Annotated in this window: 51 protein-coding genes, 2 tRNA genes and 2 pseudogenes (1 of these 55 cut by a window edge); 17 read left to right on the top strand and 38 right to left on the bottom strand. The window is 62.0% G+C overall.

All coding sequences use genetic code 11. The annotated features are described in order from the left end of the window. A protein-coding gene (locus QZH52_RS23850) for an NADP-dependent oxidoreductase (protein ID WP_301812990.1) crosses the window boundary here: on the top strand, positions 1–250 show its 3' end. 752 nt of this gene lie to the left of the window's left edge; 250 of the gene's 1,002 nt are visible here — the last part of the coding sequence; its start codon lies beyond the left edge, outside the window; it ends in the stop codon at positions 248–250. Between the two features lie 34 nt (positions 251–284). Further along, a pseudogene (locus QZH52_RS23845) lies at positions 285–975 on the top strand (SDR family oxidoreductase); the annotation flags it as partial. 130 nt (positions 976–1,105) lie between these two features. Here QZH52_RS23845 and ggt read toward each other — a convergent pair. Both ggt and QZH52_RS23835 read right to left on the bottom strand, forming a co-directional pair. Beyond that, on the bottom strand, positions 1,106–2,641 hold the full coding sequence (gene ggt / locus QZH52_RS23840) for a gamma-glutamyltransferase (protein WP_301812989.1): 1,536 nt from the start codon (positions 2,639–2,641) through the stop codon (positions 1,106–1,108). Positions 2,642–2,700: 59 nt separating this feature from the next. Next, positions 2,701–3,165 carry an Lrp/AsnC family transcriptional regulator gene (locus QZH52_RS23835; protein WP_286539762.1) on the bottom strand — a complete coding sequence of 155 codons (465 nt, stop codon included), beginning with the start codon at positions 3,163–3,165 and terminating at the stop codon, positions 2,701–2,703. Positions 3,166–3,444: 279 nt separating this feature from the next. On the opposite strand from QZH52_RS23835, the gene QZH52_RS23830 reads away from it, so the two are divergent. The 8 genes from QZH52_RS23830 to QZH52_RS23795 all read left to right on the top strand — a co-directional run bounded on the left by QZH52_RS23830 (position 3,445) and on the right by QZH52_RS23795 (position 11,664). Beyond that, positions 3,445–4,524 (top strand): amino acid ABC transporter substrate-binding protein, encoded by a 1,080-nt coding sequence (locus tag QZH52_RS23830; RefSeq protein WP_286539764.1) that lies wholly within the window; start codon positions 3,445–3,447, stop codon positions 4,522–4,524. A gap of 130 nt (positions 4,525–4,654) precedes the next feature. After that, positions 4,655–5,776, top strand: coding sequence for an amino acid ABC transporter permease (locus tag QZH52_RS23825; RefSeq protein WP_286539765.1), 1,122 nt, complete (start codon positions 4,655–4,657; stop codon positions 5,774–5,776). 49 nt (positions 5,777–5,825) lie between these two features. Continuing rightward, entirely contained in the window at positions 5,826–6,923 is a 1,098-nt protein-coding gene (locus tag QZH52_RS23820) for an amino acid ABC transporter permease (RefSeq protein ID WP_301813091.1), read from the top strand. Positions 6,924–6,927: 4 nt separating this feature from the next. Beyond that, positions 6,928–7,707: an amino acid ABC transporter ATP-binding protein gene (locus QZH52_RS23815; RefSeq protein WP_436411625.1), complete on the top strand. Its 780-nt coding sequence runs from the start codon at positions 6,928–6,930 to the stop codon at positions 7,705–7,707. A gap of 14 nt (positions 7,708–7,721) precedes the next feature. Beyond that, a complete protein-coding gene (locus tag QZH52_RS23810; protein ID WP_286539768.1) occupies positions 7,722–8,372 on the top strand; it encodes a LysE family translocator in 651 nt (216 codons plus the stop codon). Between the two features lie 178 nt (positions 8,373–8,550). After that, complete coding sequence (locus tag QZH52_RS23805; protein ID WP_286539769.1) at positions 8,551–9,783, top strand: diaminopropionate ammonia-lyase; 1,233 nt, start codon at positions 8,551–8,553, stop codon at positions 9,781–9,783. 23 nt (positions 9,784–9,806) lie between these two features. After that, the gene (locus QZH52_RS23800; protein ID WP_286539770.1) at positions 9,807–11,243 is read left to right on the top strand and encodes a M20 family metallopeptidase; all 1,437 of its coding nucleotides are present in this window, start codon (positions 9,807–9,809) and stop codon (positions 11,241–11,243) included. A 127-nt stretch (positions 11,244–11,370) separates the two neighbouring features. Then, complete coding sequence (locus QZH52_RS23795; protein WP_286539772.1) at positions 11,371–11,664, top strand: PLP-dependent transferase; 294 nt, start codon at positions 11,371–11,373, stop codon at positions 11,662–11,664. A 135-nt stretch (positions 11,665–11,799) separates the two neighbouring features. Here the strand turns inward: QZH52_RS23795 and QZH52_RS23790 are convergent, their stop codons facing one another. The 10 genes and pseudogenes from QZH52_RS23790 to QZH52_RS23750 all read right to left on the bottom strand — a co-directional run bounded on the left by QZH52_RS23790 (position 11,800) and on the right by QZH52_RS23750 (position 18,882). Then, the gene (locus QZH52_RS23790) at positions 11,800–13,749 is read right to left on the bottom strand and encodes a DUF3363 domain-containing protein (protein WP_286539773.1); all 1,950 of its coding nucleotides are present in this window, start codon (positions 13,747–13,749) and stop codon (positions 11,800–11,802) included. Positions 13,750–14,121: 372 nt separating this feature from the next. Further along, positions 14,122–14,655, bottom strand: a complete 534-nt coding sequence (locus QZH52_RS23785; RefSeq protein ID WP_301812987.1) for a S26 family signal peptidase — start codon at positions 14,653–14,655, stop codon at positions 14,122–14,124. Further along, a complete protein-coding gene (locus tag QZH52_RS23780) occupies positions 14,652–15,170 on the bottom strand; it encodes a DUF2840 domain-containing protein (protein ID WP_286539776.1) in 519 nt (172 codons plus the stop codon). Before QZH52_RS23780 ends, QZH52_RS23785 begins: the two co-directional genes overlap by 4 nt. Next, entirely contained in the window at positions 15,167–15,430 is a 264-nt protein-coding gene (locus QZH52_RS23775) for a ribbon-helix-helix protein (RefSeq protein WP_286539777.1), read from the bottom strand. The genes QZH52_RS23780 and QZH52_RS23775 overlap by 4 nt, the downstream gene beginning before the upstream one ends. Continuing rightward, the gene (parA, locus tag QZH52_RS23770) at positions 15,427–16,176 is read right to left on the bottom strand and encodes a ParA family partition ATPase (protein WP_286539778.1); all 750 of its coding nucleotides are present in this window, start codon (positions 16,174–16,176) and stop codon (positions 15,427–15,429) included. The genes QZH52_RS23775 and parA overlap by 4 nt, the downstream gene beginning before the upstream one ends. A gap of 233 nt (positions 16,177–16,409) precedes the next feature. Then, a pseudogene (locus QZH52_RS23765) lies at positions 16,410–17,228 on the bottom strand (replication initiator protein A); the annotation flags it as partial. A gap of 20 nt (positions 17,229–17,248) precedes the next feature. Then, positions 17,249–17,545: a helix-turn-helix transcriptional regulator gene (locus QZH52_RS23760; RefSeq protein WP_286539780.1), complete on the bottom strand. Its 297-nt coding sequence runs from the start codon at positions 17,543–17,545 to the stop codon at positions 17,249–17,251. 92 nt (positions 17,546–17,637) lie between these two features. Further along, positions 17,638–18,234 (bottom strand): DNA -binding domain-containing protein, encoded by a 597-nt coding sequence (locus QZH52_RS23755; RefSeq protein ID WP_286539782.1) that lies wholly within the window; start codon positions 18,232–18,234, stop codon positions 17,638–17,640. Further along, positions 18,191–18,436 carry a transcriptional regulator domain-containing protein gene (locus QZH52_RS38680; protein WP_338053085.1) on the bottom strand — a complete coding sequence of 82 codons (246 nt, stop codon included), beginning with the start codon at positions 18,434–18,436 and terminating at the stop codon, positions 18,191–18,193. The genes QZH52_RS23755 and QZH52_RS38680 overlap by 44 nt, the downstream gene beginning before the upstream one ends. A 104-nt stretch (positions 18,437–18,540) precedes the next feature. After that, positions 18,541–18,882 (bottom strand): DUF2958 domain-containing protein, encoded by a 342-nt coding sequence (locus QZH52_RS23750; RefSeq protein WP_076196765.1) that lies wholly within the window; start codon positions 18,880–18,882, stop codon positions 18,541–18,543. 197 nt (positions 18,883–19,079) lie between these two features. Here QZH52_RS23750 and QZH52_RS23745 point away from each other — a divergent pair, with 197 nt between their 5' ends. Next, positions 19,080–19,370 (top strand): helix-turn-helix domain-containing protein, encoded by a 291-nt coding sequence (locus tag QZH52_RS23745; RefSeq protein ID WP_076196767.1) that lies wholly within the window; start codon positions 19,080–19,082, stop codon positions 19,368–19,370. A 45-nt stretch (positions 19,371–19,415) separates the two neighbouring features. On the opposite strand, the gene QZH52_RS23740 is transcribed toward QZH52_RS23745, so the two are convergent. Next, on the bottom strand, positions 19,416–19,763 hold the full coding sequence (locus tag QZH52_RS23740; RefSeq protein WP_076196769.1) for a DUF2958 domain-containing protein: 348 nt from the start codon (positions 19,761–19,763) through the stop codon (positions 19,416–19,418). Between the two features lie 424 nt (positions 19,764–20,187). On the opposite strand from QZH52_RS23740, the gene QZH52_RS23735 reads away from it, so the two are divergent. Continuing rightward, positions 20,188–21,006: a DUF6988 family protein gene (locus QZH52_RS23735; protein ID WP_286657981.1), complete on the top strand. Its 819-nt coding sequence runs from the start codon at positions 20,188–20,190 to the stop codon at positions 21,004–21,006. Between the two features lie 51 nt (positions 21,007–21,057). Here QZH52_RS23735 and QZH52_RS23730 read toward each other — a convergent pair whose 3' ends face one another. The 3 genes from QZH52_RS23730 to QZH52_RS23720 all read right to left on the bottom strand — a co-directional run bounded on the left by QZH52_RS23730 (position 21,058) and on the right by QZH52_RS23720 (position 24,654). Beyond that, positions 21,058–21,363, bottom strand: coding sequence for a DUF736 domain-containing protein (locus tag QZH52_RS23730; RefSeq protein ID WP_076196773.1), 306 nt, complete (start codon positions 21,361–21,363; stop codon positions 21,058–21,060). A gap of 591 nt (positions 21,364–21,954) precedes the next feature. After that, complete coding sequence (locus tag QZH52_RS23725) at positions 21,955–22,404, bottom strand: thioesterase family protein (RefSeq protein WP_286539787.1); 450 nt, start codon at positions 22,402–22,404, stop codon at positions 21,955–21,957. Positions 22,405–22,647: 243 nt separating this feature from the next. Then, complete coding sequence (locus QZH52_RS23720; RefSeq protein WP_286541427.1) at positions 22,648–24,654, bottom strand: ParB/RepB/Spo0J family partition protein; 2,007 nt, start codon at positions 24,652–24,654, stop codon at positions 22,648–22,650. Between the two features lie 757 nt (positions 24,655–25,411). On the opposite strand from QZH52_RS23720, the gene dndB reads away from it, so the two are divergent. From dndB to dndE, 4 genes are read left to right on the top strand one after another with little or no spacing between them, the layout of a single operon-like run. Then, positions 25,412–26,596, top strand: a complete 1,185-nt coding sequence (gene dndB / locus QZH52_RS23715) for a DNA sulfur modification protein DndB (protein WP_286539788.1) — start codon at positions 25,412–25,414, stop codon at positions 26,594–26,596. Further along, positions 26,597–28,051, top strand: coding sequence for a DNA phosphorothioation system sulfurtransferase DndC (dndC, locus tag QZH52_RS23710; RefSeq protein ID WP_286539789.1), 1,455 nt, complete (start codon positions 26,597–26,599; stop codon positions 28,049–28,051). A 3-nt stretch (positions 28,052–28,054) separates the two neighbouring features. Further along, entirely contained in the window at positions 28,055–30,040 is a 1,986-nt protein-coding gene (dndD, locus tag QZH52_RS23705; protein WP_301812986.1) for a DNA sulfur modification protein DndD, read from the top strand. Then, positions 30,040–30,420 carry a DNA sulfur modification protein DndE gene (dndE, locus tag QZH52_RS23700; RefSeq protein ID WP_076196785.1) on the top strand — a complete coding sequence of 127 codons (381 nt, stop codon included), beginning with the start codon at positions 30,040–30,042 and terminating at the stop codon, positions 30,418–30,420. The genes dndD and dndE overlap by 1 nt, the downstream gene beginning before the upstream one ends. Before the next feature lie 14 nt (positions 30,421–30,434). On the opposite strand, the gene QZH52_RS23695 is transcribed toward dndE, so the two are convergent. From QZH52_RS23695 to QZH52_RS23675, 5 genes are all read right to left on the bottom strand, one after another. Then, on the bottom strand, positions 30,435–30,893 hold the full coding sequence (locus QZH52_RS23695) for a DNA phosphorothioation-associated protein 4 (protein WP_286539792.1): 459 nt from the start codon (positions 30,891–30,893) through the stop codon (positions 30,435–30,437). Then, a complete protein-coding gene (locus QZH52_RS23690) occupies positions 30,886–32,967 on the bottom strand; it encodes an AAA family ATPase (protein ID WP_076196789.1) in 2,082 nt (693 codons plus the stop codon). The genes QZH52_RS23695 and QZH52_RS23690 overlap by 8 nt, the downstream gene beginning before the upstream one ends. Next, a complete protein-coding gene (locus tag QZH52_RS23685) occupies positions 32,942–33,130 on the bottom strand; it encodes a hypothetical protein (RefSeq protein ID WP_076196791.1) in 189 nt (62 codons plus the stop codon). The genes QZH52_RS23690 and QZH52_RS23685 overlap by 26 nt, the downstream gene beginning before the upstream one ends. A 10-nt stretch (positions 33,131–33,140) precedes the next feature. Beyond that, positions 33,141–35,234 carry a DEAD/DEAH box helicase family protein gene (locus tag QZH52_RS23680; RefSeq protein WP_301812985.1) on the bottom strand — a complete coding sequence of 698 codons (2,094 nt, stop codon included), beginning with the start codon at positions 35,232–35,234 and terminating at the stop codon, positions 33,141–33,143. 80 nt (positions 35,235–35,314) lie between these two features. Continuing rightward, positions 35,315–37,123 carry a DUF262 domain-containing protein gene (locus tag QZH52_RS23675; protein ID WP_286539796.1) on the bottom strand — a complete coding sequence of 603 codons (1,809 nt, stop codon included), beginning with the start codon at positions 37,121–37,123 and terminating at the stop codon, positions 35,315–35,317. Here QZH52_RS23675 and QZH52_RS38675 point away from each other — a divergent pair. Further along, complete coding sequence (locus tag QZH52_RS38675; RefSeq protein ID WP_366919316.1) at positions 37,103–37,648, top strand: helix-turn-helix transcriptional regulator; 546 nt, start codon at positions 37,103–37,105, stop codon at positions 37,646–37,648. The genes QZH52_RS23675 and QZH52_RS38675 overlap by 21 nt on opposite strands. On the opposite strand, the gene QZH52_RS23665 is transcribed toward QZH52_RS38675, so the two are convergent. The 17 genes from QZH52_RS23665 to QZH52_RS23585 all read right to left on the bottom strand — a co-directional run. After that, positions 37,632–38,966 (bottom strand): tyrosine-type recombinase/integrase, encoded by a 1,335-nt coding sequence (locus tag QZH52_RS23665; protein ID WP_286539797.1) that lies wholly within the window; start codon positions 38,964–38,966, stop codon positions 37,632–37,634. The two genes, QZH52_RS38675 and QZH52_RS23665, sit on opposite strands and share 17 nt — an antisense overlap. Before the next feature lie 172 nt (positions 38,967–39,138). Further along, positions 39,139–39,214, bottom strand: a tRNA-Phe gene (locus QZH52_RS23660). A gap of 18 nt (positions 39,215–39,232) precedes the next feature. After that, the gene (locus tag QZH52_RS23655) at positions 39,233–39,928 is read right to left on the bottom strand and encodes a response regulator (RefSeq protein ID WP_286520082.1); all 696 of its coding nucleotides are present in this window, start codon (positions 39,926–39,928) and stop codon (positions 39,233–39,235) included. Between the two features lie 78 nt (positions 39,929–40,006). Then, entirely contained in the window at positions 40,007–42,334 is a 2,328-nt protein-coding gene (locus tag QZH52_RS23650; protein ID WP_301812984.1) for a sensor histidine kinase, read from the bottom strand. Then, positions 42,331–42,963, bottom strand: a complete 633-nt coding sequence (locus QZH52_RS23645; protein ID WP_436411624.1) for a DUF4390 domain-containing protein — start codon at positions 42,961–42,963, stop codon at positions 42,331–42,333. The genes QZH52_RS23650 and QZH52_RS23645 overlap by 4 nt, the downstream gene beginning before the upstream one ends. Then, complete coding sequence (rsmB, locus tag QZH52_RS23640; RefSeq protein ID WP_301812982.1) at positions 42,944–44,308, bottom strand: 16S rRNA (cytosine(967)-C(5))-methyltransferase RsmB; 1,365 nt, start codon at positions 44,306–44,308, stop codon at positions 42,944–42,946. The genes QZH52_RS23645 and rsmB overlap by 20 nt, the downstream gene beginning before the upstream one ends. Before the next feature lie 58 nt (positions 44,309–44,366). Then, positions 44,367–44,963 carry a lema family protein gene (locus QZH52_RS23635; protein WP_301812981.1) on the bottom strand — a complete coding sequence of 199 codons (597 nt, stop codon included), beginning with the start codon at positions 44,961–44,963 and terminating at the stop codon, positions 44,367–44,369. Positions 44,964–45,053: 90 nt separating this feature from the next. Beyond that, a complete protein-coding gene (gene rpoC, locus QZH52_RS23630) occupies positions 45,054–49,292 on the bottom strand; it encodes a DNA-directed RNA polymerase subunit beta' (RefSeq protein WP_286533735.1) in 4,239 nt (1,412 codons plus the stop codon). Positions 49,293–49,312: 20 nt separating this feature from the next. Then, positions 49,313–53,437 carry a DNA-directed RNA polymerase subunit beta gene (gene rpoB / locus QZH52_RS23625; protein WP_301812980.1) on the bottom strand — a complete coding sequence of 1,375 codons (4,125 nt, stop codon included), beginning with the start codon at positions 53,435–53,437 and terminating at the stop codon, positions 49,313–49,315. Positions 53,438–53,697: 260 nt separating this feature from the next. Beyond that, complete coding sequence (rplL, locus tag QZH52_RS23620; RefSeq protein ID WP_286520076.1) at positions 53,698–54,072, bottom strand: 50S ribosomal protein L7/L12; 375 nt, start codon at positions 54,070–54,072, stop codon at positions 53,698–53,700. A 43-nt stretch (positions 54,073–54,115) separates the two neighbouring features. Further along, on the bottom strand, positions 54,116–54,649 hold the full coding sequence (gene rplJ / locus QZH52_RS23615) for a 50S ribosomal protein L10 (RefSeq protein WP_286520075.1): 534 nt from the start codon (positions 54,647–54,649) through the stop codon (positions 54,116–54,118). A 260-nt stretch (positions 54,650–54,909) separates the two neighbouring features. Continuing rightward, entirely contained in the window at positions 54,910–55,608 is a 699-nt protein-coding gene (gene rplA, locus QZH52_RS23610) for a 50S ribosomal protein L1 (RefSeq protein ID WP_286520074.1), read from the bottom strand. Further along, positions 55,609–56,040: a 50S ribosomal protein L11 gene (rplK, locus tag QZH52_RS23605; RefSeq protein WP_007831051.1), complete on the bottom strand. Its 432-nt coding sequence runs from the start codon at positions 56,038–56,040 to the stop codon at positions 55,609–55,611. Between the two features lie 199 nt (positions 56,041–56,239). Further along, complete coding sequence (gene nusG, locus QZH52_RS23600; RefSeq protein ID WP_286371963.1) at positions 56,240–56,842, bottom strand: transcription termination/antitermination protein NusG; 603 nt, start codon at positions 56,840–56,842, stop codon at positions 56,240–56,242. After that, the gene (secE, locus tag QZH52_RS23595) at positions 56,842–57,225 is read right to left on the bottom strand and encodes a preprotein translocase subunit SecE (RefSeq protein WP_286510936.1); all 384 of its coding nucleotides are present in this window, start codon (positions 57,223–57,225) and stop codon (positions 56,842–56,844) included. Before secE ends, nusG begins: the two co-directional genes overlap by 1 nt. A gap of 105 nt (positions 57,226–57,330) precedes the next feature. Continuing rightward, positions 57,331–57,406 (bottom strand) — tRNA-Trp (locus QZH52_RS23590). 13 nt (positions 57,407–57,419) lie between these two features. Further along, positions 57,420–57,529, bottom strand: a 110-nt coding sequence (locus QZH52_RS23585) for an EF-Tu C-terminal domain-related protein (RefSeq protein WP_495574034.1), incomplete at its 5' end; no start/stop codon positions are given.

Raw genomic sequence — 57,529 nt, 5'->3', positions numbered from 1 at the left:
CTTCGTGAAGCTGGTCATGCGGCTGCTGAGCTCGGGAATCAGGCGGAGGGCAAAGAGCCGTGGCGTTGGCTTCTCGTTCCTCTTCATGAAGCCGAACGGGAGCCAGCTGCGCGAGATCACCCGTCTCTTCGATGCTGGCGTTATCCGCCCCGTGATGGATCGGGTCTTCCCGTTCGAGTCGACCAACGAGGCCCTGGCCTATGTCGAAGCAGGTCGCGCCAAGGGCAAGGTCGTTATCAAGATCAAGTGAGCCTAGTTCTCCACCCCAGCTTTTGGGGACTCCCATCAAGATTGCAAACGCTATTGCCCTCGTCACGGGTCAACCGCGGTGTCGGCCTGGCCTTCGCGCGCGAGCTGCTCGCCCGCGGTGCCCCCAAGGTCTACGCCGGCGCACGCGACCCTGCGACCATCACCCAATCCGGTGTGGAGGCCCTGCACCTGGACGTCAACAAGCCGGAAGACGTGGCGGCCGCCGCAGCGCTGGCGTGCGTCCGATGTGACGCTGGTGATCAACAACGCCGGCATTGCGCAGCCGGGGAGCTTTCTCGCAGCCGATAGCGAAGACTTCGCACGGAGCATCTTCGAGACCAATTACTTCGCCGTGCGCATGAGCAATGCCTTCGCGCCAATTCTCAAGACCAACGGTGGCGGCGCGTTGCTCAACGTCCTGTCGGTCGCCTCGTGGGTGAACGACGGCGAGCTGCCGGCCTATTCGGCAAGCAAGTCCGCAGCCTGGTCGCTCACCAATGCCCTGCGCAATGAACTGGCGGCTCAGAAGGCGCAAGTGCTGGGGCTGCACATGGCGTACGTCGACACCGACTTCACGCGCGGGTTCGATGTCCCGAAGTCCAGTCCCGAGGAAATCTTCAGGCTCGTGCTCGACGAATCAAATCGGGCGTCGATGAGGTGCAGGCCGATGAACTCACCCAGCAGGTCAAGCACGGGATGAAGGCGGCAGGGCCCAGCTACCTTCCGCCGGTGCCGAGATGGGTCTGCGCATTGCGGGCGTCGAGCTCGCTGGCAACAGCGTGCAGGCAGCGATGGACTACTTCTCTTCCAACCGCAGCGGAATTCAGCGCTGACCGCCATGCCCGCAACGGCTTCATCAGAAGCCGATCGCGAGACCGTCCCGTCGACCATCAGAGCCACCCATATAGACACCCAATCCCTGATCGACCCAGATTGCATGGCAGGTACCGAGCGGGCTCGGCGCTGCTACCGGCTCGTGGCCTCGCTTGCGAAGGCCCGACCACACCGCGTCAGGAACCGTCCGCTCGAGCTCCAACACATCGCCTCTGGCGAACATCCGCGCATGATCGATAGCTTGCTGCACAGACATGCCGTAGTCGACGATATTCGAGAGTACTTGGAGCTGGCCCGCCGGCTGGAAGTGGCCACCAGTAACTCCAAAGCTCATGACGGTGTCTGCATCCTTGGTGACCAACGCGGGAATGATGGTGTGCATGGGCCGCTTGCGTCCCTGCAACTCGTTGGGATGACCTTCCTCAAGTACGAAGCCTGATCCTCGGTTGTGCATCAGGACTCCTGTGCCAGGTGCCACGATCCCGCTGCCAAAATCGTCGTATATCGAATTGATGAATGAGACGAGCGTGCCGTCCGAGTCGGCGACTGACACGTAGACGGTGTCCTTGTGTTCGGGCAACGCAACAGGCGTCCATCCATCGGACTTCGTGTCTAGATCGATCCCTCGGGTCAAGCGTTCAATCGTGTCGTCGGAAAGCAGCTCATTCACATCTACTGCGTTGAACCGCGGGTCGCATAGGAAAGCGTTACGTTGTGCATAGGCGATGCGCGATAGCTCTGCCTGAAGATGGAACCTTTCTGCACTGAGAGGCCCCATTGCACTGAGATCAAACGCCTCGAGCATCGCCGCAATCTGCAGCGCCACGACCCCTTGCCCGTTGGGCGGGCACTCCCACAATCGATAGCCACGGTAGCTCGCTGAAATCGGCGTCACATACTCCGGCTTGAATTCAGCGAAATCGTCGAGGCTCAGCAGGCTTCCCTTCTTTCGCAACGAGGTCACGATGTTCTCGGCAACCCAGCCTTCGTAGAACGAGTCAGCGCCGGACTTGGCGATGGCGCGCAGCGTCTTGCCCAACTGAGGATTGCTTCTGCGTTCGCCTAAGGCAGGCGCTCTGCCTGCGGGAAAGAACAGGGCTTTCGCTTCTGCCGTCGCCATCATTTTTGCCGCCTGTCGCGCCCAATCGTGCGCAAGGCGTTCCGTGACCAGATAACCCAATTCGGCGGCACCGATCGCGGGCTCGAGCAGTTCTTGCAGCGAACGCGTCCCGTAGTCTTCGACCAATCGATTCCACGCGCGAACCGCACCTGGAACGGTCAGGGCATGGACGCTATCGACCGGGATGGAGGCCATTCCGCGCCCGCGCAATTCTTCCGCGCTCGCTGCCTTGGCAGCCCAACCCGATCCGTTGAGCGCGACCGGCGCCTGGCCACGTTTTCTAAGCATGACGAAGCAGTCGCCGCCGATTCCAGTCTGGGTCGGTTCGACGACTGCCAGCATTGCCGCAGCAGCGACTGCTGCATCGATGGCATTCCCACCGGACCGCAGGACGTCCAGTCCAGCCAACGCTGCCTGCGGGTTGGAGGTCGCCACCATTCCCCTGCTGCCGACCGCGACGGACCGGCCTGGGGCTTCAAAATCTCGCATCGAAATTCCTAAATCGTTAACGGCACGTTGAGGGATACCTTGATCCGCTGCATGGCAACGTAAGTCTTGAACGTCTTGATGTTTCCTGCCGAGAAAAACAGCTCGCGCGTGAGCTTTTCGTATTCGGACATGTCCTTGACGTTGATCACGAGCATGAAGTCGAAATCACCAGTCACGTAGTAGACCTGCTGCACCTGCACACAGTTCGCGAAACTCTTCTTGACTTGATCGAGCAGATCCAGCCGCTCGCTCTCCAGCTTCACCTCGACCAGGATGGTGATGGGGCGACCCACCGCCGTTGGATCGACGACGGCTACCGTCGTCATGATGACGCCGGCCGCTTCAAGCGCAGCAATTCGCCGGTTTACCGCCGACGGCGACAGGTTCACCTCTTCCGAGAGCTGGCGTTGGGAAGTCTTGCTGTCCGCCTGCAGGAGGCTGAGGAGCTTGATGTCGTAGTTGTCTAAAAGCATGGTTGTTATGCGTCAGCGCTGGCTAAATTCTGGGCCGCAAGAAGCGGTTTTTTGACGCGTATGTGCGCTGGCAACCGAAACATTGTTGCACCAGGGGCTCAAAACGAGGAAAAGCGCCCAATTTTGTGCATGCCACGCGCCCTCTTAGGGGAAACCCTCGGCTGAATGTTTCACGAACGCAATAACGGCGCGCTTTCGCTATCCAGATTCAACCATTCGTGCGAGGGGTCACTTTTACGATTTCCTATACCACTCCACCTACCTGAAGGAACAAACTCCATGTCCACGAACGGTCATCGCCCCCGCAACATCTTCAACGCAGTTGCCTGCGCGGCAACGCTTGTGGCCAGTGTTGCCATCGCACAACCGCGGCCGGCCTCGGCGCCTGTGGCCGCAGCGGCGCCATCGGTGGCTTCGCCTACGCTCAACGCCATCAAGGCACGTGGCCAGCTCATTTGCGGCGTCGGCGGTGATCGCCCCGGCTTCGGCTTCCCCGACGCACGCGGCGTGATGCGCGGCTTCGATGCAGACGTGTGTCGATCCATCGCGGCGGCGATCTTCGGCAATCCGGACAAGGTTCGCTTCGTCTCTCTGACCAGCCTGACGCGCTTCCCGTCGCTTCAGTCCGGCGAAGTCGACATCGTGGCTCGCTTCACCACCTGGACGCTGACCCGCGAAGCACAGCTTGGCTTGGAAGTGCCGGCAATCCACTTCTATGACGGTCAGGGCTTTCTTGTAAAGAAAAAGGACGGCATCAAGAGCGCGCATGATCTCGGCGGCGCCTCAGTGTGTTTCCAGCCCGGCTCCACCGGCGAAGTGAATGCCGCCGACTTTTTCCGCGCAAACAAGCTCGAGATGAAGCCGGTCGTCATCGAGAAGATGGAGCAAATGCGCGACGCCATCGTGAGCGGCCGTTGCGACGCCTATACAAACGACACCGCGCAACTTGCTTCTTTCAAGGCATCCATCGGTAGCGCTGGCAACGACTACCAGGTCCTGCCCGAAATCATCTCCAAGGAGCCGCTGGGAGCTTTCATCCGCAAGGGTGACCAGCGCTTCTTTGACATCGTTCGCTGGACCCACGCGGCCATGCTGAACGCCGAAGAATTCGGCATGACAGCCGCCAACATTGACAAGTTCAGGAACAACTCGAATCCGGCTATCCAGCGCTTCATGGGTGAGACCGGCGACCTCGGCGCCGCGCTTGGCCTCGACGCGCAATGGGCAGTGAACGTCGTGAAGGGCGTTGGCAACTATGCTGAGATCTACGAGCGCAGCATCGCGCCCCTGGGCCTGCCGCGCGGCCTGAATCGTCTACTGAAGGACGGCGGCATCCAGTACGCCGCGCCGATGCGCTAGTCGCGCTGATGTCGCCGGCTCAAATCGAGCCGGCGAATCCCTTTCCCCTAGTCAATGTTTAAGCCCGCCATCTGGTCGGGATGGCGAAACTCCAATGTCCTCAAACAGATTGTCCCGCTCCAAGGTCCCCATGCGTCGGGTCGTATGGCAAGTGCTCGCTGCGCTGATCGTGATCGGCGTTTTCAGCTGGCTGATCGGTAATGCACAGGCGAATCTCGGCGCACGTAATGTTGCCTCGGGATTCGGCTTTCTGCAACGCGAAGCAGGGCTTCCCATTGCGGAGCACCTGATCCCTTACACCCCGGCAGATAGCTATTTGCGTGCGCTGGTCGTGGGCATGCTCAACACGCTCTGGGTTGCGTTTTGGGGCATCGTGCTCGCCACAATCCTGGGCACCGTAATCGGAGTTGCCCGCCTATCGAAGAACTGGCTGCTCGCAAAGCTGATGTCGGCTTACGTCGAGTTCTTCCGCGATCTGCCCCTGCTGTTGCAACTGTTCCTCTGGTACGCCCTTCTTCAGGGTCTGCCGCCGGTTCGCCAAGCGATCCACCCCATCGCGGGCGTCTACCTGTCCAACCGCGGCTTGAGCTTCCCGGTTCTCGACTGGCAAACGGCCCACAGCTGGACGCTCCTCGCTTTCATCCTTGGTTTGATTGCCACTGTGATCTCCGCAAAGCGAGCCACTCGCAAGTCACTGGACGATGGGCGCCAACGCGCCACTTGGCCGACCGCGGTCCTGCTCATGGCGGTCATGCCCGCCACGGTCGTGATTACGCTGGGCGCTCCGTTCGCCTTGGACATGCCTAGCCCACGGAGTTTCAACATCCGTGGCGGCGTCACCGTCTCGCCAGAATTCTTCGCGCTGTTGTTTGGTCTGGTGATCTACAACGCGGCATTCATTGCCGAAATTGTTCGTTCCGGCATCCAGTCGGTTAGTCATGGACAGATAGAAGCATCCCGCGCCCTTGGCTTGAAATCATCAAACACGTTGAAATGGATCGTTTTTCCGCAGGCACTCCGAGTGATCGTTCCGCCGCTAACGAGCCAATACCTCAACCTGGCCAAGCAATCCTCCCTGGCCGTTGCCATTGGCTACCAGGACATCGTCTCCATCGCCACCACGGCGATGAACCAGAACGGTCAAGCGGTGGAACTTGTGGCAATCATCATGGGCGTCTACCTCACGATCAGTCTCTCGATCAGCGCGCTGATGAACCACTACAACGCCCGTATTGCACTAGTGGAGCGCTAACGTGACCATCCTATCCGTGAAACACTCTGTCCATTCCAGCACCACCGTCATGCGTACACCCCCGGTGCAGGAACGCAGCGGCCCGATTGCGTGGCTGCGCCAAAACCTCTTCTATTCGTGGATATCGACGCTGACGACGATCGTCCTTCTGGTTGTGCTGGCGAAGTTCTCTGCATTCGTTTTCCAGTGGGGAGTCGTCAACGCGATCTGGAGTGTCCCAACAGGTTCGCAGGGGCCTAACAGCGACGCCTGCAAGGCCGTTCAAGGCAGCGGCGCATGCTGGGCCGTCATCACGGACAAGTATCGCTTCATGCTCTTCGGCATGTACCCCTTCGAGGAACAGTGGAGAGCCTTGATCGTCGTCTTGCTGTTCATTGGTCTCTACGTCATGTCCGGAATGAAGCGCTTTTGGCGACCCGCCTTGGCCGGTGTGTGGACACTGGCGCTTATGGCCATTGGCTTACTCATGTGGGGCGGAGTTTTCGGCCTGCAGTTCGTGCCGCAGACGCAATGGGGCGGCTTGGCATTGACTCTGATTCTGGCGACGGTTGGCGTTGCAGTGGCTTTCCCGCTGGCGATTCTGGTGGCACTGGGACGCCGTTCGAAGCTGCCGTTTATCCGATGGATCTGCGTCGCATATGTCGAGACGATTCGCGGCGTTCCACTGATCACGCTGCTGTTCATGGCGAGTGTGATGTTCCCGCTCCTGATGCCAGAAGGCGTCAACCTGGACAAGCTCTTGCGCGCTCAGGTTGCCATCATTCTCTTTTTTGGCGCCTATCTCGCCGAGGTCATCCGCGGCGGCTTGCAGGCGCTGCCGAAGGGACAGTACGAAGCGGCGCATGCGTTGGGTCTCTCCTACTGGTCGACGAACCGCAAGATCATCCTCCCACAAGCGTTGCAGCTCGTCATTCCGCCGCTCGTCAACAACTTCATTGGCTTCTTCAAGGACACGTCGCTGGTGCTCGTCATCGGTCTCTATGACCTGCTCGCGGCCTCGCGCGCTGCGATCGGCGAGCCCGCTTGGCAGGGCTTTGCGGTCGAAACGTACATATTCGTAGGCTTCATCTACTTCGCGTTCTGCTTTGCCATGTCCAAGTACAGCCAGAAGCTTGAAGTCCACCTCAATCAGCATAGAAAGCGCTAAACCTATGACTATCGCAACGACAGTAGCACCGGCCGCTCGCCAGCAAGGCGTCGCAGTCTCGATGCAGAAGATCAACAAATGGTACGGCGCGATGCACGTGCTGCGCGACGTCAACCTTGACGTGGCGACTGGCGAACGCGTCGTGGTTTGCGGTCCGTCCGGTTCGGGTAAATCGACCCTTATCCGGTGCATCAACCAGCTTGAAGAGCATCACGAAGGCCAGATCGTCGTGGACGGCATCAGCCTCGACAGCGACGCAAAGAACCTTGATGCCGTTCGCTGCGAAGTAGGGATGGTCTTCCAGAGCTTCAACCTCTTCCCGCACTTGACGGTGCTGGAGAACTGTACTTTGGCGCCCATGCTGGTCCGGCATGTGCCCCGCCGGGAAGCTGAATCGCTGGCAAGGTCATACCTGGAGCGCGTGCGGATTCCAGACCAGGCCAGCAAATATCCGGGGCAGCTCTCCGGTGGCCAACAGCAGCGTGTTGCGATCGCACGAGCCTTGTGCATGAAACCGAAGATCATGCTTTTCGACGAGCCGACCTCCGCGCTCGATCCCGAGATGGTTAAGGAAGTACTCGATACGATGGTTTCCCTCGCGAAGGACGGCATGACGATGATCTGCGTAACGCACGAAATGGGCTTCGCTCGCGAAGTCGCAGACCGCGTAGTCTTCATGGACCGCGGCGAGATCGTCGAGTCCGGAAGTCCTGACGAAATGTTCAGCACCCCGAAGTCGGACCGCCTGCGGACTTTCCTCGGTCAAGTCCTGCGCAATCAATAATCGATCACGCTACGATGCCAGACGCTTATCACCTCCTCCTATTCGTGCTGGCCGGCTGGCTGCTGAACGTCACCCCAGGGCCTGACGTCCTGTACATCGTCACGAACTCGCTACGAGGCGGCTGGAAGTCTGGCGTTGTCGCTGGTCTTGGCATCACAGCTGGCTGCTTTGTGCACATCTTTGCTGCTGCGTTGGGAATGGGCGCACTTCTGGCGGCCTCTGAGACTGCCTTCACTGTCCTGAAATGGATCGGCGCTGCGTACCTGTTGTGGATCGGCGGGAAGATCTTGCTTGCGCGTGCAGCACCGGCGACAACAGACCTTCAAGCGGTTGCTCTATCGCGGCCTCTTCCCAGTTCAAAAGAGATTTTTCTCGGCGGCTTCTGGACCAACGTCCTCAATCCGAAGGTCGTGCTGTTCTTCCTGGCTTTCCTGCCCCAGTTCATCAGCCCGGAAACGACAGGAAAGACCAGTGCGTTCCTTGCTCTTGGTGTACTTTTCAATGTGAACAGCATCCCGGTCAACGCGGGCTGGGCGATCGCGGCTGCGTGGATGGCCAGAAGACCTGTCGTTCAACGCGGAATGCACTGGCTCGACAAGCTTGCTGGCTCGATGTTCATCGTCTTTGGGGTCAGGCTTGCACTGGTCGATCGACCCGGCGCCTAGCTACCTCAAGGAAAAAAGCGTGCTGCACGTGGGACCTGAGCGTTGCGATCGTGCGAACACAACGTGCAGCCACAGTGGTCCTGCACATCGCACAGATGTTGTGTTTTCCAGCCTCAAATTGCGCCAAGCAACACAGCTTCAAATCTTAGGATTGCAGCATCACACACGGAACAACCAAATGCTCATTACCAACACGCGTGCTACGCGCGAAACGTACCCCAATGATCTGCGTTCAATCATGTCTGTCGACAATGCTGAGCAAAGCAGGAAGTGGCTCTCGACATGGGGTGGCATCTATCCAGGGTCAACACCGCTCTACGCGCTGGACGGACTTGCCACTGCACTGGGCGTGGGACAGATTCTCGTGAAGGATGAATCGGTTCGTTCCGAACTTGGCAGCTTCAAGGCACTCGGTGCGCCGATCGCATTGGTTAGGTTAATTCTCCGCCTGTGGCCAAACGACGGCCTGGATCCGCAGGCGCTACTTTCCGGCGCCTACAAGACAAAATTCAGCGACTTCACGGTTATCAGTGCGACGGATGGGAATCACGGCAAAGGCTTGGCTGCGGCAGCGCAGAGTGCAGGTTGCCGCTGCGTGATCGTGCTGCATGCCAACGTCAGCGCCGAGCGGGAAGCGGCTATCGCGGCCTATGGCGCAGATATCGTTCGCATCCAGGGCAATTACGACGAGTCGGTGGAGGAGGCCGCGCGCCTGGCTCGTGAGAATGCCTGGCATGTCGTCTCGGATACGTCATATGACGGCTATGAAGAGATCCCGCGTGATGTGATGCAGGGATACGGCACCATCGCAGCCGAAATCGTTGAAGGGTCGGCGCGGTCGAAATCGCCCGTGACCCATGTCTTTCTGCAAGGTGGTGTGGGCGGACTCGCCGCCGGCATCGTCAGCTATTTCTGGGAAACCTACGGCACCCGCCGTCCGACGGCAATCATCGTTGAACCCGAGCAGGCGGACTGTCTTTTCCAGAGCGCCCTCAGCGGTGTTGCAGCAAAGGCCACCGGTTCCGTGGACTCCGTGATGGCGGGCCTGGCTTGCGGTGAAACCTCGCCACTGGCCTGGCGCTTCCTGGTATCAAGTGTTGACTACTTCATGACCGTGAAGGATGAGGATGCGGTTCAAGCCATGCAGGTGCTGGCCAAGGGCAATGAAAGTGACCTCCCCATCGTTTCCGGGGAATCTGGCGCCGCTGGTCTGGCCGGCCTGATCCAGCTGATGCGCGATCCCAAGCTCGCACGGCAAGCTGGACTGGACCACTCGTCCACGGTGCTGCTGATTAGCACAGAAGGTGCAACCGCACCGGCGGTTTATGAGCAACTGGTGGGCGAATCCGGCTTGGGCGTGCTGGCGCGGCAAAAAGAGTTTCTCGATCGCAGAGCGAGCCACTACGCGTAACCGGTTTCAACATAAAAGTAAACATGAACACCAGCGCCGCCACACGTGAAGCCGCAATCGCCAGCGCCGTCGAAACCTACGACTCAGGCCGATTCCTGACGGACCTTGACCGCCGTGTCGCCTATCGGACCGAGAGCCAGGAACCGTCCCAGGCGAAACACCTTCACGCCTATCTCGAAAAGGAAATTTCGCCACTGCTCCATCGGCTGGGATTCGAGACGAAGCTTGTGCCCAACCCGAGCGACATCGACGCGCCGGTTCTCCTTGCCAGTCGCATTGAGGACATAAACCTCCCGACGGTCGTCACCTACGGGCACGGCGACGTGGTCCGCGGTTACGACGACCAGTGGCACAAAGGCCTGGAGCCGTGGAAGATCGTGGTCGATGGCGATCGCTGGTACGGCCGCGGCATTGCTGACAACAAGGGGCAGCACTCCGTGAATTTGGCCGCGCTCGAGGCTGTTATGAACGCGCGAGGTGGCAAGCTCGGATTCAACCTCAAGATCATCATGGAGACCGGCGAAGAAGTGGACTCCCCCGGACTAAACCAAATCTGCGGAGCAGAACGCGACTTTCTAAGTGGCGACGTCTTCCTGGCCTCGGACGGACCTCGAGTGTCGGCTGAGCGACCCACAGTTTTTCTTGGGTCGCGCGGCGAGCTGAATTTCGATCTGGAGCTTGATCTGCGAAGTGGTGGGCACCACTCCGGGAACTGGGGCGGCGCGCTGCGCAACCCCGCAGTTGTCCTATCGCACGCGATTGCCAGCATGGTGGACGTCAACGGCCGCATCCTCGTCAAGGGGCTCATGCCGCCTCCAATTTCTGCAGCTGTCCGTGAAGCGTTGTCGGACATCGAACTCGGCCGGGACAGTAGCGCTCCCGAAGTGGACATCGACTGGGGTGAGCCCGGCCTGACACCTGCTGAAAGAGTGCTGGGCTGGAACGCGCTGGAAGTGCTGGCATTCAAATCGGGCAATCCTGACGCGCCCGTCAACGCGATTCCTCCGACAGCGCGTGCGCATTGCCAGTTGCGCTTTGTGGTGGGAACCGACTGGGAGAACGCCCAGAACTATCTCGATGAGCACCTCGCCAGGAACGGCATCAAGCATGTGAATGTCATTGTCAAGCCTGCGGTCACGGCGACCCGCCTGGACCTTGACGACCCTTGGGTCAAGTGGACGCTCGATTCGATTCGTAAGACCACGGGCAAGAAGCCTGCACTGCTGCCGAACCTCGGCGGCACCGTGCCCAACGAAATCTTCGCGAACACGCTCGGCCTTCCCACGGTTTGGGTTCCACATTCCTACCCGGCATGTTCGCAGCACGCGCCCAATGAGCATTTCCTGGGCTCCGTTGCCCGCGAATCGCTGGCGCTGATGGCGGGCCTCTGGTGGGATCTTGGGGAAACGGCTTTGAATGTGATCTCCGCACGGAAGCGTGCAGGTACTGGCTCCGCCTGACTTCACTCCATCGAACGCCTAGCGCTCATCCGTGAAGTTGCCCCCTTTTCGCGGACACCTTCCGTACGGTAGAAGTCGAAGTGCCCAAATCAAAGCGGCCATACCCGGCGGACCAACATGGGACGCTATGTCCAAAGACATCAGCACCAAATTAATTCACCACGATTACCAGGTCCCCAGTGGATACGAGGCCGTTCCCCCGGGGGTTTCCAAGGGGTCGACCGTGCTATCCCCAAGCGTGGCGGACGTCCGCCAGCGTCTCCGTGCATTTGGCCACCGCGACGGCTACAGCTATGGCCTTTACGGTACACCCACGACAGATACCCTCGAGCAACGTCTGTGCACGCTTGAAGGTGGCCGTCATTGCCTGCGAGGACCCAGTGGCCAGGCGGCAATCACCGTGGTCAATCTTGGATTTTGACGGCGGGCGATGATGTGCTTCTTCCCACGAATGTGTGCCAAATCGCATCTGTCGAATTTGCTCGGCAGCTCATGCGGTAGGTAGACTGCCAGTTTCTGTCAAAGGCAAGTTGCGCTGGAAAGTTCGGGCGGCGGATTAGATAGAGATGCCTCTCTGTGTACTGAACTGCCAGGTGACGGATGATCCTCGAACCACAGCGGACGCGGTCTGACCTAGCCGCTGTTCGACCACCGGCCGCCACGGCACCAAGCTAAAGCCCAGCCCCTCATTCAATATGGCAAAGCGGCCGCTAGCCAACTGAATCGAACGACTGTAAACGCCGCTCACAGAATGGCCATCACGTAGCGGCCGGTAAGCTAGTCCGGTTTGCTGGTGGAGCGCCTTGCCAACTGCAGCCAGCTCACGATGTTTCAAGGTGGCCAGCAGGTTTCGCGCGAAAACTACTCGCTGGTCATGCCGTTCGGCCAAGCCCCGTTCCGCAAGGAAATCGACACGGTCGCGCATTGCATCGCGTGCTTCAACCCCAAAGCCTTGTCCGCCCACGGCCGAGTCGCCGCCCAACAACTGCCTATCCAGCCAGGTGGCGCCCATGGTGCGCACTTGCTGTTCAATGGAGAGATGCGACCGCAGCTCGATCACCAGCCCATTATTTTTCTGTATGTCATGCGTTCGAGCTTTCTCCAGAAGGTCCGGCGGCACTTTCCAGACGCCATCAGCGATGCGCTCAACAATGCCGGCGCGGCGCAGCGCTTCGAGCCGGCGCACGTGTGCATCGACAGTGGCCTGCGGGTCGGAATCGCGAGCTTGCTTCAGTTTCACCACGTGGTCGGCTGCCTTGTAGAGGCCGTCTCTGGCGATGGTTGCGATGTGGCGGTCCACCGGCTTCTCCTGATCGGGGACTCTAGCCTCCACGATGCCATTCATAGGCAGTTCTGCGAGGTCGGCACCGGGTGGCAGCTTCAGGTAGTGCGCCCGTCCGTCAATGCCATCGACCACCAAGTAGCTGCGGTCGTGCAGTTCGTCGGCCAGCCCCTTGCCCGCGATCCGACCGATGACAGAGGAGGTTGGACGATCATCGATCACACATTCCCGCCGCTGGCCCTTGAGCGCACGGCGTACCGTCTCCAGCGCATCCTCGCGCTGGCCCATGGCGTTAAGTGTGGCCGCCATCTCGGGCTGGAGCTTCCAGTGGTTCGCGTCAATCCTCTCGACCAGGCCCATGCCTTCGAGACGCTGCAGCCGTGCCCGGAGTACGCTCTGGCGCTGCTGGTCTTGCGGGGTAGCCGTCAGGTCGATGCCATCGGCGCCAGCTTGCCGGATCAGCGCCCGATCCAAGCTGGTGAGTCGCTGCTGGTTGACCTCCCGCAGCAGGCTCTGACGGATTTCCGCCTCGGTGCGCGGCCCCAGCCGTTCGGTCGCGATCTCGCTGGCGCGCAAGCGCATGCCGTGCGCCATGTAGTCAGGGGCGATCACAAGATCTTCCCGGCCGCTGGCAGGCCCGCCCGTGTGGCCGTTCAGCACGATGTGCGTGTGCGGGTTGTCTGTGTCCCAATGGTCCACGGCCACCCAGTCAAGTCGGGTCTCGAGGTCGATCTCCATGCGGCGCATGAGCTGACGAGTGAAGCCCTTCAGGTCTTCCAGCTCTAGGCCGTCCTCGGCCGAGACGATGAAGCGGAACTGGTGGCGGTCGCTCTGCCCGCGCTCCTGAAAGGCCTTGAGGTCGGCCGCATCGGCGTCGGCGCCGTAGGCCTGGCCCTTCTGTCCATTGCGTGCAACGCCGTCGCGCTCGATGTAGCGCAGGTGTACGGCCACAGAGTTCGGGCTGGCACGCCGCAGCACGACGAAGCGGGACTTAATGACCACACGCCGCGCATTCGGCCCCAGACGCTGGCCGGCCAGGGAGGCCGCGACGCGGCCTCGGCCGAACGTGTTGGCGGATCTGCCAAGGCCCTTGCCGGAGGGCTTTGCGCCGGTCTTCGACATCTGCTTGAGAACCTGTGAAACGAAGCGCTGCGAGCGCGGCCCGCCCCGCGACTTCGGTGCCGCGGGCTTGACCCGAAAGCGATCCTCGTCATTGCCAGCCATGAAGACTCCAGCGCACAGTGGCGCAGCGCATCGGAAACGGCACGCGGCAGACGCCACTGCCATGCGGATTCCAGTCTCTGCGCGGCACGCGCAAGACCCCTTGCGGTGCCGCCGCAAACCCACGTGCAGACTGGCCTGGAGGGGCGCGACGTGCCACCCCTTTTATCTGGCCCTCCGTCTCCGCCTTCCGCATCCGCTCCCGGCTCCGACCTGCCGCCAGCCGCGCACCGGGTGCGCAGCGCTGCTCGAGGGGCAGCAGCGATGCAGCGCGAGCTGCACGCTGGCGGCGGGCTCCCTGCACGATGGAATGAAGCGCGGGCGCATGCTCGGCTGCATTCCAGTGGCATGTTGCGTGATGCGATAAGGCAGACTTCATGGCGCGTTCCAGGTCCACAGCGGCCGCGCGATGCCGAGCACGGCGAAGACGGAGATGGGGCCAAAGTAGCGGCTGTCGAACGACGCCGGGTTAGTGTCGCTGAGCAGGAACAGTTCGCCGCTGGCGAGGGGGCGGCAATGCTGCCAAGAGTGCAGTGGCCGGCGCGCGCCGTCATGGGTGAGTGCGGTCGTCGCCACTGCGCCATCAATCAGCACGACCTGTTCTCGAACGCACACCGACTGCGGTGAAATGGCGCCGATACGCTTGAGGATCGGAACACCGCTCGGCAGGTAGCGGCGTTGTGCTGCGAAGGCCGCCACGTCGATAGGAAGCCGGGCGAGCACGATGCTGCCGACGTGCAGCGCAGCTGCGCTGTCGATGCTGCCGACCTGGTACCAGCCGCGCGGCACACTGTCCGTCGGGTTGTAGACCAGGAATACACGTTCCTGCACCGACATCGGCATGAAGGCCGGCGCGCACAGCGCAGCCAGGCCGATGCCCATGCCGGCAAGAAGTACCCGCCGGCTCATCGCAGCGCCCCGCGCGCAACATGCGCCGCATGGCGCTCGCTGGTGTACTCCGGCAACGACTGGCGCGCAGCCAGCCGGTTGCCGACGGTCTGCCAGTATGTGGAGGCAACCATAGCCGGTTCGATGCCCAGCGCTTCGACGGCGTCGATCCTTTCGAGCACTGACTTGACCTGCTGTTCGCCATCGGCGCGCAGCAGGATGCGCGCGCCCGGCACCACGCCGGCGATGCGCTGTGCACCATCGAACGGCATCGGTGCTTGCAGGACCGTGAGCTGCCAGAGCGCCGTGCCGTAGTCGTTGCCGATCCATTTGACGCGACAGCACACCGCATTGGGCTCGAAGATTGCCACGCGCCGCCATCGGTCGAGCACCGTCTCGCGCACCGGCTGGCCGAAGCGCAGCCAGACGTTCACGCGATGCTCGACGAAGGCGAGCGAGACGCGCATAGGGGTAGGCTGTGGCGGCAGCGCTGCGTGAGGCCAGGTCTGCGCGCCAATGGACGACGGCTGCGTCATGACTGGCCTCCACCGTATTCGCACTCCAGCAGCTCGCGCAGCATCTCGGCCGCAGTGACGCCTCGTTCGAAGGCGATCACCTTGATGCGGCCCCGCAGCGCCGGCGTCACGTCGATGGTGAGGCGCGCGGTGAAGATCGACGCCTTCGCGACGTTCTCCGGTGCATCGGCCTGGCGCACCCAGGTCGATGCCGGGTCAGCGGCAGGTTTGCGGCCGATGGATGCCCGCTTCGGCGTTGAGGATGACGATGGACCCGTCATCGCAGCATCTCCTGCACTGCCTGCGCCAGTGCCGCGATCTCGCGCGCGGCGGCGCACTTCGGCGCGGCCTCGCATGCGAGCCGGCCGGCGGCCACGCTATCGGCGAACACGATGCGCTGCGAGACTTCGGTCTGCAGCGCGGCAAACGGTTGGTCGGCCAGGGCGGCGCGCGCTTCGCGGCCGATCACCGTGCCGACCACACGCCGGTTGATCACGAAGGCCGCGCGAAGCTGCGGCCTGAACACCCGGGCTTCGGCGATGAGCGTCACCATCTCGTGGCTGGCCCACACGTCGTAGGCGCTGGGCTGGACCGGGATCAGCACCAGGTCGGCGGCCAGCAGCGCGGAGCGCGCAAGGGCCGCAACGCGGGGCGGCCCATCGATCACCACGTAATCCGCCTCCCGGGCGATCTGCGGCGCCTCCTGGTGCAAGGAGTCCCGCGCCAGCCCGAACACGCCGTAGAGCCTTCCCTGGCCGTTCTGAAGGCGCCGCTGCGCCCAGTCAAGGGCCGAGCCCTGCGGATCGGCATCGAGTAGCGTCACGCGGCTCCCTGACATCGCCAGTTCGCCGGCCAGGTGCGTGGCGAGCGTCGTCTTGCCCGCACCGCCTTTCTGGTTGAGCAATGCGATCACCTTGCCGGGCCGGGTTTGTCTTCCTGGCAAGCGGTCTTCGGATGTTCGGACTGCCTCCCACGAGGCGCTGCCCGCTTTTTGGGCAGCTTCGGTTCGCGCGCGCGTGACTTCCATTTATGTATCCCTTTAGATGTTTAGGGAGGCCCGAAACCGTTGCTGGGCGCGGGTTGCGGGCGGTTTTGCGCCGGTGATCCACCGATGTTTGCGCCGGCGATCACCCGAGTCGCGCGCCGGTGATCCACCGAGCCCGCCCCCATGAAATCCACAGGTTCTTCAACAGAAGCTGTGGATAAGTCCCGGTCGACACGAGCAGTGGATAAGTCGGTCTTCGGGCAGTTGTCGATGCAAGGGTGAAAGGCGAACCACTCGATTCCGCCGGTACGTTCGACGGACAAGCGGTAGCCCGGAAGCGCCTGGCGCAGTGCGAGACCGCGCACGTGCGCGGCGAAGTCGCGCGAGCGCTGGAGCGCGCCGGACTTCAAGTACAGATGCCGCATCTCGAAGCGCCAGCCATTCGGCTGCCGCCCGCCGTGCTTCCGCACGAGCCGGTACAGCCAGCGTTCGATGCCGCCTGAGAGCCGGAAATACGTGGGATCAAGCGTGAGCACGAGCGCTTCTTCCATCACGCCGGTGAAGAACCAGTCGGCCAGGATCAGCTCGATGCCCTCCGAGCGCCCATCCGGGCGGATGTACTCCTTCCACTCGTTGATCCATGAGAAGCGGTGCACCCGCTTGCCACCGTTCGGGCGCTCGCGCTGACGCAGCGTGGTCGCGACGGTGGTGGACTGCAGGCGGTCCAGCGCGGCGCGCAGCGCGAGGTAGTCGCTGCGCCCGGTGCCCCGCTGCGCAAAGCGCAGGATCTCGTAGGGCGTAGCCACCATCAGCCGCGAAGGCGGGATGCCTTCTTTCTTGGCCTGGATGATCTGGCTGGCAGCCCAGATCAGCACGTCGGCGTCCCAGATGGTGGCGATGCCGTGCTCGGGCACACCCTCTACGGTGAGCGAGATGCCACCGGCCTCGAAGCGGATCGGCACGATGCGCGGCGTCTTGGCCAGCGAGAAGAAGGGGTAGGCCATCAGGTCCTGCGCATCACGCAGCGCCATGCCGTCGTGCGGCAGCGCGCGGAACAGCGAGAGCTGTTCGCGTTCGCTCATGCGCTTGGACATGCGGCGTTGCCCAAGGTAGGTCAGCGGACGGAGTCGCGCTGCACGTAGCCCGGATCCGAGGTCATGCCGTAGGTGTGGCTGTCAGCCCAAGCGCGCAGATCGGCGGCGGCGTAGACCACGCGCGCCCCGAATTTGCGAAAGCGCGGACCCCCGCCGAGCACCCGCTGCTTCTCCAGCGTCCGCGGCGACAGCCGCAGGAAGGCGCCGGCTTCGTCGGTGGTCAGGAACTCGGGATTGGGCGGCGCAGCCGGAACCGCAGCAGGCTGCGGCGCAGCCGCTGCGGTCGTGCGGTGAGGAAACGAACTGCCAACTGCCATGACGGACTCCATCGCTGTCGATGGGCCGCAAACCATTCGCGGCCCGATGGAGGCAGTCTCGGGAATCAGGCCCGATCAAGGCAGGGAGAGATTCAGCGCACCGGCTCGTCTCCGGGGTGGTCTGCTGTGGTGTGCGGCACGCCGGCGAGAGCTAAATAGCCGCCGGTCACGTATCCCTGCGCACGCCGCAGCAGGTGGCGCACCTGCGCGCGCAGTTCGCCATCCTCGTGCCAGCGCAGGACGACGGCTTCGAGGCCGAACAAGGCTTGGGCGATGTCCCGGTGCGATGCGCCCGCCTGCGCGGCATCGAGCGCCTGCAGAGCGCGCAGATGCAGCAGCGCGGCGCGGGTGACCGCCCGCGCAGGATCGACCCGGGGTGCATGACCTTCCAGGGCCTGTGCCTGCGCATGGAAGGCATCGAGCTGGCCGCGCAGGCGCGGCGTCAGCGGCGCAGCACCCGTGTACACCGCGCCGTCTGCGAGGGCCCCTGACAGCGACAAGCGCATGCGCTGGGCGTTGAGGTCGGCAGTCAGCGCCAAGTCGGGGCCATCAAGCGCTAGGCGCTTGCGGCCGGGGATGCGCCACAGGTCGAATCGGCGAGCTACTGCATTGTTGGCGTGCGCAGCACGCACATGCAGCAAGCCGTCAGAGGACGACAGCCAGAGTGGCTGTGCGTTGCGACCATCCATGTCCGGATCTTCGGCGCTGTCGCAACCCCCAGCGTGCGAAAGACACTACGCGCTCGCGGCATGTCCAATCCGTGCGGTAGCCTGGATTGCGGCGCAAGTATTCCCAGGCGAGGGCTGGGTTGTCGAGGTCGAGCACGTAGAGGTAGGCGGCAGAGATGCCCCATGGCGCGCCGGGCAGATCTTCGAGATTAGGGTTGGTCACAGAGTCCTCCTTTGGAAGAGGAACGCTGCCACAGGGAATGAGGCGCGAGGTCGCTTTCGAGGCGACGCTGGATCGCGCAAACGGCGACCCGGCCGGCGATCGCGTCAGTCGTTGATTGATCCGTCTCGCTGGGCGTCTGCCAGGTAGCCCGAAAGCGGCTGACGCGGCTTGAAGTGCGGATCGGCCACGATGCGCATGCCGCGCGGGCCGCGGACGCCTTCGAGGGCCGAGAGGCTGACTTGCCCCAACTCTGGGCTGCCCGTGCCGGCGTCGCACAGGCCGAACGCCTTGTCCCCCTCGGCGTCAAGCTCAGTGAGCAGCCACGCCGCACCGGCGTCCAGGGTGTAGAGCTTGACCACGGGCAGCGGGTCGACGGTTTCGCCATGCGCCCGCGCTGCGCCATTGGCCAGCAGCCGGATTCGCTGTTCTTCGGTCAGGAAAGTCATGGTTCTCGCGTGAGGCCGTTAAATACTAATTCGCAGGTGGCATAAAGCAAGTCCCAGAAGCGACGCCCAGACGCTTCCTACCGGCCGGTAGGAATTCGTCTTTTTCAGCACGCCAAACCGAAAACGCTGCTGGCAAGCTATTTTATGAGTTAAAGATAACGTGGTTTTAATTGCTTTAAAACGTAACGCTTCTGTGTATGCAGAAGCAGGGAATACAGCGCGGGCGGCCGACCGGCGCGACGACATTCGAGGCAGGCCCGGCACGGGCCTTTGGTGATGCGGTGCGCGCCATGCGTACCGAGGATGGCGTTGCCCAGGAAACCCTGGCGCACCGGGCCGGCATCGAGCGTTCGCACATGGGCAAGATCGAGCGCGGCGAGCACATGCCGACCTTGGCGATGATCCTGAAGATCGCGCGAGCGCTCGAACGCAGCGCTGGCGAATTGATGCTGGAGACCGAAGCACGTCTGCCCAAGAAAGAGGGTTAGGACGAGATTGGCCGCCGACCGTCGCCGGCGGCCAATGAACCGCGGCTAGACCACGATGCGCCCGGCGACACGCGCCTCTCGCGCATACGCGCTCAAGCGTTTCTGTGCCTCGAAATGCAGGTCCCGTTCAACGGGCAGGCCCAACCGGCCGCGCACGGTGGTGACCTCTGCAAGACTCACCCACCCCAGTTCGGGAAACCCCAGTCCGAGGTCGCAAAGCCCGAACGCATGGTCGTGGTCGTCCGGGTCGATCTCGGTCAGCAGCCAGGTCGCCCCGGCGTCCGGGGTAAACAGCTTGACCACCGGGGCGGGATCGAAGTTTTCCTGTTCGAGGGACTGCCGGCCGTTGGCCAGCAGCAGCGCGCGTTGTTCATCGGTAATGAGCTTAGTCATGGTCTTCTCCTTGGAAGGATTCAGGGCGGGATTGCCCGAGACCGGAAGCAGCACGGCGCAGCGCAGCCGTCAGGGTTCGACAGACGGCCGCAAGGCCGCCAGCGTGCACAGCACGCGCAGACCTTGACGGTGAGAACGGCGTGATACGGTGCAGGGAACAGCAAGCCAGCCCTCCCCTCGCCCCTGCTCCTGCAAACGCAGTGCGCAGCGCCGACAGGCGCGAAGGCGTCAGCGATGAAAGCCCGAAGGGGCGAGACGCCACCGGCGGCTCGATGCGCAGCACGACAGCGCGGCCGGCATCGCCGGAGACGCACAAGAACGCTTGGGCTGGATGACGGATATGTGGAGAGTCGTAGAGCCAGCGATCCGGCATTCAACAAACCCTCTGAAGCGCAAAGCCGCCTTCACGAATCGCCGTTGACCCGTGGAACCGCAAAACCAGGAAAGCGGATCGGCGAGTAGACGCAGATACGGGTTTACTCATTTGGGAACATCCGCAAAGCCGCTAGGCAGGTGCCTGCCTGCGCAGATCTGCTGTCGCTCAACAGCAGCACCGAGCGAATACGATGTCTGCATGGAAGCTGCTCAACAAGGAACCTCGGACGATCCCCTGGAAATCATGCTCCGTCGTTCCGACGAGCTGCACGAAGCCCTGCTGCACCTGCTCGACGGCGCCGATTTCGATCCCTCACCTCGTGGCGAGGCTGCCTTCGGCATGTGCTCCGTGGCGCTCGAGCATGGGCTCAGCCTGCGCGCCTTGATGGCGATGGGATTGGCCACGTCGGCAGTCGGCCTGATGCGGCTTCAGTTCGAGGCCTTGACCCGCGCCATGTGGCTGCAATATGCAGCCAGCGATCTGGCCATCGAGAAGCTCAGCGCACCGCTGACCCTGCAGAGCGAGCAGGCCGCGAAGAATCTCCCCTCGGCCAGCGAGATGATCGAGCAGATCGGCAAGCGCGTCGGACCCAACGTGCCCGCGGCCGCGCACCAGATGCTGGCGCACTTCAAGGACGTGTCCTGGCACGCCATGAACTCTTTCGTGCATGGCGGCATCCACCCGCTGCGCCGACAGTCCGAGGGCTTCCCGGTACACTTGGCCCTGCAGATCCTGCGAAATTCCAATGGCCTGCTCACGATGACCGCCATGACCCTGGCGGTGCTGACGTGGGATGAAGCCGTCGCCAAGCCGATGAGCAAGATCCAGCCCGCGTTCGCCGACTGTCTGCCTGACTTGTTGAAGTAGCGGCCTTGCAGGGAACAGCGCCCCGCTAAAGCGGGGCGCCGAGGGCGACGCTCAGTCGCCCTTGCTGCGCGACCAGATCAGGTTGTGCGCACCGTCCTCGCCTTCGACCAGGCGGGCGTAGATCGTTGCCGGGAACGACGGATCATCGAGGGTCACCGAGAGGTAGGGGCGTTCGGCCCGGCTGAGCTTCTTCCACGCCGCGCCGATCTCGAAGTTGCCGGCGACGATGCGGTAGTCAGGAGCGTTCTCGCTCTCCTTGTCGTTGGGAACGATCTTGACCTTGACGTTGAGCGTCAGGGTGCGAACCGTGCCGGTGTAGCTGTCGTTCTGTGCGGTGAAGGTGCCGATGTTGGCCATGATGAAGTCCTTTTGAAGTTGACCAGGTCGCGCCCATCGCGGCCTTGGCGTGATCCGATGGGCGAGGGTCCGGGCGCGCCGCATCCCATAGCGAAGCGGAGGGGCCGCAACGCAGTGAAGGATCGGGAGGCCCGAGAAATTTGCCTCGCGAGGAAGACCGCAGGTCGGGGAAATTTGTCGGGCCGGACGGTTGCGGCGAACAAGCCCGAGGCGGCGCGAAACAAAGTGCAGCGCCTCCGTGCCCTCGCCAGGATTCACGACAAATACAAGGCCGCTGTGGGTGTGATCCTGTCGCGAAAGGACGCATGGCCCCAGCACCGTCTCCGCCGCAACAGTGTTTCCGGCACGACCCCCGAAGCGATCCCAGTCCATGTCAGCCGCGCAACGAAAAGGAGGAACGATCCCACCGCATCCGCGCTGCCAGTAGATCCGGCATTTGTGGCGCGGAAGGAGCTGCGCATCGGAACGCTCTCTGTGAGCCACCGTCGTCTGGCGGACTGTTAGCCCGCTTCCTTCAGGACGGCTCGCACGACATTCGAGCGCAGCAAGTTGCGTCGTGTCCGCGCTCCACCACTGGCGGGGCGCGCATTTCTAGGTTCCAGGGCATTGGAGTGCCAAAACCTTTGTCGCGATGCGCGACTCCATCTGTGCCCGCTGGACAGCCACCAGCGTGACAGTGGCTTCGCAGACGACCTCGTGCGCATCGTGGGCCTGAACGCGGAATGTCGCGCTCCGGTCCCCCAGCCGTTCAAGCCATCCGCGCAGTCGCAGCGGCGACCCTGGCGGAATTGGTCCTCGATGCTCGATACGGATCGAACGGCCGACCACCACTTCAATTGCGACATCGACGTGCTGCTGCATCTCACGAATGCAAATGGATTCGACCACCGCAACCAGGTACCCGGTGGCAAGACATTCGATCAGTCGCTCTGCATACCCGCTTCCGTGCGGAAGCCGCGAGAAAAGCGACTTCGCAGTCTGGTCGGCCGGCACGGTGTATGACTCTTCAAAGAATATCTCGCTGACGCCTTGGTGGTTCATGGGGTATCCGGGTGGGGTTGTCGAAGGCTCGATCAGCGCGCTGGATTGCAGGCGATCGGTGCTGTTCGATGCTCCTGTGACCAGCAGGCATCCCCAACCCACCGCAGCGAGCGCTGGCGTAGGGTGGCACGCAGGGAGCGTTGGGCTTGTGCGTTCCGGAAGTTAAAACGCGCGCGGCAAACCTGCCGCGCGCGTCGCGCCGATTTCTCGATCCCCGGCCTCGCGGCCGGGGATTCATGAGGATCACACCGTTGCGTGCGCGTCCTCTTGGGCTTCGGCATCAGCCTGCCCCTCAGCAAGCGGTTCAGCGCCTGCAACGTCAACTGCCACTGCCTCCTGGGCGCGGAACATCGCGGGCAGCCAGCCTGTACCCGCCGCCAGCCGCTCGGCCTCGCTGGCGATCTGCGCCTTCTTGAGTTTGCCGAGCCGGTTCACCTCACCGCACGCGAAGGTGTGCACCCCTTCCAGTGCCTTGGCCTTGGAAACGTGATCGAAGTAGCCCGCTGCGGTCGGTGTCCACCACGCGTGCATGTCCAGCCCCACGGCCTGCGCCAGCGCAGCAGCCGGGGCCTCGTCCTCACGCGAGGCGATGGCCGTTACCGTAAAGCCCACGCACACCGCCAGCAACGACAGCTGTTCCTGTTGTGGCATTGCCAGCAACTCAGCGAACAGCGCATTCGGGTCGTGGGGCAGGCGTTCAGCCCAAGCCTCTCGCACCTGCCGCATCCCCACAGCAGCCGGTGCCTCGGCCACGTCTGGGGCGTACTGCTCCAGCCTGTCTTGCGGATTGGCGGTGATGTTGATGGGCGAACCGTAGTGCGCGTCATGAATGACGCGCAATGCAAGCCGATGCACCACGGCGACCAAGGCCACCTGCGGGTGCCGAGCAACTTCCGCCTGAAGGGCGGCGGTTCGATGGGCACTCAGACGCTTGACCAGCCTCTCAGAAATGGTTAGTTTGGCTTCCTGCTGTTCGCCGCCCCCTTTGGTTTCGTCATCCGGACTGTGCCCATCACGCTCCTGCTGCCGCAGCGTCTTGGCCTGCTCTTCGCGCAGCAGCCCACGATGCACGATCACACCGCCCATGTGGTCGAGCGACACCACAGCCCCCGCCGCCGCCATCGTGCGTGGCGGATAGACCACCAGCGTGCGTTCGATGGCTTCGAGTTCGTTGCCCAGACCGTCCATCTCGTCCTGCGCAGCCTGCGCCTGCTCGTCCGTCATGTCCTCGTTCTCGTCGTCGAGGCGGTCTTGCAGCTTACGTTGCAGCGCTTCGAGCTTGGCGATGCGCTTGGTCTCGGCCTTGCTCGGCTCGCGCCGCTTGCTGCGCATGCGCTGGAACTGGTGCAGGTCGGCGTAGGTGGCACGCGGGGCCACGTCCACCCAACCCCAGCCCTCTGCCTGTACCTGCTCGGCCATCGGCGCGAGCCGGTCTTTCGCCAACGACTCAAGCAGGGCCGCGTCCGTGAGAAAGATGCCGTTCTGTTCATCCGCGAACAAGTCACGCCGCACAGCGCCGCCAGCCTGCTCGTAGACCGGAACCCCTACGAACTTCGCCAGCGCATCGCGGTTCGCATCGATTTCCTCGTGCGTGAGGTGATCGCGCAGCGCCTCCGGACTGCGCTGCCACTGCGGGGACGCATAGAACGCCGCTTCCTGTGCCGCATGGTCGTCGGTGATGGCAAGCGCCATCAGCTGCTCCAGCGTCACTGCATCAATCCGGTAGTCGGCCAGCAGGCGCGGCGAGACGTTGGCGAGCTTCAACCGCCGCTGCACAACCAACGGGGTCACGCCGAAGTCGGCTGCAATGTCCTCGATGGGCCGTCCCTCGGCCACCAGATCGGCGAAAGCCTCGAACTGGTCGGCCGGGTGCATGGCCTCGCGCTGCACGTTCTCGGTCAGGCTTACCGTGCGCGCCGCCGCCTCAGACCCCAGCAGGCAGGCCACCTCGAAGTCCTTGGCGAGCTTGCGCCGCTTGACCAGCAGCTTGAGCGCGGCGAGGCGACGGCGACCGGCCACAACCTCGTAGTGCTCGCCATCAGCGGCCAGCACCACATTGAGGTTTTGCAGCAAGCCCACACGGGCGATGCTCGCGGCCAGTTCGGGAATCGACGTGCCGCCGCTCTTGCGCACGTTGCGGCTGGAAGGCCGCAGCTTGGACAGCGGAATCAGCAGCAGTTCCTGCGCAGCCGTGACGGCTGCGACAGCAGCGGCGACGGCAGTGGTTTCGTGAAGGGTAGCGGTGTTCATAGTTGAAAACTCCTGTCCCGTGTCGGGACCTTGAAAATGAAGAAAAAAAAGCGGAAGGGGGTTCAAGATGTCGGTGTCTGCATGCGCGGCTCTCCTGTGGTTTCCCACCCCAGCCGGATTCCAAGATTCGGAGCCCGGTGTTGGCTTCGGTGGGTTCGGCGCAGTGACCTGGGCTGGTCGCTGTTGCCGCCGTCTTTCCTGAGTTCATCGCCCGCGAAAAACCGGGCCGGCGGGGACTGGCCGTCAAGGAAACAAGCGCAGGGTTGGGGCGGCCCGCAGCCGAAGGCGAGGACACGGCCCTGCGCGCCTTGACGGCCAGGCCTCGGTGGCTACGGTCGCGGGATCAGCGATGAGGGAAGGGAAAGACGGATTCCCGGCCAACGGCCAGGGAAGCGACGGACCCACGGCCGCGCGGCGAGCGCCACCGCGTGTCGTGGGCACGCCTAGCTGGAGGTGAACAAGCGCGGAGCGCGCTTCGGCAATGTGCGCTGGCCGATCAGGCGCCGCCTGTTCGGCGGCATCGAGGGGCGCCAAGCTTGCGCGGCGGGGATTGGCGTCGCCAGTCCCCTGGAGGGACGTTCAATACAGTCAAGCGAAGATGACCGATCGCGCTCAATGCTCCAGTCCTTTGCACATGGCATCAAGCATCGCCGGCTCGACGGAGCTCAAGCTTGGCGGGCTATGAAAAACGATCGCTTTCTTGGTGACTCAGCGCACGACGTAATTGACTGGCCCAAACGTCGCGACAACGAGCTGCATGACAATCGGCGACGCGGTACGTTTGTTCATAAATACACAAACAAACCTGCTAAAATCGACAAACATGGCAGAAAATTTCTCATATGTTTTCCCCGCGATACGGGGGGTGCAGGCCGGACGCGAGTACTACGTGTCGATGTGCCCTCTGCGGTTGCTCCCGCGCCTCTTCTCTTTCGGCGAGGAAGAACTTGTTCCGGAGTTGCGCGCGCAGCGGACGCTCAACAAGGCCCGCGTGCCAGACATCGCGCGTTACATCGTAGAAAACAAGGATAGCTATACGTTTTCGGCCATTACCGTTTCCATTGACGGATCCATCCAATTCGATCCGGTAGCCAACAAAGGCCCCGCGTCGTTTCGCATGGGTGCGTTGACCGTGTCGATGGACGCAAAATTTATCGTGAACGATGGTCAGCATCGTCGCGCTGCGATTGTTCACGCGCTGGAAACGGCTCCGGAGCTTGGCGAAGAAACGATTGCTGTCGTGTTTTTTCTGGACCGCGGACTGAAACGCTGCCAGCAGATGTTCGCGGACCTCAACCGTTATGCCGTCAAGCCATCGGCCTCGCTAGGCGTGCTCTATGACCACCGGAGTACAGCTGCGAGTCTGGTGCGGCACCTTAGCCTGGCTTCGCCCGTCTTTAAGAATCTCATCGAGATGGAAAGCTCGTCTCTTGCGCCTCGCGCTCGCAAGCTCTTCACGCTAAGCGCTTTGAACTTCGCAACATCTGAACTGCTTTCGGATAAGGAACTCGACGACTTCGAGTCTGCCAGCAAGAAGTGTCTTGAGTTCTGGGAAGCGGTCGGAGAACAGATTCCGGAGTGGACGTATGTGCGTCAATCGAAGATGACCTCGGGTGACCTTCGTCGCGATTTCATTCACTCGCACGCCATCGTGCTGCAGGCATTGGGACGTGCCGGACGCGCTCTCTACCAGTTGTCGGCGACTGAACGGGCGAAGCGCCTCAAACGATTGCGCGAAGTCGACTGGTCCCGGAAAAATGCAACCACTTGGGAAGGCCGGGCGATGGTCGGCGGGGCGATGGCCAAGTCCGGCCAGAACATCACATTGACATGCAATGAGATCAAGCGAGTGCTTGGCCTCAAGTTGACACCTGAAGAGAGCGCGGCGGAGGAGGCATGGGCCTCCTCGCGACGTCCGCGTCGAAACACTGGACGTAAGTAAATGAGTACTCCTTTTGAAGAGATCGTCGCGGAGATACGCGAACTGTATTTATCGGACTCGATCCCCTGGATCATTGGCTACAGCGGCGGTAAGGATTCGACTGCGTCATTGCAGTTGGTGTGGTCTGCTGTCGCCTCGCTGCCGCAGGAGAAGCGCGTTAAGCCGATCCACGTGATCAGCACTGACACTTTGGTCGAGAATCCAGTGATTGCAGCCTGGGTGCACTTGTCGTTGCAGCGGATCAACATCTCCGCGCAGCAGCAAGGCCTGAACATCACTGCCCACAAGCTCACTCCATCCCTCGAAAACCGCTTTTGGGTCAACCTGATCGGCAAGGGCTATCCAGCGCCGCGACCCAAGTTTCGCTGGTGCACGGACCGACTCAAGATCAGCGCATCGACGACATTCATCCAGGAGTTGTCCGAAAACAATGGCGAGGCCATCTTGGTTCTGGGGCAGCGGCGGGGCGAGAGCCAAGCGCGCGACAAAGTGATGGACCAGTACAAAAGCAGCACACGTGCTCGCCTAAGCAAAAACAAGGACCCGAGGCTCTCCCGGGTGTGGGTCTATCCTCCTATCGAAAGTTGGACCAGCGATGACGTTTGGGAATATCTGATCACGCAGCCGAATCCTTGGGGTATCGACAATCAGGAACTCTTCGCCATTTATCGCGGTGCCACACCAGATGCGGAGTGCCCAATCGTCGTTGACACGTCGACTCCAAGCTGCGGTGACAGCCGTTTCGGATGCTATGTTTGCACGATGGTCACGCAAGACAAGTCAATGCAGGCCATGATTCAGAACGACGAGCAAAAGCAATGGATGCAGCCCATCCTGGATTTCCGGAACAAGCATCTCGCCATCGAGGATCGATCGTTGCGCGACTTCCGCAGGATGAATGGCAGGCTCACTGTTTTTCACGGCGAGCTTGTACACGGACCTTATACACAAGACCATCGCAAGTTGCTTCTGACGCAACTGCTGGAAACGCAGAAACTTGTCCAGAAAGCGGACGAAGCACAGGGGTCAAATCTCATCGAGCTGATCTTAATTGAGGAGCTTGAGGAAATCAGACGACTGTGGGTAGAGGAAAAAGGGGAGATTGAAGACTTCGTCCCCAGCATCTACGCAGGTGTCTTCGGCATCCCCTATCCCGGCAAGGACCTTGAGCAATCGCCACTAGACGCGCACGACCTGAAGCTTCTGGAAGATGTCGCATCGGAAGTGGATCCGGATGCATCGTCAGAGCTCTACAAACTGACGCGATCTCTTCTTGCCACACAGTTCCAGACGATCGAATCCCACAAACGGTCAAAGCATCTTGATCGCCTTGAAGAGGTGCTGCACCACTATGCCTTTCGCAATGAGGGCGAAGCACTCCAATTCGCGTTGGCGAGTCAGAAGGGTGAAGCTGGCGGTGCCAACGATGCAGACACAAACGGACTGGTTGCGTAGACGATGGCAAAGCTAACAATCTTAAGCATTTCGGTCGAGAATCTCGGTCCTTTCAAGGAGCGGCAGACCCTCGATCTCCGTGTCACCGGCCGTCGTCCAGTCATTCTGGTGAAGGCACTCAACGGTAGTGGCAAGACAACCTTGCTTACAGCGCTTCAGGTCGGGCTGTATGGCCATAAAGCAATCAGCGGGATGAAGCGCACCGAGTACGAGCAGCTGATGCTTGGGATGCAACGCAAGGACGCCGTTGGGACCAGTTCCGTAGAGGTTTTGGTTTTGGTGGAGATCGGCGGCGCGCCGCGCACCTTGACCGTTCGCCGGGAGTGGCGTCGAAAGGGATCTGACCTCATCGAGAGCTTGAGCATCTTTGAGGACGGCAGCAAGGATCTGATTTTCTCCGACACCTGGGATGAATTTATCGGATCAATTCTTCCGGCCGAGCTGGTCCAGCTTTTTCTCTTCGACGGGGAAAAAATTGAGGCTCTCGCCAATCCAGAACGACTCCCTGATCTGCTAAGACGGGCGACTGAGGTGTTCCTGGGTATCGGCGGCATTGAAGCCCTCGGGGGTGATCTGAAAGCACTGGAGCGTCGCTCCATGCTGAAGAACAAGGACTCGTCTGCCGAGTTCGAATCTGCCAGAGCAAACGTTGCCTCTTGGGAAGATCAAGAGCAATCGCTCGCGAACGAGCTTGGAAACTCAATCCAGGCGCAGGCGTCCGCGAAGAACGTAGTCGAACAGGCTCAGCGTGCCCTGAGCAAGTACACAGCCGAAGCGCAGCGGCGAGGGCTTGCCGCCTATGAGCAAGCTGCCAGCATTCGACACACAGTAGTTGTGAGCCAGAAGGAATCAGAAGCCGCTCGAAGCGCCCTGGCCGAAGTACTTTCGGACCCTGTCCTTCCCATGGTGTGGTTGCCGAGCCTTTGGCAACGCTATATCGAGAGCTGGGAAGCCGATCAACATTCGCGCCACTCCAAGTTATTGGCCCAAGAATTTAAGAAACGGGATCAGCGCCTCGTTGCCGCAATGGCCCAGAAGCTTCCGAAAAATGCGACGGATGCCTTCCGCCAAGCACTAGCGGAGGACCTACAGCAATTCTCTTCAAAACGGCCAAGCAACCAACCGACACTCCAGGACGCTCCGCCCAAAGAGGCAGAACGCCAGATGGAAGATGGAAAGAAGCGACTCCGGCAAGCACTTGATCGATTGGCTGCAACGCGGGAAGACCTTGACCGGGCGGAGCAGCAGATCGGGCAGATTCCGGCTGAGGAACAGATTGCGACTATCCTCAAATCCTTGCAGGAGCGAACCAAGGAAGCTACTGCTGCAGAAGCCCAGCTGGCCGCGATCACCACGCGCATTGAGGAACTACAGACAAATCTCATCCATGTGCGAGCGCGACTGGGTGGAGCACAGGAGCGCCTCACGACCGAGTTTCGCGATCGTTCCTTGGAAGCGAAGGGACTCGACGCCTCCATACGCGCCCGAAAGGCGCTGCTTCTTTTTAAGGATAAGTTGCTTGCCTCCAAGGCCCAGTGGCTGTCGGAGATGATCACGAACGAGTTTCGCAATCTTCTTCGGAAGCGCAATCTTGTTTCAAAGGTCTTGGTCGATCCAGTGTCCTATCAGGTATCCATAGAGGATGGGAAAGGCCAGGAGCTTTCGATGGACAGGCTTTCGGCTGGAGAACGACAACTCCTTGCTATCTCGGTCCTCAGCGCGCTCATCAAGGAAAGAAAGGGCGGAAGATTTCCCGTCGTGGTCGATACGCCGCTTGCGAGGCTCGACCAAGAGCATCGTTCATCCTTGATCAAGCGTTTTTTTGCGACCGTGTCGCATCAGGTCGTCGTGCTGTCGACTGACCAGGAGGTTGACGGCATTGCTTACGACACCTTGAAGCCATACACCAATTCTGAGTATTCGCTGGATTACGACGATGGTGTCGGGTCCACCACCATCAACAAGACCACGGCCGAGAGCTTCGCGTAATGGATCGAATCAGACTAAATGCGTCCGCAAAGAATCAGTTGGCGACTTTGAAGCGACGGACGGGAATCGAACACAACAACGCGTTATGCCGACACGCGTTATGCATCTCGCTGGCCAACCCGTCTGTGCCGCCGCTCGAGTCCTTCTCCTTTGGCGGAGGCATCGAAATAGATTGGCGCACCCTAACCGGCGGCCAAGACGCGCTTTACCTGAACCTCTTGGCCGTTCGAATCTTGTCCGAGGGCAAAAAGGTGAGCGAAGAGGTTGTTCGGCAGACGTTCATCCAGCATGTGCACCGGGGGCTTTCATACCTCGTTAGTAGGCGGGAGGACGACTTGCTTGTCGAGCTCGCGAAATCGCTGGAAGCCATCGCGAACTGACGCGCGTGCAGTGGTCAGATTTTTAGCTTCGAGAGGTCGAATGTTGGCGTGTCAACGCTATCTCGTTTTCTTGTGTCGCTCACCATGAGCAGGATGGCCTGACTGAAGTCGACCTGCCCCTTGGTTTCTTCCGCAAGGATTGAAAGTCCGCCATTGGCAAACTCTTCAAACACCAGTGAGCGCTTGGCAATCATCTCATCGGAGTCTTCCAGAATCGCCGCTGACTGCTCCGCTTGAACAGCTAGCAGGTTGATCAATGTGTCATAGCCCTGGCGATCAAAGACATCCTGTCGGATCGGCTCCGCAAGCGAATCCGGAAGCGGCTCCCGCCGTCCTCTCGCAGCTCCCAGAGCTGCCGAGAAGGCAATTACGTCGGCCTGCAATTTGAACGGCCCAGTCCCGTCGTCCACGGAAAGAAATTTCCGGATGAGCTCCTGCTTGTCTTTTGCAAAGCGGATGCGTCGTTCAACCATTGCTGATCTCCCGGATGATCGAATACTCAAATTCGTTGGCGCTCTTCACGACCAACGGGTAAGAATGACCGCGTATATCGATCAGTTCTGATGGGATATCGCTCTTCGTCGTACAGTATTCAATTACGTATGCCTTGCCAGCTCGACTCGCCAAAGCGTTGGCAACTTCTCCGTTCCACTGGGTTGGCGTGACCATCAGGATTACCTGATCTGCAAGTGCTGTGATCTTGTCTGCAACTTGGGTGCGATAAGCGGATCCCAAGCTCCCAAACGGAGAGTCCATCACAATTGGATAGGTACTCGCTTCAGGTCCGGGCAACTTCTCCTTGTTACGGGTGAAATCTCTCGCGACGTCAATGACGGCTCCGATGAACGCGAGGCTCAGGATTTGATTCTCGCCTTGAGAGGCAGCGACCGGTAGCGCGGTTCCGCCGGCGGATTCCAGTAGTCGAAGGGCGTAGGTCTCGGTGACCTCGGGGACATAGGGTGTATACGAAATCTTTGCGAACAGGCTTCGTACCTTCTCTGTCAAGGTGCGCCTGAACGTGCTCTCGAAGAGGCCTCTCGATTCCTGAAGGCGCGAGATCGCGTCCAAGGTCGCCTGCAGGCGCCTTTGCGCCAACTGCTGCTTACCCTCGCTTTGCTCACTCTTACGCAGTTCAAGCAAGATAAGACGGAGGTCTTCTTCGTGGCGACGGCGGTCGTTCTTCGCGCTGCCGATTTCCTGATTCGCCTGCTCAATAGCTTCTACGGTGGCCTCAAACTGAGCTTCGAGATCCTTGACGCCCTCCTGCGGGCTTAGCCGCAGCCTTTGTCCAATGTCTTCCAGCTCTGTCTGAATGCGACTGATCTCTTCGCGATCAGCCGCAATCCTTCGCTGCTGCGCATCACTTTGATCCCAGAAGTTTTCTTGTTGCGTTCGCAGCTGTCTAACCTCTCCCCCCATACGGATCGCCTTTTCCTCAACTTGCGCCAGACCCGCTTTGTCTTTCCAGCGTTCCACAGCTTCACGTGCACTGCGCGACTCATTCATGTCTAGCGAACGCTCACAAATGCATGTGTACTTGCCAAGCAGATCATCAACGAACTGCCTTTTGATCCCGGCGGGTAGTTCGCCCTTCGCGCGCAGACTCTCAATCAGATCTAAGAAATTCTGACTTGGCCCGGACAGAAACGCCTTGTAGGCATCTGCATTCAGAAGAGCGCTCAGCTGGCTTTTTGCGGCGGTCATGGTGTCCGTTGCGCGCTCCAAGTCTGTCTCGAGCTGCTCGCGCCGCTGTTGGTCGACCTTGACCTCATCAAGCTTTGATAAGCGCTGTTTGAGTTCCTTCTGTCGCTCACGTTGCCCAACGAGGTTCTTGGTGGCCTGATCTGAGCGCGCCTCTACCCTCGCCAACTGTTCTTCGATGCCGGCCTTGCGCTGGAGAATCTCCTTTGTCGCGGCGTCACCCACTTGCTCAAGCTCCTTTTCAAGCGTCTTCCTCGCAGCACCGAGATGCCGCACCGCACGCTCAATCACCTCCAATCCGAGCAACTTCTTCGTCGCATTGGCGATGTCGTTCTGTTCTTCTCCCGAGGGTTGCACGATCCGCTCGATACGTTCGCCGTCAAAAAAGAAGTATGTGTGTAAGTCTCTTGGAAGTACTCTTCCGATCACATCTGCAGTGTTGGTTTCCACTTTCCACTTACCATCCTCTGCAGCCCACATAAGGGTGGTAAGGGGTGGGCCTTTGGATACCAAGTCCCCGTCATCCCCCTTTACCGCTTGCACCAACTTTTTCAACAAGTACTGGCGTCCCAAGTGTTCGAACTTGATCTGCACCCACGCGTCTATCGTCGCACCAGGCGCAGACTCGCGAATTGCTCTCTTATTGATGATCTGGTCTTCGAAGAGAAAGCCCTTGCTGACTGAGTCGTACATTGCCCATGTGAACGAGTTGAGCACAGCGGTTTTACCGGCTCCGTTCGACCCATACAGGACTGTGACATTACCCTGGCCAGTCGCAAACTTGACTGGTGGCGTTTGTCCGTAGAACTGGCGAAAGTTGTTAAGCTGAAGTTCTAGGAGAATCATTCACCACCTCCTTGATAATTCTGAGAATGTCGTCATTGATATGCGGACGTTCCAGATAGAGGCGCTCGGCCTCAAGCTTCAAAACTCTGGTAATTATTCCTCGCACCTCCGCAGGGTCACGCCGCAGTGGCTCCATCGGATCGATTGCTTTTTCTTCTTCCATACTTTCCTCTTTAGAGATCCATCAGGTTGAACTTCTTTTGGAGAGGCAAGATTGTCGCGCGTGCCTCACCGGAATTGATCGCGAGATCTGCAAACTCCACGAATCGGACTAGCTCTTTGCGAAGCAGGCTACGCTCCGATTCGCCGACGACGCCCTCTTCGGGCGGGACGACGACCATGTCATAAACGACTGCAGCGTCTTTGCCTGGGGCGCGTCGAAGAACGCGCCCCCGCCGTTGGATGAACTGCCGGGGATTGCTGCTGCTGGCCAAGATAATTGCCGTCTGAATGGAGGGAATATCGACGCCTTCATCGAGGCAACGGATTGCGACAAGGCCCTGCAGGGTCCCATCATCGATTGCCTTGCGCAGAACTTCGCGTTGGTCGAGATTCTCATCGGCCGTGTACTTCGACACGCACATCCCCAAATCGCTTCCCAGCAAGCGCATCGCTTCGTCAAGTTGCCGCGCAACTCCCAAGTCAGTTTCGGTTTCCACCGTTCCGTCGCCGCAGTAAACGAGAAAGTGGCCTTGCCCTTGGAGGGCTGACGAGAACAACTGCGTCAGTGCCACCAATTTGTTGCGGGCAGATGCAACCAGTCTTCCTCGCTCAAGCAGTTGGAACTTCAACGAAGTTGACTCCGCGTCGGCATTCCACAGTTTCGCGATCTTGGCGCTGATCTCCAGATACCGCTCGCGCTCGTCGTCGTCCAGCTCAATGAGAATTGGAACGTACCTGTAAGGCACCAGCACGCCTTTTTGCAGCGCCATCTTGAGCGTGAACTTCGGCTCTATGACCGGACCAAAATAGTTGAATATTCGAGCAGTTCCCTCGAGATCGAACCACCGTTCGGGCGTGGCCGAAAGCCCCAGTCTCAAAGTAATTTTTTCGGGAAGAGCCGAAGCGAGGTTCTCTGAACCCAGGTTATGCACTTCATCACCAACAATGAAGGTCGTGGCAGGAAAGTACCGCAGCCGGCTTTGAAAGGAATCAGAAGAGAAGGTACTGTTGGTTGTCAGCACGCACATGAATTTGCGCGTTCCACTATGCACGTCGTTCAGCTGTGCGGTCAATCGCTCGGCCCATCGATTGATGGACTCGAATGCCAGCAGAGGGTCAATGCCAAAACTCTCTGCCTCCCTGCACCACTGTTGGACAAGATGTCTGTATGGGCAGACAACGATGAGGGCTTGCAACCCCATCTGTTCATAAAGCCGCACAGCCGCGGCGAGGGCGGTGATTGTTTTGCCTGCGCCGGTGGCCATTTGCAGGACACCCCTGCCCCCTGCTGCTACCCAGTTGCGAATTCCGAGCAACTGATGATCCTGCAACCGGATGGTCTCGGGAATTTGCGGGCTGCGCGGTCCGCGCTTGGTACGACGTACCTGCTCTTCGTCAGGATCGAATTCTGGAGGCTGGTCCCGGCGAAATTTCGCCAATACCTCTTTCGCGATCTCGGTGAAGTCCTCCACCACGAGGGCCGGATTGCCAGGTGCGCCGGCCCACAAGTCATCGAAGTCAGCAGCCTTCGCCCTCGTACGGCCGTGTGGGTCGTCCCATGACCAATACACGTCGATCGATTCAAAGTTTGAAACCAAGCCACCAGTGGTTTCGTTCTGTGATCCCGTGAATGCGATCATCGCGCCAGACGCGTCTTCGAAGACACCAATTTTCTCGTGATAGATGCCCCGGCCTAGCTTCCCGGTGCGGGGGTCGACGCGCAGGGCTAGCTTGATCTCAAGCGCGTTGATCGAAATCAGCCAGGCCAGTGCACTCAATCGCTCTCGTTCGAGTTCATCCTGGAGTTGCTCAAGCTCAGTTTCGAAGAGCTTGCGAATTCGCTGACCTCGACTTTCGTAGCCCTTCTCGATGGCTTCGGTGTCCTCGGCAGACAGCTGCGGCGAGGTAATCAGCTGAATTTTCCCGCCTGACTTGATCAACCGTGCGGCGCCGCGCGCGGCGAGGCTCAACGAGCCGCTGGTGAAGTATCCAACCGCACGACGGTACAGCACCGCATTGGTCATGCACGGCACATAGAAGTCATCGACGACGTTCCCCGCGTCTGATCGATAGGAGATCTTTGGCTTGATGCTCTGGAGGCTCATGACTATGTACGCCCCGCGGCTTCTACGCTGGAGAGGCCGGTACCGTGGATCCGTTGGTCATGGCCGTACTTCATGACGGTTCAGACCACAAATATTTTCAGAGCCATCGCCTTGAGTTCTTCTTTCCAGGCGTTGACGGCCGCAACGTTCCAGATCGCCAGGGACGAGATGCGAACATTAAGTGAGATCGTTGACTTGGCAAATACCGCCTTCTTCTGCAGAAACGGCTTGTTGCCTACCGCATCATTGTCTGTTGGACCGAGGATGGTGAGATTGCCGAGGGACTGTACAACCGCGTTCAAGTGAGGATCGCTCGGCGCACTGTTCTGTGGGTATATGTGTTCGAGAGTTGTATTGGCAAAGTCGAGAACGCGAGACTTGTCTTTGCACACCGGGGGCCCTTTCGCACCGTCCTGATACCACCGGGCATAGTGCTCGATGGTCATCAGGAAGTACTTGATCGTTTTGTTACTTGCAAGCGTTGAGTACTCCAGTTCGCCAAGGGCGGTCGTGAACCGGGTGTCGCTGGCGTGGGCAAGCAAGAGCGGTTGCAAGTCCGCCTTCAGCGTCGAGATTTTGTAGGTCGATGGCGCGTCTCTGATTGCCACTGCCTGCTTGTTATAGACGTTGGTAGCAGGTCCGATATGAGCGTTCGAAACACTTTTATAGCGAAAGACGAACCGTTCCAACATCTGCACGATGTCGGAGAAGGTTTTCTGCTTCAGCGCAGTGGCTGCGATCAAGAGTGGGATGCAGTTCGTGTGTTTCAGCTCGCGGAGCAGCAAGCCCAATCGGTCACGGTCCCAAGCAGTGACGGTTGAATGACCCGACAGTGGCCATTGTCCGTCCAGCATCAAGGCGATCTTCTTGAAGTCCTTGCCGAGGTCTTCGACAGCGGTTACTAGGCCAGCAGCCTGACTTGCCGTAAGAACAGCGGGATGGGTAGGGATGAGATGCTGAAGAAATTCATCATAGAGCGTCGTCTTGCCTGGCCTTTTCCCAGTGTGTGACGCGAATATCCAGCGCAAGACTTCTTCGACTCGGCCTGGAGCCTCACTTAGTATGTCGTCCCAACACTTTTCGATTCGATCCAGCTGCTCTTGAGTTGCGACGGCATCCAAGACCTCCATCGTCTTCGCACGCAATAGCTCGCCTTCAGTGAGTCCAACACCGCGATCGTTAAGGACTTGGAAAAGGTTGTATGCATGTTGAACCGTGGTTGTTTCCATGTGGATCACCGTCCAGTCGACCTCCAAGACTTTCGCAATATTGGCAAGTTGAGTGACCTTTTGATGATCAGTTGACTCCTGCGCAACAAGGTCGGTGATGTACTTGCCAAGCGATACGTAGGCCGCCTTGAGGAGCTTGTGAGACGTTCGCTCGGCGTCGTCGGGATTGTTTCCTTGAATCAATTGCACAAAGAACAGGTAGTCCGGCTTTGAGAGCTCCAGGCGGGCGACATCCTCAACCTTGAGAGAAACCGTGTCATCCAGTCGCAAGAACTGGGCGCGCAGCGTGCCTGCACGGTCTTCGAGAAATTTGCGCAAGGAGCCATCTGCATCCGCGACAAGCTTTGTCGAAAGCTCCAACATCACGTTTATGACTTGCGCGACCAAGATCACAAACGTCGCGAGGCGCTGCTGTCCATCTATAACTTCAAGCTTGGTCGCGCTTCCGGCATGCGGTCTGGCCACTGTCACCAGGCCGCCAAAAAAGTGTGGGCGTTCCTGTGATGCCTTTCGCGCCTTCAGGCTGCCGCCAAGATCTGCCTTGAGATCGTCGATCTCTTCGGCGGTCCACGCATAGTGGCGCTGGTATTTCGGCACCCTAAAGATTCTCGTGGGACCGAACAGCCCAGCAATGCTCTCATGACGAGGTGTGATGACCAAAGTGCCTCCATGGGATCGGCATTTCCTACGCCGGGCATGCCTGTCTGTTCATTTTGTAACAGTGTAAACAGATTCAGGTGCAGGCGGCTATCGATTCTTGAGCGCGATTGCACTACTCGATGCATTGTGCGATGGGTTTTCAGGGGGCGACACGGGGACTTGAACACGCCTGACCCAAGGGAACCGCTAGCTTGTACCGGCTGCGCTGGGGGTTGCTGCCGTGAGTTTGCCTGGAACGCTATGGGACGCATTCTTGGGTACTTGGACCACATCGAGATCGACATGCACTTTCATCAGTCGCTGCCCAAACCCAGCACTTCCAAGGCTCCCCCCGCGTTCTACCGGCTACGCGATGTCATGCGGATAACGGCCCTCAGCAGGTCCACCATCTATCGCCGCGTTGCCGAGGGTCGATTTCCATCGCCCGTCCATCTTGGCGGTCGCGCCTCGGCGTGGTCTAGCGCCACTTTGCAACAGTGGATCGATGACCCAGAGAACTATGGCGTGCCTACGCAGCAAGCCTGAGCGTTTCAGCCAGCCCTCCGAGGTGCTCATGCCTCGATTTTGGAGTGAGGCCGCGCAGCTCAATCCACGGGGTTACTGATTTTTCTTCTGCCAGATCGTCGAGCAAATTGGCCCATAGCTGAATCATTTCACGGCGTTGGGCCAGAAAGGTGGCGCGGTCGTAGCTACCGCCTAGTTCCTCGTCTGATACATGGGCAAGGTGGCGCTCAATCACATCACGGTCCCATCCCAGTAGCTCTCGGATAAGGGTTCGCGCCGTAGCGCGGAAGCCGTGCCCCGTAATTTGCTCCCTCGTGTCGTACCCGAGTGTTCGTAAAGCACTGTTTAGGGTGTTGTCACTCATATATCGGCTTGCCTCCGAGCGCTTCGCCATGCTTTTGAAGATGGGACCGACCGGTCCTGTAAGCGGGAAGATGTCGCGGAGAATGTCGATCGCTTGCGTAGGCAACGGGACCACGTGGGCCGGCGTCCGGATGTCCCGTTTCATCCATTCGCGTAGCTTCATCTTTTCGGGAGGGCATCGCCACAGGGCCTTCTCGAAATCGATGTCCTCCCAGTCCGCGAGTCGCAATTGCCCTGGGCGCTGAAACAGCATTGGGGACAGCTGAAGCGCCGCGCGAGTTATGACGTGGCCGTTGTAGCTGCGGATGTCGCGTAGCAGTTGACCCAATTTCACTGGATCTGTGATGGCTGGATAGTGGCGCGCGCGTGGTGGCGGCAGGCCGCCGGTCCGGCTATTTACGAAGTTCTTTGCTGGCTCCAATGCCCCGACGTCCACCGCGTACTGGAAGGCGTGCTGGACGACCTCTCGCACGCGTTGCGCGGTCTCAAGGTTTCCCCGTTCCTTGATACGGTGCAGACAGCGTACGAGTTCGGTTGGCTTGATAGCCTCCATGGTCAGAGGGCCAAGCCACGGGAAGATGTGCAACTCCAGATGCCGCATCACCTTTTCGGCATAGTTCAGAGACCATTCACGGTCTTTCTGGGCCTGTGCGTGCCAGGCTCGCGCCATCAACTCGAAGGTATTGAGTTTCGCCGCCCTATCGCGCTCAGCTTGGTCTCGGCGGGCGTTCCGAGGATCAATGCCGCCTGCTCGCTTCTCGGCCCCTTCACGGGCCTTCTTTCGCGCGGAGGCTAGGCTCACTACCGGATATGCGCCCAAGCTGAGCTTTGCCTGTTTGCCTGCCTGCTTGTACCGGTAAATCCATACCTTGCCGTTCGGCCTGACGCGAAGGTAGAGCCCTTCGCCGTCGGAAAGCAGATATTCGTTGCCGCGCGGCTGCGCCGCTTTGATCTGGAGTTCGGTGAGCTGTCCCATGGTGTACCCCCGGAGAGACTGAAGTTAGAAATCAGTCTGGGGTACACCTAGGGGTACACGCAAGAACGGGACGTTCTGGGATTCAGCGATACCGCTTGAGCCGCCTTTTCAGGCTAAGCCCTTGATTTACAAGGACTTGTGAGCTGACTTGGGATCGTCTGAGAAAAAGAAGTGGTGGCCTGGGGCGGAATCGAACCACCGACACGCGGATTTTCAATCCGCTGCTCTACCAACTGAGCTACCGGGCCTTGGTGTACAGCCCGCGATTATACAGCGCTTCTGCGCCCTCGCGAAAGATCGACGCCAAGTTGCTTGAGTTTTCTGTACAGATGGGTGCGCTCGAGCCCGGTCTTCTCGGCCACGCGGGTCATCGAGCCGTTCTCCATCGCGAGGTGGAATTCGAAGTACGCCTTCTCGAAGCCGTCGCGCGCATCGCGCAGCGGGCGGTCGAGGTCGAAGCTCTGGGTCGACTGCGGACCCAGGTCGGCAGCCGGCTGCATGGGCGCGGCCGGCACCAGCGCGCTGTCGCCCACCGTCGTGACGACGGCGGCGAAGCTGCTCGCGGGCGGCACCACGCTGGCCGCGGCGCGACGGGCGCTTTCGCGCGCCAGGCCCTGCTCGACCGCCTTCAGCAGCTTCTGCAGGGTGATCGGTTTCTCGAGGAAGGCAAAGGCGCCGATGCGCGTGGCATCGACCGCGGTGTCGATCGTCGCATGGCCGCTCATCATGACCACCGGCATGCTCAGCAACCCGGCCGCCGACCACTCCTTGAGCAAGGTCACGCCATCGGTGTCCGGCATCCAGATGTCGAGCAGGACCAGGTCGGGACGGGCCCGCTGTCGCGCGGCGCGCGCTTCGGCCGCGTTCTCGGCGAGCTCCACGTTATGGCCTTCGTCATTGAGAATTTCGAAGAGCAGGTCCCGGATGCCCAGCTCGTCGTCGACCACGAGGATGTTTGCCATGTGTGCTTGAGTTGTGCGCGTTGTAGTTAGAGTAATCAGTTCGTTTGCGGATCCACGCCCGCCCGGCGCCGCCAGCGCTCAGAGAAGGGTGGATGACTTCGAATCTTCGGTGTGAGCGACCGCTCCCTGCGGCTGTGCTGCAAGCGCGAATGATAACGAGACTTGCGCACCCGCCACAGCCCCCTCGACCATGCGGTTCGAAAGTTCGATCCGGGCGCCGTGCTCGTCCGCGATCTTCTTGACCACCGCCAGGCCCAGCCCGGTGCCCTTGGCCTTGGTCGTGACGTAGGGCTCGAAGGCCCGCTTGAGGATGTGCTCGGCAAAACCGGCACCGCTGTCCTGCACCGTGAGGCGCACCCGCTGGCCGGATTCGCCGAGCCGGGTGCGGATCACGACCTCGGCGGCCTGCCCGGTCCGCCCGGCGTTCGCCTCGGCCGCGTCCTGGGCGTTTTGCAACAGGTTGTGAATCACCTGCCGGATCTGCTGCTCGTCGGCACGGATCGGCGGGCAGCGCTCGTCGAGTTCTGGGCGCAGCGCCACCGTCGCGTTCTCGTGCGGATAGAGGTGCAGCACGTCGAGGACCAGCGCATTCAGGTCGACCGGCCGCAGATCGGCGGCAGGCAACCGCGCATAGTCGCGGAACTCGTTGACCAGCCGCTTCATGGCATCGACCTGGTCGACGATGGTCTTGACCGACTTGGTGAGGATCGCCTGCTCGGGCTGGGCGACCTTGCCTGAGAGCTTCATCTCGAGCCGTTCGGCCGAGAGCTGGATTGGCGTCAGCGGGTTCTTGATCTCGTGCGCCAGCCGCCGCGCCACTTCGCCCCAGGCCTGCGCGCGCTGTGCCGAGACGATTTCGGAGATGTCGTCGAACACCAGCAGCCGCTCGGCCCCCGGCAGCTCGGCGCCGCGGGCCACGATGTTGATCGTGTCCTGCCCCATGGCGTCGCCGGCGGCATGCAGCTCGAAGGCGTGCTGCCAGTGGTCGAGGCCGTGCTGCAGCCGCTCGACCTCGAAATCGCCGAACTGCTGCTGAACGTTCTGCGCGAATTCCGCCAGGCCCGGGACTTCGGCCAGTTGCTGGCCTTCGAAGGCCGCCAGCGGCGCCCGCAGGACGCGCGTCGCGCCCGGGTTGGTCGAGCGGATGAAGCCGCGGGCGTCGAGCACGATCACGCCCGAGGTCAGGTTGTCCAGGATGGTCTGCAGGTTCGAGCGGGCGGCATCGAGCTCGCCCATGGTCTTCTCGACCACGCTGCGCGCATCGGCCAGCTGCTGCGTCATGACCGCGAAGGAACGCGTGAGCCCGCCGAGCTCGTCGCGGCCCTGGAGCACCGCGGTGGGCCGCAGGTCGCCGGCGGCCACCTGCCGCACGCCATCGGCCAGCACCAGCAGCGGCCGGGCCAGCTGGGTGCCGAACAGCACGGCCAGCAGCACGGCACCGAAGACCGCCAGGAACAACGTCAGGGTCAGCGTGCCGATGTACATCCGGCGCAGGCCCTCGCGCGCCAGCGCCCGCTCCTGGTACTCGCGGTTGGCCTCCTGCACCGCCAGGGCATTGCTCACGACCGCCGGCGGCAGCGGCTGGGTGACCTGCAAAAAGCGCGGCTCGGTGTTGAACTCGAAGCCCTGGCTCTGCACCAGCGCCAGCGCCCTGACGCTGGCGACCGGTGCCGGCGCACCGGGCATCGGCGTTTCGTCGAGTCCCTCGATGTGGGCGACGGCGCGATCGCCACGGACCTGCCGCAGCTGCTGCTGGTTCGGCCGCTCGGGACTGAGTTGGAAGCGCGACGCGCCCGCGCTGGCCACCAGCTGGCCGCTGCCGGTCCAGAGGATCACATCGGTGGCGCCCAGCTGGTCGCGGATGCGCTCGAGCACCAGCCCGGCGCGCGTGTCCGGCACGTTGGCCAGCTGCGCGCTGGCGGTGCGTGTCTTGCTCGCGAGGTCGTCGGCCAGCGAGTCGAGCGTGGCGCGCCCTAGGTTGAGGCCGGCGTCGAGCGCCCCTTCGACCTTGACGTCGAACCAGCTCTCGATCGAGCGAGCGACGAACTGGTAGGAGACCACGTACACCAGCAGGCCCGGCACCACGCCAACCAGCGCGAAGATCATGGCCAAGTTGATCAGCAGCCGGCTGCCGAACTTGCCCTGCCGAAGCCGGCGCAGCAGCCGGAACGCGACCCAGCCGATGACGATGACCAGCACCGCCGCCACCACCACGTTGATGCCGAACAGGCGGGTGTAGTTGCGCTCGTAGAGGGCACGGTTGTTGGTGGCCTGCGCCAGCAGGAACATCAGCACCAGGCCGATCGCCGTGACCAGCGCGGCCACCACCCCGATGGCCCAGCGGATGGCACGCGATCGCCGCGCCGCCGGCGACGCCCGCGGCGCGACCCGCGGGTCGGTGCTCACTTCGACTTCTCCAGCGGCAGCCGGGCGTTCTTCTCGACCGAGATGTTCCAGTCGCTCTGGCCGACCGCGCCGATCTGGAACGGCCGCGGCAGCTGGGAGGTGTCGAGCCGGAAGCGGAAACTCACGGCGTGGGACGGGTCGTCACCGATCTCGGCCAGGTCGCCGAGCCGCAGGCGGCCGATCCGGCTGATGACCTCGAGCGCATCGGCCAGGGTGTCGAAGTTCTGGTTCAGCGACACGCCGAAGCCGGAATTGGTGATGGGAACGGGGGACACGTTGAGGCGCCATCGGCGGGTCAGGGGCTGGTAGGCCAGCCGCATGTAGCGCGCCGCCTGAGCCACTTTGAGATCGGTCCAGTACCAACGTTCCCGGTACAGCTCGGCTTCGGCCACGAAATAGATCGCGATGCCCTTCTCGAGCACCTCCTCGACCACCGGCGCCAGGTCGAACTGGACCTGGGCCGTGAGGTAGACGCCGTCGTCGGCCTGCTCGAGCCGCAGCTGCGTGATCGCCGCGTTGCGCGAATCGGCCCGCGCGGTGCCGGTCAGCCAGGCCGACAAGGCAACGACGAGGATCAGGAGCGCAGCCAGCCGCACCGGCCAGCGCCTTTCAGCGGGGCAGCTTTTCAAGCAGCGCGTAGAAGAAACCGTCGTGGTCACCCAAGGCATTGTCCGGGACGCCACGCGCATTCACGCCGCTTTGGGGCAGCAAATGGCCCGGCGAAGGCAGCAAACGGGCATCGGTGTTGTGTGCAAGGAACGCCTCGATCTGGTGCGCGCCTTCCTCGAAAAACACCGAACAGGTGCAATACAGCAGGCGCCCGCCCGGCCGGACCAGCGGCCACAGGCCGGCCAGCAGCATCGCCTGCTGGAGCGCCAGCTGCTCGATGTCGCTTTCGCGCCGCAGCCAGCGCACGTCGGGGTGGCGGCGGACGATGCCCGAAGCGGTGCATGGGGCGTCGAGCAAGATGGCATCGAAAGCCCGGCCGTCCCACCAGTCGGCCGGGCGCGAGGCGTCGGCGACCACGACCTTGGCGCCGAGGCCGAGCCGCGCCAGGGTCTCGTCGATGCGCCGGGCGCGAACCGGATCGACCTCCAGCGCCGTGACCTCGATGGCGGCACTGCCGGCCGCCTCGAGCAGGTGCGCCGTCTTGCCGCCCGGTGCCGCGCAGGCGTCCAGCACCCGCAGCGGCGCATCGCGGCGCAGGTCGAGGCCGGACAGCAGCAAGGGGGCGGCGACCTGGGCCGCCGCATCCTGCACCGAGCATTCGCCCTCGGCGAATCCGGGAATCTGGCTCACCGGGCGGGCGCGCGCGAGCTGCAAGCCGCTGGCGCCCACCGGCACCGACGGCAGCTCCACGGCCGCCAGGCCCTGGCGGAAGGCGGCGACGCTGGTCTTGCGCAGGTTGACGCGCAAGGTCATCGGCGCCTGGTTGTTGTCGGCCGCCAGCACGCGCTGCCAGTCGCGCGGATGCTGGCGCTTCAACCGCTCGATCCACCAGCGCGGGTGATTCCACTGCGCGACCGGTTCGCGGTCGGTGATCGACACCAGCTCGTCGCGCTCGCGCAGGAAGCGCCGCAGGCAGGCGTTGACGAAGCTGGCCTGGGCCCGGGTTCCCGGATTGCGCTTGGCGGCCTCGACCGCCTGGTCGACCAGCGTGAAGGGTTCGTAGGGCGAACGCTCGCCGTCCCAGGCCAGCGCCAGCGCCGTGCAAAGCAGGGCGTCAGCCGCTGGAGGCGGGGTCCGCTTGGCCAGCTGGCGCCGCAGCGCCTCGGCCCGACCGAGCCAGCGCAGCACCTGGAAACCCAGCGCCTGGACGCCCGGACGCAGGCCCGGCTCGACGGCCTCGAAGGCGACCGAGCCCGACACGCCGGCGCGAATAGAGGCGAGCGTCGCGGCGGTCAGCTGCAACTGGCGCCACAGCGGCGGGGAAGCCTGTGGCGAATCGGAAATGGGGTCTGAATGATCTGGCAACTTGGGTCGATGGTAAGGGCGCTGGGGACGAGGAGGGCGGCGTCGCCGGCCGAGCGGCTCAGCGCAACGGGGCCGCAGGCCGTAGCTGCATGATCCACGCCACGATGAGCGCTGGAAACTGGCCGATCGCCGCGTTGTACTGCGCCACTGCGAGGTTGAATTGGCCGCGGGCGATTTCCGCCGCGGCGGAAGGCTCGGGCCAGGCGATCGGTGCGCTGTCTGGCAGCAGCTCGTCCTTGCCGTTCAGCGGCGCGGGACGCGACAGCGTGCCGTCGGCCTCGAAGCTGACGACCGCATCCGGATGCAGGCGCTGCCAGGCCGCCACCATCACGTGCAGGGCGGTGCCCAGCGCGGCGATGCCGGCCGGGTCGAGCGCCCGCAGGCGGGTGGCGGCCAGCAAGGTGGCGAGCTGGCCCGAGGCCGCCTGCAGCGAAGCGTCGGATGGCGGTTCGGCTCCCCCTGCATCGGCCGCATCGGCCTCGGCGGCACGCGCCTGCACGAACTCGAGCTGGCGCACCAGCGCGGCGTCGAGCGTCGCATAGGCCTGCAGGGCGCCCGAACGCAGCCGCATCAGCCGGTTGTAGGCGCCGACGAACCAGAACAGCGCGAGCGCGCCGCCGATCCAAAATGGCAGGGAGTCCGGCATGCCGTTCATGGCGCAGGCTCCCATGCAAAAGAAAAAGCCCCCGATCCGCGGGCGGAAAGGGGGCTTCGGATTCCGGTCATGGCCGGAGATGCTAACCAGTTATTCGGTCGCGGTGCCTTCGCTGGCATCGACCGTGGTGATCGCCTCTTCGGTCGCGCTGCCGGCACCGGCCAGCTCGGCCGCTTCCGACTCGGCGATCGCGCGGCGCTCAGCCTCGTCCATCGCGTCCTTGACCTTGCGTGCCTGGTGGTACGCCATGCCGGTGCCCGCGGGAATCAGGCGGCCGACGATGACGTTTTCCTTCAGACCGCGCAGCTCGTCGCGCTTGCCCATGATCGCGGCTTCGGTCAGCACGCGCGTCGTTTCCTGGAACGATGCGGCGCTGATGAAGCTGTCGGTCGAGAGCGATGCCTTCGTGATACCCAGCAGCAGGTTGGTGAACGTCGCGGGGATCTTGCCAGCGGCGCGCAGGGCGTCGTTGGTGTTGAGCATCTCGCTGCGTTCGACCTGTTCACCGGCGATGTAGTTGGTGTCGCCGACGTTCTCGACCACGACCCGGCGCAGCATCTGGCGAACGATCACCTCGATGTGCTTGTCGTTGATCTTCACGCCTTGCAAGCGGTACACGTCCTGCACTTCGTCCACGATGTAGCGCGCCAATTCTTCCGAACCCAGCAGGCGCAGGATGTCCTGCGGGTCCGCCGGACCGTCGACCACGCTCTCGCCCTTGTTCACCACCTGGCCTTCGTGCACCAGGATGTTCTTTTCCTTCGGCACGAGGTCTTCCCAGACGGTGCCTTCGGGGTCGGTGATCTGCAGGCGGATCTTGCCCTTGGTCTCCTTGCCGAACGACACGGTACCGGTCATCTCGGCCAGCATGCCCTTGTCCTTCGGCGAACGGGCTTCGAACAGCTCGGCCACGCGCGGCAGACCGCCGGTGATGTCGCGGGTCTTCTGGCCTTCGACCGGAATCCGCGCCAGCACTTCGCCGGGGCCCACGTCCTGGCCGTCGCGCACCTGCACCAGCGCGCCGATCGGGAAGCCGATCGTCACCGAGTGGTCGGTGCCGGGGATCTTGACCTCGGCGCCCGAGGCGTCGATCAGCTTCACTTGCGGACGCACGACCTTGGCAGCGCCGCGGCGCTTCGGGTCGATCACGACCAGGGTCGACAGGCCGGTGACTTCGTCCACCTGCTTCGCGACCGTGAGGCCTTCCTCGACGTTCTCGAACTTCGTCTTGCCGGCGAATTCCGTGATGATCGGGCGGGTCAGCGGGTCCCAGTTGGCCAGCACGTGGCCGGCCTTGATGGTCTGGTCGGCCTTCACTGCCAGGATGGCGCCGTACGGCACCTTGTGGCGTTCGCGCTCGCGGCCGTGCTCGTCATGGATGACGATTTCGCCCGAACGCGAGATCACGACCAGCTCGCCCTTGCTGTTGGTCACGTAGCGCATCGTGGCGTTGAAGCCGATCGAACCGTTCGACTTGGCTTCGACGCTCGAGGCCACCGCCGCACGCGACGCCGCACCACCGATGTGGAAGGTCCGCATCGTCAGCTGCGTGCCGGGTTCGCCGATCGACTGGGCGGCGATCACGCCGACCGCTTCGCCGTTGTTGACCAGGCCGCCGCGGCCGAGGTCGCGGCCGTAGCACTTGGCGCAGATGCCGAAGCGCGTCGCGCAGGTCAGCGCCGTGCGCACCTTGACTTCGTCGACGCCGTCGGCTTCGAGCGCTTCGATCAGGTCTTCGTCGAGCATGTCGCCGGCGTTGGCCAGCACCGCACGCGTTTCCGGGTGCAGCACGTCCTCGGCCGCGGTGCGGCCCAGGATGCGGTCGCGCAGCGATTCGATGACTTCACCGCCTTCGACGATCGCGCGCATCACGGCACCTTCGTGGGTGCCGCAATCCTGCTCGATCACGACCAGATCCTGCGTCACGTCGACCAGGCGGCGCGTCAGGTAACCCGAGTTCGCGGTTTTCAGCGCCGTGTCGGCCAGACCCTTTCGGGCACCGTGGGTGGAGATGAAGTACTCCAGCACGTTCAGGCCTTCGCGGAAGTTCGCCGTGATGGGCGTCTCGATGATCGAGCCGTCCGGCTTGGCCATCAGGCCCCGCATGCCGGCCACCTGGCGGATCTGCGCGGCGGAACCGCGAGCGCCCGAGTCGGCCATCATGTAGATCGAGTTGAACGACTCCTGCTCGACCTCCTTGCCGTGGCGGTCGGTGACGGTCTGCTTCGACAGCTTGGCCATCATGACCTTCGACACTTCGTCGCCGGCCTTGCCCCAGATGTCGACCACCTTGTTGTAGCGCTCGCCGGAAGTCACGAGACCGGAGACGTACTGTTGCTCGATCTCCTTCACTTCCTTGGCCGAGCGGTCGATGATGCCGTGCTTTTCAGCGGGCACCAGCATGTCGTCGATCGCGATCGAGATACCGGCCTTGGTCGCCAGGCGGAAGCCGTTCTGCAGCAGCTTGTCGGCGAAGACGACGGTTTCCTTCAGGCCGCACTTGCGGAACGAGACGTTGATGAGCTTGGAGATCTCCTTCTTCTTCAGCGCCTTGTTGATGTTCGAGAACGGCAGGCCCTTGGGCAGGATCTCGGACAGCAGCGCACGGCCCACGGTCGTGTCCACCAGCGAGGTCGACGGCACGAACTCGCCCGTTTCCTTGTCCTTGGTGTACTCGGTGATGCGGACCGCGACCTTGGCGGTGAGCTCGACCACGTTGGCGTCGAGCGCGCGCTGGACTTCGCCGATGTCGGAGAAGACCAGGCCCTCGCCCTTGGCGTTGATGCGGTCGCGGGTCGTGTAGTACAGACCCAGCACCACGTCTTGCGAAGGAACGATCGACGGTTCGCCGGAAGCCGGGAACAGCACGTTGTTGGAGGCCAGCATCAGGGTGCGGGCTTCCATCTGCGCTTCGACCGACAGCGGCACGTGGACGGCCATCTGGTCACCGTCGAAGTCGGCGTTGAAGGCCGCGCAGACCAGCGGGTGCAGCTGGATCGCCTTGCCTTCGATCAGGATCGGCTCGAAGGCCTGGATGCCCAGACGGTGCAGCGTAGGCGCACGGTTCAGCATCACCGGGTGTTCCTTGATGACTTCTTCAAGGATGTCCCAGACCACCGGCGTGCCGGATTCCACTTCCTTCTTGGCCGCCTTGATGGTGGTCGCGATGCCCATGGCTTCGAGGCGCGAGAAGATGAAGGGCTTGAACAGCTCGAGCGCCATCAGCTTCGGCAGGCCGCACTGGTGCAGCTTGAGCGTCGGGCCCACCACGATGACCGAACGGCCCGAGTAGTCGACGCGCTTGCCCAGCAGATTCTGGCGGAAGCGGCCGCTCTTGCCCTTGATCATGTCGGCCAGCGACTTCAGTGCGCGCTTGTTGGCGCCCGTCATGGCCTTGCCGCGACGGCCGTTGTCCAGCAGCGAGTCGACCGCCTCTTGCAGCATCCGCTTCTCGTTGCGCGCGATGATCTCGGGAGCCTTGAGCTCCAGCAGGCGGCGCAGGCGCGAGTTGCGGTTGATGACGCGGCGGTACAGGTCGTTCAGGTCCGACGTGGCGAAGCGACCGCCGTCCAGCGGCACCAGCGGACGCAGGTCCGGCGGCAGCACGGGCAGCACTTCGAGCACCATCCAGTTGGGCTTGATGCCCGACTTGCGGAAGGCTTCCAGCACCTTGAGGCGCTTGGAGTTCTTCTTGACCTTGACTTCGGAGCCGGTCAGGTCGCCGCGCAGCTTCTCGATCTCGCTGTCGATCTCGATGCCTTCGAGCAGGTCCTTGATGCCTTCGGCGCCCATCTTGGCGACGAATTCATCGCCGTATTCCTTGCGCTTCGCGTCGTAGTCGTCCTCGGACATGATGCCGAACTTCTTCAGCGGGGTCATGCCGGGGTCGGTGATCACGTAGGCTTCGAAGTACAGCACGCGTTCGATGTCGCGCAGGGTCATGTCGAGCACCAGGCCCAGACGCGACGGCAGCGACTTCAGGAACCAGATGTGGGCGCAGGGCGCGGCCAGGTCGATGTGACCCATGCGCTCGCGACGCACCTTGGTCTGCGTGACTTCAACGCCGCACTTCTCGCAGATCACGCCGCGGTGCTTCAGGCGCTTGTACTTGCCGCACAGGCACTCGTAGTCCTTGATGGGGCCGAAGATCTTGGCGCAGAAGAGACCGTCGCGCTCGGGCTTGAAGGTGCGGTAGTTGATCGTCTCGGGCTTCTTCACCTCGCCGAAGGACCACGAACGGATCTTCTCGGGCGAGGCCATGCCGATGCGGATGGCATCGAAATGCTCGTCCGGCGTGAATTGCTTGAACAGGTCGAGTAATGACTTCATGTGACTCTTTCCTTGTTGGCTTATGAGCGTTCGAGTTCGATGTCCAGGCCCAAGGAACGAATTTCCTTGACCAGCACATTGAACGATTCCGGCATGCCGGCTTCGATCGAGTGTTCGCCCTTGACGATGCTCTCGTAGACCTTGGTACGGCCCACCACGTCGTCGGACTTCACCGTGAGCATTTCCTGCAGCACGTAGGCGGCGCCGTAGGCTTCCAGCGCCCACACTTCCATTTCACCGAAGCGCTGGCCACCGAACTGGGCCTTGCCGCCCAGCGGTTGCTGGGTGACCAGCGAGTACGGGCCGGTCGAGCGGGCGTGCATCTTGTCGTCCACCAGATGGTGCAGCTTCAAGAAGTGCATGTAGCCGACGGTGACCGGACGCTCGAACTGGTCGCCGGTGCGGCCGTCGTACAGGTAGGCCTGGGTGCGGGTGTCGGTCAGGCCCTTCAGCTTGGCGATCTCGTCCGGATAGGCGAGCTTCAGCATGCCGCGGATTTCTTCTTCCGAGGCACCGTCGAACACCGGGGTCGCGAAGGTCGCGCCGCTCGACAGGTTGGCCGCCATCTCGAGGACGTCGGAGTCGCTCAGCTTGCCGAGGTCTTCCTTGCGGCCCGAGCCGTTGTACATCTCTTCGAGGAACTTGCGCAGCTCGGCCACCTTGGCCTCTTGCTGCAGCAGGTCGCCGATGCGCTGGCCGATGCCCTTGCCGGCCCAGCCCAGATGCACTTCGAGCACCTGCCCGACGTTCATCCGCGAGGGCACGCCCAGCGGGTTCAGGCAGATGTCGCACGGCGTGCCGTCGGCCATGTGGGGCATGTCTTCGACCGGAACGATCTTCGACACCACACCCTTGTTGCCGTGGCGGCCGGCCATCTTGTCGCCGGGTTGCAGGCGGCGCTTGACGGCCAGGTAGACCTTGACCATCTTCAGCACGCCCGCGGGCAGCTCGTCGCCCTGCGTGAGCTTCTTGCGCTTTTCCTCGAACGCGAGGTCGAAGCTGTGGCGGGTCTGCTCGAGCGAGTTCTTGATCGATTCGAGCTGGGTCGCCACTTCGTCTTCCGCCGGGCGGATGTCGAACCAGTGGAACTTCTCGATCGACGTCAGGTACGCCTTGTCGAGCTTGGTGCCCTTGGCCAGCTTGTTCGGGCCGCCATTGGCGACACGGCCGGTCAGCAGCTTCTCGATCCGGTCGAAGGCGTCGGCCTCGACGATCCGCAGCTGGTCGTTCAGGTCGAGGCGGAAGCGCTTCAACTCGTCGTCGATGATCTGCTGGGCGCGCTTGTCGCGCGTGATGCCTTCGCGGGTGAACACCTGGACGTCGATCACGGTGCCTTGCGAGCCCTGGTCGACGCGCAGCGAGGTGTCCTTCACGTCGGAAGCCTTCTCGCCGAAGATCGCGCGCAGCAGCTTCTCTTCAGGCGTCAGCGTGGTCTCGCCCTTCGGCGTGACCTTGCCCACCAGCGTGTCGCCCGGCTGCACTTCGGCGCCGACGTAGATGATCCCGGATTCGTCCAGGCGGTTGAGCTGCTGCTCGGCCAGGTTCGGGATGTCGCGCGTGATTTCCTCGGCACCCAGCTTGGTGTCGCGGGCCATCACCACCAGTTCCTCGATGTGGATCGAGGTGTAGCGGTCTTCGGCGACCACGCGTTCGGAGATCAGGATCGAGTCTTCGAAGTTGTAGCCGTTCCAGGGCATGAAGCCGATCAGCATGTTCTGGCCGAGCGCGAGCTCGCCCAGGTCGGTCGACGCACCGTCGGCCACGACGTCGCCCTTGGCGATCTTGTCGCCGCGCTTGACGATCGGACGCTGATGGATGTTCGTGTTCTGGTTCGAACGCTGATACTTGATCAGGTTGTAGATGTCGACGCCGACTTCACCGGCCGTGGCTTCGGCGTCGTTGACGCGAACCACGATGCGGGTCGCATCGACGTAGTCGACGATACCGCCGCGGGTGGCCGTGACCACGGTGCCCGAGTCGACCGCGGAAACGCGCTCGATGCCGGTGCCGACGAACGGCTTTTCGGGGCGCAGCACAGGCACGGCCTGACGCTGCATGTTGGCGCCCATCAACGCGCGGTTCGCATCGTCGTGCTCCAGGAAGGGCACGAGCGAAGCAGCCACCGACACGATCTGCGCCGGCGACACGTCCATGTACTGGACGCGCTCGGCGCTCACCAGGATCGATTCGCCGGTTTCACGCGCCGACACCAGGTCGCCAGTGAGCTTGCCGTCCTTGTCCAGGGCCGCATTGGCCTGGGCGATGACGTACTTGCCTTCCTCGATGGCCGACAGGTAGTCGATGTCCATCGTGACCTTGCTGTCGACCACGCGGCGGTACGGCGTCTCGATGAAGCCGTATTCGTTCAGGCGGGCGTACAGGGCCAGCGAGTTGATCAGGCCGATGTTCGGGCCTTCGGGCGTTTCGATCGGGCACACGCGGCCGTAGTGCGTGACGTGCACGTCGCGCACTTCGAAGCCGGCGCGTTCGCGGGTCAGACCGCCCGGGCCCAGGGCCGAGACGCGACGCTTGTGCGTGATCTCGGACAGCGGGTTGGTCTGGTCCATGAACTGCGACAGCTGCGAAGCGCCGAAGAATTCCTTCAGGGCGGCCGAGATCGGCTTGCTGTTGATCAGGTCGTGCGGCATCAGCGGCTCTTGTTCCGCTTGACCCAGACGTTCCTTCACGGCCTTCTCGATACGGGCCAGGCCGGTGCGGTACTGGTTCTCGGCCAGTTCGCCGACGCAACGCACGCGACGGTTGCCCAGGTGGTCGATGTCATCGACTTCGCCACGGCCGTTGCGCAGGTCGACCAGGATCTTGACCACGGCCAGGATGTCCTCGTTGGTCAGCACCATCGGGCCGGTCGATTCGTCGCGGCCGACCTTGGCGTTGAACTTCATGCGGCCGACGCGCGACAGGTCGTACGTGTCGGGGTTGTAGAACAGGCGCTGGAACAGGGCCTGCACCGCGTCTTCGGTCGGCGGCTCGCCGGGGCGCATCATGCGGTAGATCGCGACGCGGGCGGCGAATTCGTCCACCGTCTCGTCGATGCGGAGCGTCTGCGAGATGTACGCGCCCTGGTCGAGTTCGTTGGTGTAGATAGCCTGCACGTCCTGCACGCCGGCCGTGCGCAGCTTCTTCAGAAGCGCTTCGGTCAGCTCGTCGTTGGCCTTGGCCAGGATCTCGCCGGTGTCGGGGTCGACGATATTGCGGGCCACGACGCGGCCGACCAGGAAGTCTTCCGGCACGCTGATGTGCGTGGTTTCAGACTGCTCGAGCTCGCGCGTGTGGCGGGCCGTGACGCGCTTGTCCTTGGCGACCACGACCTTGCCGGCCTTGTCGGTGATGTCGAAACGGGCCACTTCGCCGCGCAGGCGTTCGGCGACGAACTCCATCTGCGCGCCGCTGTCCATCAGGCGGAAGTTGTCGTTGACGAAGAAGTTCGCGAGGATCGATTCCGGGTTCAGGCCGATGGCCTTCAGCAGGATCGTGACCGGCATCTTGCGGCGGCGGTCGACGCGGAAGTACAGCATGTCCTTCGGGTCGAACTCGAAGTCGAGCCACGAGCCGCGGTAGGGAATCACGCGCGCCGAGAACAGGAGCTTGCCCGAGCTGTGGGTCTTGCCCTTGTCGTGCTCGAAGAACACGCCGGGCGAACGGTGGAGCTGCGACACGATGACGCGCTCGGTGCCGTTGATGATGAACGAGCCCTTGTCGGTCATGAGCGGCACTTCGCCCATGTAGACCTCTTGCTCCTTGACTTCCTTTACCACCTTCGACTGCGAGGTCGAAGATTCGCGGTCATAGATGATCAGCTGGACCTTGGCACGCACGGCCGAGGCGAAGGTGAGGCCACGGGTCTGGCACTCGCGGACGTCGAAAGCGGGCTTCGCGAGGTTGTACTCGAGAAACTTCATCTCGACGAAACCGTTGTGCGAGACGATCGGGAACGCTGCGTCGAAGGCAGCCTGGAGGCCTTCCACGGTCCGTTTCTGGGGCGCGATGCCGGCTTGCAGGAACGCGGTGTACGCGTCTTTCTGCATTTGCAGCAGGTAGGGGATTTCGACGACGCTGTCGCGGTTGCCGAAATTCTTTCGGATGCGCTTGCGTTCGGTGTAACTGTACGTGGACGTTTGGGCCATGAGAGCTCCGGAGCTTGAGATCTTCAGCGACGTGGTGAGGTGCGCGAGCACCACTCTCCTTGGCGGCTGGCCACTACCAGCCCTGGCGGACGGCGATGCGTTGCACATCGCCCGAACCAAGGGGGTCTTCTGCAGTCGGGGTCAGAAGACACTCAAAAATCGTCTTGTTTTCGCGTCAACAAGCCGACTTTTGGGTGCGCTCTGAAAGCGGCAAAGGCTGGAGGGCCTTGCAGCACCTCCAGCCCTCTGGGGAGACTGAATTACTTCAGTTCCACCTTGGCGCCAGCTTCTTCCAGCTTCTTCTTGGCGGCTTCGGCGTCAGCCTTCGACAGGCCTTCCTTGACGGCCTTGGGAGCGGCTTCCACCAGGTCCTTGGCTTCCTTGAGGCCCAGGCCGGTGATTTCGCGCACGGCCTTGATCGCCGACACCTTGTTCGCGCCAGCTTCCATCAGCATGACGTTGAACTCGGTCTGCTCTTCAGCCACGGCGGCCACGGCGCCGCCGCCGGCTGCGGGAGCCGACATCGCAGCGGCGCTCACGCCGAACTTCTCTTCGATGGCCTTGACCAGGTCGTTGAGTTCCAGGACCGTCATTGCGTCGAGCGCGGTCAGAAATGCGTCTTTATCGAATGCCATTTTTGTTTCCTAACAATTGGGTTGAATTTGTCAAACGCAAGGCTCAGGCGGCCTGCGCTTCTGCGGCGGGAGCTTCCGCCTGTGCTTCGCCACCACCACGCTTCTCGGCCAGCGCCGCGAGCACGCGGGCGGTACGAGAGATCGGGGATTGCATCAAGCCCAGCAATTGCGCCAGCAGCACTTCCTTGGAAGGGATGTTGGCCAGTTGCTTCACGCCTTCGACGTCCAGGGCCTTGCCACCGAATGCACCGCCGCGAATCACCAACTTGTCGTTGGTCTTCGCGAAATCGGCCACCACTTTCGCGGCGGCCACGGCGTCTTCGGAGAAGCCATAGATCAGCGGACCGGTCATCTGGTCGCCGATGATCTCAAACGCGCTACCAGCGACAGCACGGCGTGCCAGCGTGTTCTTCAACACGCTGAGGGTCACACCCTTGCTGCGTGCATCGGTACGCAGTTTGGTCATATCGGCCACCGTGATGCCACGGTATTCCGCCATCACGAGCGTTTGAGCTTTTGCGGCGAGGCTGGTCACATCACTGATGACCGCTTCTTTCTCACTGCGATTCAGACTCAAGGTCTACTCCTTTTCAATGCGATCCTCGGCGGGGAGCCTCGGATCGCGCTTCATGCAGCGACCAACTGTTCGGAACAAAAACACAAATTCCTTGCAGTGGGGTCGCCATCTGCGCTGGCTGCCCGGCAAAGGCCGGGGGATTAAGTGCAGGCGACCTGCACACCAGCGGTCTTGGATGGCCCGGGGCAACCTGAAGAGCTGCCCCGACCCACCACATCCGCCTCACCGTTCGACGGGCGAGGCAAATCTCATATCAACGCTCAGCTTGCGGCGATGGTTTGCGTGTCCACGCGGACACCCAGACCCATCGTCGACGACACGGCCACCTTGCGCAGGTAGACACCCTTGCTGGTCGCCGGCTTGGCCTTGACCAGGGCGTCGATCAGCGCGGCGAGGTTGCCCTGCAGCTTTTCGTTGTCGAACGAACGGCGGCCGATCGTGCCGTGCACGATGCCGGCCTTGTCGACGCGGAACTGGACCTGGCCAGCCTTGGCGTTCTTGACGGCGGTCGCGACGTCGGGCGTCACGGTGCCGACTTTCGGGTTGGGCATCAGGCCGCGCGGGCCGAGGATCTGGCCCAGCGTACCGACCACGCGCATCGCGTCCGGTGCGGCGATCACGACGTCGAAGGGCATGTCGCCAGCCTTCACCATCGCAGCCAGATCGTCCATGCCGACGATGTCGGCGCCGGCGGCCTTGGCTTCTTCAGCCTTGGCGCCCTGGGCGAACACGGCCACGCGCTTGGTCTTGCCGGTGCCGTTGGGCAGCACGACGGCGCCGCGAACGACCTGGTCCGACTTCTTGGCGTCGATGCCGAGCTGCACCGCGACGTCGATGGACTCATCGAACTTGGCGGTGGCTGCGTCCTTCACGAGCACGATCGCATCGGCCAGCGGGTACAGCTTGTTGCTGTCGACCTTGCCCACGAGGGTCTTTTGCTTCTTGGTGATCTTGGCCATTTACACGCCCTCCACATTCACGCCCATCGAGCGGGCCGAGCCGGCGATGGTACGAACCGCGGCGTCCAGATCGGCGGCCGTCAGGTCCTTCATCTTGGCCTTGGCGATTTCCTCGAGCTGTGCGCGGGTGATCTTGCCGACCTTGTCCGTGTGCGGACGTGCGGAACCCTTCTCGAGCTTGATGGCCTTCTTGATCAAGGTGATCGCCGGCGGCGTCTTGATGATGAAGGTGAAGCTCTTGTCGGCGAACGCGGTGATGACCACCGGCAGCGGCAGGCCCGGCTCGACGCCTTGGGTCTGCGCGTTGAACGCCTTGCAGAATTCCATGATGTTCAAACCGCGTTGGCCCAGTGCGGGACCGATCGGCGGTGAGGGATTGGCTTTACCAGCTGGGACTTGCAGCTTGATGAAGCCGACGATTTTTTTCGCCATGCTTTTCTCCTTGCGGGTGATGACGCCTGGGCTTTTGTAGGCCTGGGCTCCCCGGGGTCAAACGACTCTTTGCTTCTGTCTGCGCCGAGTCGGGGAGCGCAGACAACCTAATCAGTTGAGGACAGAGCACGCTTCGCGTGGTCTGTCCCGCAATATCACAGGCTCAGAGCACGCTTCGCGTGGTCTGTCCCGCAAGGTCTCAGGTCTTTTCGACCTGAGCGAATTCGAGTTCGACAGGCGTCGCGCGGCCGAAGATCATGACCGACACGCGCACCTTGCTCTTCTCGTAGTTGACTTCCTCGACCGTGCCGTTGAAGTCCGTGAACGGGCCTTCCTTGACGCGCACGAACTCGCCGACGATGAACTCCACCTTGTGGCGGGGCTTCTCGGTGCCTTGCTGCATCTGGCTCACGATGTCCTCGACTTCCTTCTGGGAAATCGGGGCCGGGCGGTTCTTGGCGCCACCGACGAAACCGGTCACCTTGTTGGTGTGCTTCACCAGGTGCCAGCTCTCGTCGTCCATGATCATCTCGACCAGCACGTAGCCCGGGAAGAAGCGGCGCTCGGTGGTGCGCTTCTGGCCGTTCTTGATCTCGACCACTTCTTCGGTCGGGACCAGGATGCGGCCGAACTTGCTTTGCATGCCGGCGCGGTTGATTCGCTCGAGGATGTTGCGTTCGACCGCCTTTTCCATGCCGGAATAGGCATGCACCACGTACCAGCGCAGGTCCGGGTTGGCGGCGGGCGCCAGCAGCGGATTGATTTCCGGCGTGGCTTCTGCTTCGACGGCTTCGTCAGTCATTATTTTCTCCAGCCCAGAATGAGGTCGAAAAACACCCATTCGAGCGTCTTGTCGGTGAGCCAAAGGAAGATGGACATGATCGCCACGAAGGCGAACACGTAAGCCGTCATCTGGATCGTTTCCTTGCGGGTCGGCCAGACGACCTTCTTGACCTCGCGCCACGAATCGCGGCCGAAGGCCCACAGCTGGCGGCCGCTCTCGGAGCTTCCGAAAGCGCCCACGGCAGCAGCCAGGCCCACCAGCAAAGCGACCCACTGCACCACGGCACCCTGGCGCGCGAGCAGGTAGAACGCCACGATGGCGCCCACCGCCAGCACGACGGCCGCGGCCAGCTTGGCCTTGTCCGCATTGGTGCTCACGGTTTCGATTTGAGAAGTGGCCATCTTGGGCTATGTTCCTGCGGCCTTGCGGCCTTCAAATTCAATGCGTCATTTCAGACGCCGAAGCCCGTCAGGACATGACGGGCTTGTTTTGCGGAGCCACCTAGGTGGCAGGGGCAGTAGGAATCGAACCTACAACCTTCGGTTTTGGAGACCGACGCTCTGCCAATTGAGCTATACCCCTGTGGAATCCTTGATCAGATGTCGAGGATCTTCGCCACGACGCCCGAGCCCACGGTGCGGCCGCCTTCACGGATGGCGAAGCGCAGGCCTTCTTCCATCGCGATCGGGTTGATCAGCTTGACCG

Source organism: Variovorax ginsengisoli, from assembly GCF_030486595.1.
GTDB classification, from domain to species: domain Bacteria; phylum Pseudomonadota; class Gammaproteobacteria; order Burkholderiales; family Burkholderiaceae_C; genus Variovorax; species Variovorax ginsengisoli_B.
Note: the sequence above shows the minus strand (reverse complement) of the source record. Positions and strands in the feature narration are given on the sequence as shown.

Coding starts and splice junctions, on each gene's coding strand:
- ggt (WP_301812989.1), bottom strand. CDS start 2,641: ATGGTGGCGACCTCCAACCCGCAGGCAGCGTTGGCTGGACTGGACGTC.
- QZH52_RS23835 (WP_286539762.1), bottom strand. CDS start 3,165: ATGCTTTTAGACAACTACGACATCAAGCTCCTCAGCCTCCTGCAGGCG.
- QZH52_RS23830 (WP_286539764.1), top strand. CDS start 3,445: ATGTCCACGAACGGTCATCGCCCCCGCAACATCTTCAACGCAGTTGCC.
- QZH52_RS23825 (WP_286539765.1), top strand. CDS start 4,655: ATGCGTCGGGTCGTATGGCAAGTGCTCGCTGCGCTGATCGTGATCGGC.
- QZH52_RS23820 (WP_301813091.1), top strand. CDS start 5,826: ATGCGTACACCCCCGGTGCAGGAACGCAGCGGCCCGATTGCGTGGCTG.
- QZH52_RS23815 (WP_436411625.1), top strand. CDS start 6,928: ATGACTATCGCAACGACAGTAGCACCGGCCGCTCGCCAGCAAGGCGTC.
- QZH52_RS23810 (WP_286539768.1), top strand. CDS start 7,722: ATGCCAGACGCTTATCACCTCCTCCTATTCGTGCTGGCCGGCTGGCTG.
- QZH52_RS23805 (WP_286539769.1), top strand. CDS start 8,551: ATGCTCATTACCAACACGCGTGCTACGCGCGAAACGTACCCCAATGAT.
- QZH52_RS23800 (WP_286539770.1), top strand. CDS start 9,807: ATGAACACCAGCGCCGCCACACGTGAAGCCGCAATCGCCAGCGCCGTC.
- QZH52_RS23795 (WP_286539772.1), top strand. CDS start 11,371: ATGTCCAAAGACATCAGCACCAAATTAATTCACCACGATTACCAGGTC.
- QZH52_RS23790 (WP_286539773.1), bottom strand. CDS start 13,749: ATGGCTGGCAATGACGAGGATCGCTTTCGGGTCAAGCCCGCGGCACCG.
- QZH52_RS23785 (WP_301812987.1), bottom strand. CDS start 14,655: ATGAGCCGGCGGGTACTTCTTGCCGGCATGGGCATCGGCCTGGCTGCG.
- QZH52_RS23780 (WP_286539776.1), bottom strand. CDS start 15,170: ATGACGCAGCCGTCGTCCATTGGCGCGCAGACCTGGCCTCACGCAGCG.
- QZH52_RS23775 (WP_286539777.1), bottom strand. CDS start 15,430: ATGACGGGTCCATCGTCATCCTCAACGCCGAAGCGGGCATCCATCGGC.
- parA (WP_286539778.1), bottom strand. CDS start 16,176: ATGGAAGTCACGCGCGCGCGAACCGAAGCTGCCCAAAAAGCGGGCAGC.
- QZH52_RS23760 (WP_286539780.1), bottom strand. CDS start 17,545: ATGGCAGTTGGCAGTTCGTTTCCTCACCGCACGACCGCAGCGGCTGCG.
- QZH52_RS23755 (WP_286539782.1), bottom strand. CDS start 18,234: ATGGATGGTCGCAACGCACAGCCACTCTGGCTGTCGTCCTCTGACGGC.
- QZH52_RS23750 (WP_076196765.1), bottom strand. CDS start 18,882: ATGACTTTCCTGACCGAAGAACAGCGAATCCGGCTGCTGGCCAATGGC.
- QZH52_RS23745 (WP_076196767.1), top strand. CDS start 19,080: ATGCAGAAGCAGGGAATACAGCGCGGGCGGCCGACCGGCGCGACGACA.
- QZH52_RS23740 (WP_076196769.1), bottom strand. CDS start 19,763: ATGACTAAGCTCATTACCGATGAACAACGCGCGCTGCTGCTGGCCAAC.
- QZH52_RS23730 (WP_076196773.1), bottom strand. CDS start 21,363: ATGGCCAACATCGGCACCTTCACCGCACAGAACGACAGCTACACCGGC.
- QZH52_RS23725 (WP_286539787.1), bottom strand. CDS start 22,404: ATGAACCACCAAGGCGTCAGCGAGATATTCTTTGAAGAGTCATACACC.
- QZH52_RS23720 (WP_286541427.1), bottom strand. CDS start 24,654: ATGAACACCGCTACCCTTCACGAAACCACTGCCGTCGCCGCTGCTGTC.
- dndB (WP_286539788.1), top strand. CDS start 25,412: ATGACAATCGGCGACGCGGTACGTTTGTTCATAAATACACAAACAAAC.
- dndC (WP_286539789.1), top strand. CDS start 26,597: ATGAGTACTCCTTTTGAAGAGATCGTCGCGGAGATACGCGAACTGTAT.
- dndD (WP_301812986.1), top strand. CDS start 28,055: ATGGCAAAGCTAACAATCTTAAGCATTTCGGTCGAGAATCTCGGTCCT.
- dndE (WP_076196785.1), top strand. CDS start 30,040: ATGGATCGAATCAGACTAAATGCGTCCGCAAAGAATCAGTTGGCGACT.
- QZH52_RS23695 (WP_286539792.1), bottom strand. CDS start 30,893: ATGGTTGAACGACGCATCCGCTTTGCAAAAGACAAGCAGGAGCTCATC.
- QZH52_RS23690 (WP_076196789.1), bottom strand. CDS start 32,967: ATGATTCTCCTAGAACTTCAGCTTAACAACTTTCGCCAGTTCTACGGA.
- QZH52_RS23685 (WP_076196791.1), bottom strand. CDS start 33,130: ATGGAAGAAGAAAAAGCAATCGATCCGATGGAGCCACTGCGGCGTGAC.
- QZH52_RS23680 (WP_301812985.1), bottom strand. CDS start 35,234: ATGAGCCTCCAGAGCATCAAGCCAAAGATCTCCTATCGATCAGACGCG.
- QZH52_RS38675 (WP_366919316.1), top strand. CDS start 37,103: ATGACGAGGTGTGATGACCAAAGTGCCTCCATGGGATCGGCATTTCCT.
- QZH52_RS23665 (WP_286539797.1), bottom strand. CDS start 38,966: ATGGGACAGCTCACCGAACTCCAGATCAAAGCGGCGCAGCCGCGCGGC.
- QZH52_RS23655 (WP_286520082.1), bottom strand. CDS start 39,928: ATGGCAAACATCCTCGTGGTCGACGACGAGCTGGGCATCCGGGACCTG.
- QZH52_RS23635 (WP_301812981.1), bottom strand. CDS start 44,963: ATGAACGGCATGCCGGACTCCCTGCCATTTTGGATCGGCGGCGCGCTC.
- rpoC (WP_286533735.1), bottom strand. CDS start 49,292: ATGAAGTCATTACTCGACCTGTTCAAGCAATTCACGCCGGACGAGCAT.
- rpoB (WP_301812980.1), bottom strand. CDS start 53,437: ATGGCCCAAACGTCCACGTACAGTTACACCGAACGCAAGCGCATCCGA.
- rplL (WP_286520076.1), bottom strand. CDS start 54,072: ATGGCATTCGATAAAGACGCATTTCTGACCGCGCTCGACGCAATGACG.
- rplA (WP_286520074.1), bottom strand. CDS start 55,608: ATGGCCAAGATCACCAAGAAGCAAAAGACCCTCGTGGGCAAGGTCGAC.
- rplK (WP_007831051.1), bottom strand. CDS start 56,040: ATGGCGAAAAAAATCGTCGGCTTCATCAAGCTGCAAGTCCCAGCTGGT.
- nusG (WP_286371963.1), bottom strand. CDS start 56,842: ATGACTGACGAAGCCGTCGAAGCAGAAGCCACGCCGGAAATCAATCCG.
- secE (WP_286510936.1), bottom strand. CDS start 57,225: ATGGCCACTTCTCAAATCGAAACCGTGAGCACCAATGCGGACAAGGCC.